Annotated in this window: 52 protein-coding genes and 1 pseudogene (1 of these 53 only partly in view); 12 read left to right on the top strand and 41 right to left on the bottom strand. The window is 61.7% G+C overall.

All coding sequences use genetic code 11. The features are described from left to right. The 3 genes in view from Q8O69_RS14325 to Q8O69_RS14315 are tightly spaced (each overlapping or abutting the next) and all read right to left on the bottom strand, a layout consistent with a single transcriptional unit that may run on beyond the window. Nucleotides 1-292: the start of a DUF3488 and transglutaminase-like domain-containing protein gene (locus tag Q8O69_RS14325; RefSeq protein ID WP_305592974.1), read on the bottom strand. 1,703 nt of this gene lie to the left of the window's left edge; 292 of the gene's 1,995 nt are visible here — the first part of the coding sequence; it begins with the start codon at nt 290-292; its stop codon lies beyond the left edge, outside the window. After that, nucleotides 289-1,245, bottom strand: coding sequence for a DUF58 domain-containing protein (locus tag Q8O69_RS14320; RefSeq protein ID WP_305592973.1), 957 nt, complete (start codon nt 1,243-1,245; stop codon nt 289-291). Before Q8O69_RS14320 ends, Q8O69_RS14325 begins: the two co-directional genes overlap by 4 nt. Then, nucleotides 1,242-2,159, bottom strand: coding sequence for a MoxR family ATPase (locus Q8O69_RS14315; RefSeq protein ID WP_305592972.1), 918 nt, complete (start codon nt 2,157-2,159; stop codon nt 1,242-1,244). Before Q8O69_RS14315 ends, Q8O69_RS14320 begins: the two co-directional genes overlap by 4 nt. 169 nt (nt 2,160-2,328) lie before the next feature. Here Q8O69_RS14315 and Q8O69_RS14310 point away from each other — a divergent pair, with 169 nt between their 5' ends. Then, nucleotides 2,329-5,025 carry a cation-transporting P-type ATPase gene (locus Q8O69_RS14310; protein ID WP_305592971.1) on the top strand — a complete coding sequence of 899 codons (2,697 nt, stop codon included), beginning with the start codon at nt 2,329-2,331 and terminating at the stop codon, nt 5,023-5,025. Between the two features lie 53 nt (nt 5,026-5,078). Here the strand turns inward: Q8O69_RS14310 and Q8O69_RS22240 are convergent, their stop codons facing one another. The 4 genes and pseudogenes from Q8O69_RS22240 to Q8O69_RS14295 all read right to left on the bottom strand — a co-directional run bounded on the left by Q8O69_RS22240 (nt 5,079) and on the right by Q8O69_RS14295 (nt 8,112). Beyond that, a complete protein-coding gene (locus Q8O69_RS22240; RefSeq protein WP_371136143.1) occupies nt 5,079-5,792 on the bottom strand; it encodes a methyl-accepting chemotaxis protein in 714 nt (237 codons plus the stop codon). Nucleotides 5,793-5,933: 141 nt separating this feature from the next. Next, nucleotides 5,934-6,350: pseudogene (locus tag Q8O69_RS22235) on the bottom strand (HAMP domain-containing protein); the annotation flags it as partial. Between the two features lie 875 nt (nt 6,351-7,225). After that, nucleotides 7,226-7,834, bottom strand: coding sequence for a flavin reductase family protein (locus Q8O69_RS14300; RefSeq protein WP_305592969.1), 609 nt, complete (start codon nt 7,832-7,834; stop codon nt 7,226-7,228). After that, nucleotides 7,834-8,112, bottom strand: a complete 279-nt coding sequence (locus Q8O69_RS14295; RefSeq protein WP_090386246.1) for a hypothetical protein — start codon at nt 8,110-8,112, stop codon at nt 7,834-7,836. Before Q8O69_RS14295 ends, Q8O69_RS14300 begins: the two co-directional genes overlap by 1 nt. Nucleotides 8,113-8,357: 245 nt before the next feature. Here Q8O69_RS14295 and Q8O69_RS14290 point away from each other — a divergent pair, with 245 nt between their 5' ends. Next, nucleotides 8,358-9,383 (top strand): patatin-like phospholipase family protein, encoded by a 1,026-nt coding sequence (locus Q8O69_RS14290; RefSeq protein ID WP_305592968.1) that lies wholly within the window; start codon nt 8,358-8,360, stop codon nt 9,381-9,383. Nucleotides 9,384-9,386: 3 nt separating this feature from the next. On the opposite strand, the gene Q8O69_RS14285 is transcribed toward Q8O69_RS14290, so the two are convergent. From Q8O69_RS14285 to Q8O69_RS14205, 17 genes are all read right to left on the bottom strand, one after another. Next, nucleotides 9,387-10,082, bottom strand: coding sequence for a response regulator (locus Q8O69_RS14285; protein WP_305592967.1), 696 nt, complete (start codon nt 10,080-10,082; stop codon nt 9,387-9,389). A gap of 10 nt (nt 10,083-10,092) precedes the next feature. Further along, nucleotides 10,093-12,747: a sensor histidine kinase KdpD gene (locus Q8O69_RS14280; protein WP_305592966.1), complete on the bottom strand. Its 2,655-nt coding sequence runs from the start codon at nt 12,745-12,747 to the stop codon at nt 10,093-10,095. Between the two features lie 5 nt (nt 12,748-12,752). Continuing rightward, entirely contained in the window at nt 12,753-13,319 is a 567-nt protein-coding gene (gene kdpC / locus Q8O69_RS14275; protein WP_305592965.1) for a potassium-transporting ATPase subunit KdpC, read from the bottom strand. A gap of 73 nt (nt 13,320-13,392) precedes the next feature. Further along, complete coding sequence (kdpB, locus tag Q8O69_RS14270; protein WP_305592964.1) at nt 13,393-15,444, bottom strand: potassium-transporting ATPase subunit KdpB; 2,052 nt, start codon at nt 15,442-15,444, stop codon at nt 13,393-13,395. 12 nt (nt 15,445-15,456) lie between these two features. After that, complete coding sequence (gene kdpA, locus Q8O69_RS14265) at nt 15,457-17,157, bottom strand: potassium-transporting ATPase subunit KdpA (RefSeq protein ID WP_282876086.1); 1,701 nt, start codon at nt 17,155-17,157, stop codon at nt 15,457-15,459. Nucleotides 17,158-17,165: 8 nt separating this feature from the next. After that, complete coding sequence (gene kdpF / locus Q8O69_RS14260) at nt 17,166-17,255, bottom strand: K(+)-transporting ATPase subunit F (RefSeq protein WP_090253391.1); 90 nt, start codon at nt 17,253-17,255, stop codon at nt 17,166-17,168. 210 nt (nt 17,256-17,465) lie between these two features. Further along, nucleotides 17,466-19,010 (bottom strand): YdgA family protein, encoded by a 1,545-nt coding sequence (locus Q8O69_RS14255; protein WP_305592963.1) that lies wholly within the window; start codon nt 19,008-19,010, stop codon nt 17,466-17,468. Between the two features lie 241 nt (nt 19,011-19,251). Next, entirely contained in the window at nt 19,252-20,331 is a 1,080-nt protein-coding gene (locus tag Q8O69_RS14250) for an AI-2E family transporter (protein ID WP_305592962.1), read from the bottom strand. Nucleotides 20,332-20,422: 91 nt separating this feature from the next. After that, entirely contained in the window at nt 20,423-21,235 is an 813-nt protein-coding gene (locus Q8O69_RS14245) for a DUF4892 domain-containing protein (protein ID WP_305592961.1), read from the bottom strand. Beyond that, nucleotides 21,232-21,894: a glutathione S-transferase family protein gene (locus Q8O69_RS14240; protein WP_305592960.1), complete on the bottom strand. Its 663-nt coding sequence runs from the start codon at nt 21,892-21,894 to the stop codon at nt 21,232-21,234. The genes Q8O69_RS14245 and Q8O69_RS14240 overlap by 4 nt, the downstream gene beginning before the upstream one ends. A gap of 51 nt (nt 21,895-21,945) precedes the next feature. Then, the gene (locus tag Q8O69_RS14235; RefSeq protein ID WP_305592959.1) at nt 21,946-22,809 is read right to left on the bottom strand and encodes an alpha/beta fold hydrolase; all 864 of its coding nucleotides are present in this window, start codon (nt 22,807-22,809) and stop codon (nt 21,946-21,948) included. Beyond that, the gene (locus tag Q8O69_RS14230; protein WP_305592958.1) at nt 22,806-23,615 is read right to left on the bottom strand and encodes an alpha/beta fold hydrolase; all 810 of its coding nucleotides are present in this window, start codon (nt 23,613-23,615) and stop codon (nt 22,806-22,808) included. Before Q8O69_RS14230 ends, Q8O69_RS14235 begins: the two co-directional genes overlap by 4 nt. Before the next feature lie 148 nt (nt 23,616-23,763). Then, nucleotides 23,764-24,210 carry a hotdog fold thioesterase gene (locus Q8O69_RS14225; protein WP_305592957.1) on the bottom strand — a complete coding sequence of 149 codons (447 nt, stop codon included), beginning with the start codon at nt 24,208-24,210 and terminating at the stop codon, nt 23,764-23,766. Nucleotides 24,211-24,277: 67 nt separating this feature from the next. Beyond that, a complete protein-coding gene (locus Q8O69_RS14220; RefSeq protein ID WP_305592956.1) occupies nt 24,278-25,945 on the bottom strand; it encodes an AMP-binding protein in 1,668 nt (555 codons plus the stop codon). A 114-nt stretch (nt 25,946-26,059) separates the two neighbouring features. Then, nucleotides 26,060-26,524, bottom strand: a complete 465-nt coding sequence (gene sixA, locus Q8O69_RS14215; RefSeq protein WP_305592955.1) for a phosphohistidine phosphatase SixA — start codon at nt 26,522-26,524, stop codon at nt 26,060-26,062. A gap of 25 nt (nt 26,525-26,549) precedes the next feature. Further along, nucleotides 26,550-26,897 carry a DUF4389 domain-containing protein gene (locus Q8O69_RS14210; RefSeq protein WP_275962814.1) on the bottom strand — a complete coding sequence of 116 codons (348 nt, stop codon included), beginning with the start codon at nt 26,895-26,897 and terminating at the stop codon, nt 26,550-26,552. Nucleotides 26,898-26,931: 34 nt separating this feature from the next. Continuing rightward, a complete protein-coding gene (locus Q8O69_RS14205) occupies nt 26,932-27,954 on the bottom strand; it encodes an NAD(P)H-dependent glycerol-3-phosphate dehydrogenase (protein WP_305592954.1) in 1,023 nt (340 codons plus the stop codon). 249 nt (nt 27,955-28,203) lie between these two features. Between Q8O69_RS14205 and Q8O69_RS14200 the strand changes: the two genes are divergently transcribed. The 3 genes from Q8O69_RS14200 (at nt 28,204) to fabB (ending at nt 32,051) form a co-directional block, all read left to right on the top strand. Then, entirely contained in the window at nt 28,204-30,126 is a 1,923-nt protein-coding gene (locus Q8O69_RS14200; protein WP_305592953.1) for an ATP-binding protein, read from the top strand. Between the two features lie 176 nt (nt 30,127-30,302). Further along, nucleotides 30,303-30,818: a 3-hydroxyacyl-[acyl-carrier-protein] dehydratase FabA gene (fabA, locus tag Q8O69_RS14195; protein ID WP_304867185.1), complete on the top strand. Its 516-nt coding sequence runs from the start codon at nt 30,303-30,305 to the stop codon at nt 30,816-30,818. A 12-nt stretch (nt 30,819-30,830) separates the two neighbouring features. Next, the gene (gene fabB, locus Q8O69_RS14190) at nt 30,831-32,051 is read left to right on the top strand and encodes a beta-ketoacyl-ACP synthase I (RefSeq protein WP_305592952.1); all 1,221 of its coding nucleotides are present in this window, start codon (nt 30,831-30,833) and stop codon (nt 32,049-32,051) included. A 73-nt stretch (nt 32,052-32,124) separates the two neighbouring features. Here fabB and Q8O69_RS14185 read toward each other — a convergent pair whose 3' ends face one another. From Q8O69_RS14185 to Q8O69_RS14175, 3 genes are all read right to left on the bottom strand, one after another. Then, complete coding sequence (locus tag Q8O69_RS14185; RefSeq protein ID WP_305592951.1) at nt 32,125-33,750, bottom strand: methyl-accepting chemotaxis protein; 1,626 nt, start codon at nt 33,748-33,750, stop codon at nt 32,125-32,127. 188 nt (nt 33,751-33,938) lie between these two features. Further along, nucleotides 33,939-34,403 (bottom strand): DUF3859 domain-containing protein, encoded by a 465-nt coding sequence (locus Q8O69_RS14180; RefSeq protein WP_305592950.1) that lies wholly within the window; start codon nt 34,401-34,403, stop codon nt 33,939-33,941. Nucleotides 34,404-34,465: 62 nt separating this feature from the next. Continuing rightward, complete coding sequence (locus Q8O69_RS14175; RefSeq protein WP_305592949.1) at nt 34,466-35,488, bottom strand: amidohydrolase family protein; 1,023 nt, start codon at nt 35,486-35,488, stop codon at nt 34,466-34,468. A 77-nt stretch (nt 35,489-35,565) separates the two neighbouring features. Between Q8O69_RS14175 and Q8O69_RS14170 the strand changes: the two genes are divergently transcribed. The 6 genes from Q8O69_RS14170 (at nt 35,566) to Q8O69_RS14145 (ending at nt 40,012) form a co-directional block, all read left to right on the top strand. Further along, the gene (locus tag Q8O69_RS14170; protein WP_275962807.1) at nt 35,566-36,465 is read left to right on the top strand and encodes an ABC transporter substrate-binding protein; all 900 of its coding nucleotides are present in this window, start codon (nt 35,566-35,568) and stop codon (nt 36,463-36,465) included. After that, entirely contained in the window at nt 36,462-36,860 is a 399-nt protein-coding gene (locus Q8O69_RS14165) for an OsmC family protein (protein ID WP_305592948.1), read from the top strand. Before Q8O69_RS14170 ends, Q8O69_RS14165 begins: the two co-directional genes overlap by 4 nt. Then, nucleotides 36,860-37,720, top strand: coding sequence for a pirin family protein (locus Q8O69_RS14160; RefSeq protein WP_305592947.1), 861 nt, complete (start codon nt 36,860-36,862; stop codon nt 37,718-37,720). Before Q8O69_RS14165 ends, Q8O69_RS14160 begins: the two co-directional genes overlap by 1 nt. Nucleotides 37,721-37,810: 90 nt before the next feature. After that, complete coding sequence (locus tag Q8O69_RS14155; protein ID WP_275962804.1) at nt 37,811-38,359, top strand: sigma-70 family RNA polymerase sigma factor; 549 nt, start codon at nt 37,811-37,813, stop codon at nt 38,357-38,359. After that, nucleotides 38,356-39,069 (top strand): anti-sigma factor domain-containing protein, encoded by a 714-nt coding sequence (locus Q8O69_RS14150; RefSeq protein ID WP_305592946.1) that lies wholly within the window; start codon nt 38,356-38,358, stop codon nt 39,067-39,069. Before Q8O69_RS14155 ends, Q8O69_RS14150 begins: the two co-directional genes overlap by 4 nt. 154 nt (nt 39,070-39,223) lie before the next feature. After that, the gene (locus Q8O69_RS14145; RefSeq protein ID WP_305592945.1) at nt 39,224-40,012 is read left to right on the top strand and encodes a DUF4394 domain-containing protein; all 789 of its coding nucleotides are present in this window, start codon (nt 39,224-39,226) and stop codon (nt 40,010-40,012) included. A gap of 40 nt (nt 40,013-40,052) precedes the next feature. On the opposite strand, the gene Q8O69_RS14140 is transcribed toward Q8O69_RS14145, so the two are convergent. From Q8O69_RS14140 to Q8O69_RS14110, 7 genes are all read right to left on the bottom strand, one after another. Continuing rightward, a complete protein-coding gene (locus Q8O69_RS14140; protein ID WP_305592944.1) occupies nt 40,053-40,838 on the bottom strand; it encodes a dienelactone hydrolase family protein in 786 nt (261 codons plus the stop codon). A 113-nt stretch (nt 40,839-40,951) separates the two neighbouring features. Beyond that, nucleotides 40,952-41,950 (bottom strand): two-component system response regulator, encoded by a 999-nt coding sequence (locus tag Q8O69_RS14135; protein ID WP_305592943.1) that lies wholly within the window; start codon nt 41,948-41,950, stop codon nt 40,952-40,954. Beyond that, nucleotides 41,947-45,630, bottom strand: coding sequence for a PAS domain S-box protein (locus Q8O69_RS14130; protein ID WP_305592942.1), 3,684 nt, complete (start codon nt 45,628-45,630; stop codon nt 41,947-41,949). Before Q8O69_RS14130 ends, Q8O69_RS14135 begins: the two co-directional genes overlap by 4 nt. Nucleotides 45,631-45,765: 135 nt before the next feature. Next, complete coding sequence (gene htpG / locus Q8O69_RS14125; protein ID WP_305592941.1) at nt 45,766-47,670, bottom strand: molecular chaperone HtpG; 1,905 nt, start codon at nt 47,668-47,670, stop codon at nt 45,766-45,768. An 87-nt stretch (nt 47,671-47,757) separates the two neighbouring features. Further along, a complete protein-coding gene (locus tag Q8O69_RS14120) occupies nt 47,758-49,011 on the bottom strand; it encodes an MFS transporter (RefSeq protein WP_305592940.1) in 1,254 nt (417 codons plus the stop codon). Between the two features lie 53 nt (nt 49,012-49,064). Next, entirely contained in the window at nt 49,065-49,511 is a 447-nt protein-coding gene (locus Q8O69_RS14115) for a PaaI family thioesterase (protein ID WP_090253305.1), read from the bottom strand. Then, entirely contained in the window at nt 49,508-49,972 is a 465-nt protein-coding gene (locus Q8O69_RS14110) for a PaaI family thioesterase (protein ID WP_305592939.1), read from the bottom strand. The genes Q8O69_RS14115 and Q8O69_RS14110 overlap by 4 nt, the downstream gene beginning before the upstream one ends. A 189-nt stretch (nt 49,973-50,161) precedes the next feature. On the opposite strand from Q8O69_RS14110, the gene Q8O69_RS14105 reads away from it, so the two are divergent. Continuing rightward, entirely contained in the window at nt 50,162-50,452 is a 291-nt protein-coding gene (locus tag Q8O69_RS14105) for a hypothetical protein (RefSeq protein WP_275962795.1), read from the top strand. Nucleotides 50,453-50,510: 58 nt separating this feature from the next. Here the strand turns inward: Q8O69_RS14105 and Q8O69_RS14100 are convergent, their stop codons facing one another. The 7 genes from Q8O69_RS14100 to Q8O69_RS14070 all read right to left on the bottom strand — a co-directional run. Continuing rightward, entirely contained in the window at nt 50,511-50,903 is a 393-nt protein-coding gene (locus tag Q8O69_RS14100; RefSeq protein WP_305592938.1) for an MAPEG family protein, read from the bottom strand. Continuing rightward, complete coding sequence (locus Q8O69_RS14095) at nt 50,900-51,634, bottom strand: DUF599 domain-containing protein (protein ID WP_090253295.1); 735 nt, start codon at nt 51,632-51,634, stop codon at nt 50,900-50,902. The genes Q8O69_RS14100 and Q8O69_RS14095 overlap by 4 nt, the downstream gene beginning before the upstream one ends. Nucleotides 51,635-51,747: 113 nt before the next feature. After that, nucleotides 51,748-53,061, bottom strand: a complete 1,314-nt coding sequence (brnQ, locus tag Q8O69_RS14090; protein WP_305592937.1) for a branched-chain amino acid transport system II carrier protein — start codon at nt 53,059-53,061, stop codon at nt 51,748-51,750. Nucleotides 53,062-53,357: 296 nt separating this feature from the next. Continuing rightward, nucleotides 53,358-54,245: a succinate--CoA ligase subunit alpha gene (gene sucD, locus Q8O69_RS14085; protein WP_090242057.1), complete on the bottom strand. Its 888-nt coding sequence runs from the start codon at nt 54,243-54,245 to the stop codon at nt 53,358-53,360. Next, nucleotides 54,245-55,411: an ADP-forming succinate--CoA ligase subunit beta gene (gene sucC, locus Q8O69_RS14080; RefSeq protein ID WP_305592936.1), complete on the bottom strand. Its 1,167-nt coding sequence runs from the start codon at nt 55,409-55,411 to the stop codon at nt 54,245-54,247. The genes sucD and sucC overlap by 1 nt, the downstream gene beginning before the upstream one ends. 221 nt (nt 55,412-55,632) lie before the next feature. Continuing rightward, entirely contained in the window at nt 55,633-57,069 is a 1,437-nt protein-coding gene (lpdA, locus tag Q8O69_RS14075) for a dihydrolipoyl dehydrogenase (protein WP_305592935.1), read from the bottom strand. A gap of 66 nt (nt 57,070-57,135) precedes the next feature. Beyond that, nucleotides 57,136-57,258 (bottom strand): 2-oxo acid dehydrogenase subunit E2 (locus Q8O69_RS14070; protein WP_305592995.1); only part of this gene is annotated, 123 nt, incomplete at its 5' end.

Raw genomic sequence — 57,258 nt, 5'->3', positions numbered from 1 at the left:
GCAGCTTGAGCACAAAGGCTGCGACCAGCAGCACCACCCCGGCATCCAGACCGATCAGGCTGCCACGGGAAAGAAATACCCCAAGCGCCGCCGCCAGCATCAAACCGCCCTTGGCCCAGGCATTCGGGTAGCGCGCACGCATGCGGAAAATCTGAATGCGCCAGGCCGCACTGCCCAGCCACAGGCCGATGATCCACAGCGGTAAATGCGTCAGATGGGGAATAATCACCAGCACCTGGGCTACCAGTAGCCAGGTCAGGCTGATCCGCGGGATCACGGCAATACGGCTCATGGCGCACGCCCGAACAGCGCCAATGCACGCAAGCAGGCATCACGGTGCAGCTCGCCGCTATCGGCGCCCAGTACCTGGCCCGGCAGGCACAGGGCAAAGGGTTGCTGACGCTCGGACAGCTGCAGCACCCAGTGGCAGAGCAGCGACAGACGGGTTTCGACATCACCGGCCAATGCATCGAAATCCAGGTACAGATCACGCCCAGTAATCGAGGCGAAATCCTTGACCAGCAATCCCTGACCACGGGAATAGGCTTTCCAGTGCAGACGTCGCTTGGAATCACCCGGCTGATAAGTCTTCAGCCCTTGGTAATCGTCCACACCCTGACCATGGGGCCGACTGCCCTCCTCTTCCTGATCCTGGCTCGCGCCGGCGGACAGCGGCAGATCGCCGGGCAATGGCCGCGGATAAACCAGCACACGCTGATCCAGATCGACCCAACTCCAGGCCACCAGAATACCCAGCGGGAAACGACTTTCGACTCGCAGACGACCGGGCCGTAGCCAGCCGCGCTGCATCGCTGGCAGGTTTAACTGGCACTCGGTCACACCCTCGGCCGGCACATCCAGCGTCTGCAATTCGGCCGGTGGCCAACCCAGGCTGACGGCCTGATGGGGGCGCTGGCTGCTTTCCAGGCGCACGCGAAAACCGGCGGGTTCGCCAACAAATACTGCCGGCGCACTGCCGGCCTTGAGGATCATCCCGGCCAGATTGCGGTAGGTGTGCAGAATGGCGACGACAAATACCGAGGCCAACAAAAAGGTCAGGCCATAAGCCAGGCTGTTCTGGTAATTGATCGCGGCCAGCAGCATCAACAACAACGCCAGCATAAAGGCCACGCCGACGCGGCTAGGGATGATAAAGATCCGCCGCTGATTCAGGCGCACACTGCTGGCTGCCGGAATACGCCGGGCCAGCCAGCGGTTCCAGCGCGGTCTGAGCTGGGCGATCAAAGCGCCGGCACCTCACGCAGCAACCACTGCACCAGGCTGCCCGCGCCATGCCCGGCCGGGTCGGCGCGCTCGCGCAGGCGATGGCCAACCACCGACGGCAGCACGGCCTGTACGTCTTCCGGAATCACATAATCGCGTCCAGCGAGGAAGGCCCAGGCCCGCGCCGCCGCCAAAAGCGCCAGGCTGGCCCGAGGCGACAGACCCCAAGCAAACTGCGGCTGGGTGCGGGTGGCATCGACCAGGCGCAACACATAGTCGATCAGCGCGTCGCTGGCACGCACCTTAGGCACTTCGGCCTGCAGCAGAGCCAGTTCAGCGTGATCCAACAGCGCCGGCAGGGTGGGCAGCAAAGAACGCCGCGAGTCGCCCAGCAGCAGGGCCTTTTCCGCGGCCTTGCCGGGGTAGCCGAGCGATAGACGCATCAAGAATCGGTCCAGTTGCGACTCGGGCAAGGCGAAGGTGCCGCCCTGGCTCACCGGGTTCTGCGTGGCAATCACAAAGAACGGCTCGGGCAGCGGCCGGGTCGCGCCTTCGATGGTCACCTGGCCCTCCTCCATGGCTTCGAGCAGCGCACTCTGGCTTTTCGGCGTGGCGCGATTGATTTCGTCAGCCAGCACCAGCTCGGCAAAAATCGGCCCCGGGTGGAAGATAAATTGCCCGGTGTCCTTGTCGAACACCGAGGTGCCGAGGATGTCACCGGGCAGCAGGTCAGAGGTGAACTGGATGCGCTGAAAACTCAACCCCAGCACCCTGGCCAGAGCGTGACTGAGGGTGGTTTTGCCCATGCCGGGCAAGTCCTCAATCAACAGATGACCCTGGGCCAACAAACACGTCAGCGCCAACCGCACCTGCGGCTCTTTGCCCAGAAGCACTTGATTGACCGTCTGCAGCACAGTTTCCAGTTTGGCGCGCATGTATCACTCCTTTAAGACAGATTGGCGATGCTACTGCGCCACGTTGCCACGGCATAGCGGCTGGAAACCTTTACTGACGAACTTGTGAGCCATTCAATTGATCCAAGCCAACACCCACCTCGTTTGTGGTGTTTAGGCTAAAGGCCCGAACAGCGCTGGAGCACATCGAATGCAAGCGCCATCTGGTCATGACTGGCACGCCCTGCCAGGGCAACAAAGCCTGCAACACCTCAACAGCAGTGTCCAAGGCCTGGACAGTGCCGACGCCGCCCAGCGCCTCAGCGAGCACGGCCTCAACCTGCTGCCGCAACAGCAGGCCAGCGGGCCGTTAATGCGCTTTGCCCTGCAATTTCACAACCTGCTGATCTACGTCCTGCTCGGCGCCTGCCTGCTTACCCTGCTGCTGGGCGAATGGCTCGACAGTGCGGTGATCTTTGCCGTGGTGCTGATCAACGCCCTGGTCGGCTTTGTTCAGGAAGGCAAAGCCCAGCACGCCATGCTGGCGATTCAGCAGATGCTTAGCCTGGAAAGCCGGGTGCGCCGCAACGGCCAGGTGCACAGCATTGCCGCCGAACAGCTGGTGCCCGGCGACTGGGTGCTGCTGGAGGCTGGCGACCGCGTGCCCGCCGACCTGCGCCTGCTGGAAACCCGCGACCTGCGCATTGATGAAGCTGCGCTGACCGGTGAATCCCTGCCCGTGGATAAACACCAGGATGCAGTTGAGCCAGCAGCCAGCCTGGCCGACCGCCGTTGCATGGCCTACTCCGGCACCCTGGTGAATGCCGGTAGCGCCGCAGGCGTGGTGGTGGCCACGGCCAAACAGACCGAGCTGGGCAAGATCAGCCATATGCTGGAAAACGTGGTCAGCCTGCAAACTCCGTTGCTGGTCGACATGGCCAAATTTGCCCGCCACCTGACCCTGGGCATTCTCGTTCTGGCGCTGCTGACCTTTGCCTTTGGCGTACTGCTGCGCGGCTACAGCGCCGAGGACATGCTGCTGGCCGCAGTCAGCCTGGCCGTGGCGGCCATTCCCGAAGGCCTGCCGGCGGTGCTGACGATCATTCTCGCCCTAGGCGTGCAGCGCATGGCCAAGCGCCGGGCGATCATCCGCCATTTGCCAGCAGTTGAAAGCCTCGGCGCGGTCACGGTGATCTGCTCGGACAAGACCGGCACCCTGACGCGCAACGAGATGACCGTGCAGCAGGTGTTTACCGCCGCCCATCATTACAGCGTCGATGGCGTCGGCTATGCACCGCAGGGCAGTATTCACTGCGATGACGGCCAGCTGTGCCAGCTGGACGCCGCCGATGACCTGCGCGAGCTGGCCCGTGCCGGCCTGCTGGCCAATAACGCCAGCCTGCGCAGCGGCGAGAACGGCTGGAGCATCACTGGCGATCCCACCGAAGCCGCCCTGCTGACCCTGGCCGGCAAAGTCGGCCTGGAGCTGCAGCATGAGGCGCGCAACCTGCCGCAGGTCGACGCCATCCCTTTCAGTTCCGAGCAGCGCTGCACCGCCAGCCTGCACCATGACCATGCCCGCCATGGCCTGATCTATATGATCGGCGCGCCGGAGCGCCTGCTCGAAGCCTGCAACCGCCAATGGCGCGATGGCCATCCCGAACCGCTCGACCCACGCCACTGGCACCAGGCCCTGGACAGCGGCGCCAGTCAGGGGCTGCGCATGCTCGGCCTGGCCATTCGGCCGCTCGGCGAACCGCAGCAGACCCTCGACTATCAGGACCTGGACGGCGATTACGTGCTGCTTGGTCTGGTCGGTATGCTCGACCCACCCCGCGAGGAAGCCATTGCCGCCATCGCCGACTGCCACAGCGCCGGCATCGCGGTGAAGATGATCACCGGCGACCATGCTGGCACCGCCAGCGCCATTGCCCAGCGCCTCGGCCTGGGGGATGGCAAACCGCTGACCGGGGTCGATCTCGATAACCTCAGCGACAGCCAGCTGGATCAGTTGCTACCTGCCACCAACGTATTCGCCCGCACCAGCCCGGCGCACAAACTGCGCCTGGTTGAACGCCTGCAAGCCTGCGGCGCGCGGGTGGCGATGACCGGTGACGGCGTCAACGACGCGCCGGCCCTGAAACGTGCGGACATCGGCATTGCCATGGGCATCAAGGGCACCGAAGCGGCCAAGGAAGCGGCGCAGATGGTCCTGGCCGACGACAACTTCGCCACCATCGCCCATGCGGTCGAGGAAGGTCGCACGGTCTATGACAACCTGAAGAAAACCATCCTGTTTATCCTGCCCACCAATGGCGGTGAAGCGATGATCCTGCTGGCGGCCATCGCCCTGGGGCTGACCTTGCCGATCACCCCTTTGCAGATTCTCTGGATCAATATGATCACCGCCGTAACCCTGGCGCTGGCCCTGGCGTTTGAGCCGGCAGAAGCCGACCTGATGCGCCGCCCGCCACGCGACCCCAAGGTCAATTTGCTCAGCCGGCATCTACTCTGGCGCGTGCTGTTTATCGGCACGCTGATGACCCTGGCCAGCCTGGGCCTGTTCCTCTATACCCAGACGCTGGGCTGGAGCCTTGAAAGCAGCCGCACCCTGGCGGTCAACGCGGTGGTTGCCTGCGAAATCGGTTACCTGTTCAGCAGCCGTCGCCTCGAAGGACCGGCGAACTTCGGCCTACGCGACAACCCGATGATCTGGAGCATGGTCGGCCTGTTGCTCAGCCTGCAACTGCTGCTCACCTACTGGCCGGCCATGCAGCAGATCTTCGCCACCGCCGCCCTGCCGGCATTCGCATGGGGTTGGTGCCTGCTGGTAGCGCTGGGGGTATGCGCCTGCGTTGAAGCGGAGAAGTGGCTGTTGCAGCGACTAAAATGCAGCCAGGAGCCATGACAAACGCCCCGGAGCCCTGCCGAAATGTCCTCGGCAGCCGCTCGCGGGGGCTTTTACAAGCGAAAGCGCCCCGCCATGCCCTGCAGCTCGCGGCCCAGTTCTGCCAGTTGAATGCTCGAGCTGGCGGACTCGTCCATGGCCAGCGCGGACTGATCGGCAATATCGCGAATCGAGGTAACGCTGCGGCTGATTTCCTCCGCCACCGCCGTCTGCTGTTCGGCGGCGGCAGCAATCTGCTGGTTCATCTCGAAGATCTGGCTGACTGCTGCGGCGATTTCCGCCAACGCGCCTTCGGTCTGGTTGGCATCCGCCACAGTCTGCGTCACCAACACGCCACTCTGGTGCATGTCCGCCACGGAGCGCCGCGTGCCCTCACGCAGGGTGGCGATCAGCCCTTCGATTTCCGCCGTGGACTGCTGGGTGCGCCTGGCCAGCGCGCGCACCTCATCGGCCACCACGGCAAAGCCCCGGCCCTGCTCGCCCGCCCGCGCCGCCTCGATGGCCGCATTGAGCGCCAGCAGGTTGGTCTGTTCGGCCACGCTCTTGATCACATCCAGCACCGAATCGATGCGCTGGGTGTCCTGGCTGAGCCGCTCAATGCTCTGGGTGGTGGTCTGCATGGCACTGGCCAGTTGGTTGATCCGTTCCAGGGTCTGCTGCACTACAGTCACGCCACTGCTGACCCGGCGATCCGCCTGTTCGGTGGAAGACGCTGCGGCCTCGGCATTGCGCGCCACCTCATGCACGGTGGCGGTCATCTCGCTCATGGCGGTAGCGACCTGATCGGTCTCGACCTTCTGCCCATTCACCCCCAGCCGCGTTTGCTCGGTACTGGCTGACAGCGACTGCGCCGACGCAGATATTTGCAGCACCCCGCCCTGCAGGCGCCCGACCATCTCGCGCAGGTTGCTGGACATGCCCTGCATGGCCGCCTGCAACTGGCCGATCTCGTCGCCACGTTGCACCTCGACCTGCACGCTGAGGTCGCCGTCGGCAATGCGCCGCGCCTGCTCGATCACCTGCTTGAGCGGGCGCACGATCAGCAGGGTGATGGTCAGCGTCGCCAGCAAACCAATCAGCAGCGCCAGTGCCGTGGCTAGCACGATCAACCAGGTACTGGCCTGCAATTGCCCATTCAGGCTGGCCTTCTGCCGCCCATAGGCCTGATCGACCAGGGCCAGAATGCGCTCGGCCTGCTGCACCAGATTCTGGTATTCGCGTTTTTGCTGCTGCAGCAGCCCGGTGTATTCATTGAGTCGGTCATTGAAGGAGTTGACGTTGCCGATCACCTCGGCCAGCACCGCCGCATAACCGGGGTCCTCCATGGCATCACGCAGCTCACCGGCTAGTTTCTGGGCGTCGATGGCTTCCTGAATGCTGGCCGGGGTCGCCTCGCCACTGCTGCGGCTCTGTTCCAGCAGCACGCGGGCCTGATCCAACGCGCGCAGCAACAACTGATGCACCTGACTGATCTGCCCGGCCTGCAGCACGGACTCGGCGCCCTGCAGGCCCTGACTGCTCTTGAGCAGATCGACACCATCTTCGGCCAAGCCATCCTTGAGCAAATCCAGGCTGTTGGACGCGCTCACCACCAGCCAGGTGGCGGCTTCCAACGACAGGTGCATATTGTCGCTCTGCTCGACATAGCGATCGAAGGCCGCGCGATAGGCCGTCATGGCCTCGGCCACCTGCTCCAGCCCGGCGCGCTCGGCTTGCGGTAATTGGGCCTGCAACGCAGCACTGGCGTCGAGAATCTGCTGCGCCTGTTCGTGCAGCCGGGTGGCGTGTTGCTTATCGCTGCTGAGGACGAAATCCTGCTCGCTACGGCGGATCTGCATGACCTGGCTATTGATCGCGCTCATGCGTTCGAGCAGCGTCGAACGCGCACTGACATCGCGCAACGCCAGAAACCCAGTGGCCGCCACCAGCGCGGTGAGCGCCAGAACAATGCCAAAGCCCGAGGCCAGTTTGCTCGCCGTGCTCAAACTGGCGACCCGCCGCTGCACCACAGTCCACATAGCTCCCCCTGCCCGAATGACCACAAGACAGCCCTGCGCTGTCTGCATTCAAGATTGGCAACATAGGAGCACAGCCGTGCTGGCGACAAGCCAGCAGGCTGGTGCATGGTGCTAATAGCTAAACGGAGGTCGCTTTTGCGTCGATTCGTGCGCCTAGGCGTGGCCGCAGGCAGCCACGCGCATCAGCCAGGGCGGCGCATTTCGAAGGTATCGCGGGTACGGCTATAGGCCATGCCGCCCAGACGCCCAACCAGATCGAGCGTGTGCGCATCGATACGGCCCTGCTCATTGAGCACCGCATCGTCGATATGCGCCAACAGCACTTCGGCGAAGATCAGATGGCAATTGGGCTTGTCTGCCGGGTAGGCCTGAATCTGCGCCACCCGGCACTCAAAGGCGACCGCCGCACCGGCCACCCGAGGCGGTGCGACTCGCTGCGAAGGCTGGCTGGCGATGCCGCACTGCTCGAACTCGCTGATGCCGTAGGGCAGCACCGCCGCGCTGGCATTCATCGCCTCGGCCTGGGCAAAGGACACCAGCTGAATCACCAGCTCGCCGCTGGCTTGCACATTCAGTAGGGTGTCCTTGAGGCCACCATCGGCGCGGTGATTGACGTTGACCATCAGGGTCGGCGGGTCATCGCTGATCACCTGAAAGAAGCTGAACGGCGCCAGGTTGTTAACACCCTCGGCCGATTGGCTGGAGACCCAGGCAATCGGTCGTGGGGTGATGGTCGACGCCAGCCAGCGGTAGCGTTCGAGCGGTTCGAGTGCGCTGAAATCCAGTTGCATCAGCGGCCTGCTCGCGACTCACGGATATAGAAACGGGCACGCTCGGACTTCGCCGTACAGCCCTTGTAACCCTCGAACTGCTGCTGGGTTTTCGCCGCCGTCAGCAGCGACAACGCCTTGGAGTAACTCACCGTACCGGCAAAGCCCTCAGCCTTGGCCAGGTCCAGCTCGCGCCAGGCGGCGTCCAGCTGATTGGCGCAGCTGTTGCGATAAGCCGTTTTCCCCGCACAACCGCTTAGCACCAACAGCAGCATGGGCAACACGATCCACAGTTTCATCAGGTAACTCCTGCAAATAGACAGACGATTGACTCGGCAGCACAACGCATCGCCGTCAATGTTCGCGATGCATCAATACAGCCAGTAAGACGCGTAGAACAGAGAAAAGTGCCGACACTGCTGAAACCGCTCTAGCCAGCCACAGCGGGTAAACTCGAATGCGCTGGATACTAGCAAATCGCGCCTTGGCGGCGCGCGGCACGGCGCGTATGTTCGCGAGATAAATAGTGATGGGGGACGTCAGGATGAGTAAGCGCATTGCCCTGGTACTGGGCTCCGGTGGTGCGCGCGGTTATGCGCACATCGGCGTGATTGAAGAGTTGGAAGCCCGCGGTTATGAAATCGCCTGCATTGCCGGCTGCTCCATGGGGGCAGTGGTCGGCGGCATCTACGCCGCCGGCAAACTCAATGAATACCGTGAATGGACGCAGAGCCTGGATTATCTGGACGTGCTGCGCCTGCTTGATGTGAGCTTTCGCTTAGGGGCGATTCGCGGTGAAAAGGTCTTCGGCAAGATTCGCGAAATAGTCGGCGAGATCAATATCGAAGAGCTGCCCATCCCCTTTACCGCAGTAGCCACCGACCTGACCAACCAGCAGGAAATCTGGTTCCAGGAAGGCTGCCTGCACCAGGCCATGCGCGCCTCAGCTGCGATACCCAGCCTGTTTACCCCAGTGGTGCAAGGCAAGCGCATGCTGGTCGATGGCGGCCTGCTTAACCCATTGCCCATCGTCCCGGTGGTGTCCGCGCACTGCGATTTAATCGTCGCGGTCAACCTCAACTCGGCCCATCAGCAACACTACGAGCTACCGATTATCGAACGCGCGCCAGCGCTCAAGGGCCGTTTCGACCTGCTGATGAGTTCACTCGGCTCGCGCCTGCCCTCGTTCAAACGCAAACCTGGGGAAGACGACGAACTGCTTCTGCTGGAAGACCAGAGCCATGCAGTCCAGCCTGAAGCCATCAATCCCTGGCAGCAGAACGCTCGCGGCAGCCTGGACAAACCCGCCGCGCCGAAATCCGCCAGCGGCTCGCGAGTCGCCGACCTCAGCGGCCCCGCCTCACTGCTGGAGCTGATCAACCAGAGCTTTGAGGTGATGCAAACATCCTTGGCCCAGTACAAGATCGCCGGCTACCCGCCGGACATCCTGATCAACGTGCCCAAGCGGGTATGTCGTTTCTTCGAGTTCTACAAGGCGCCGGAGCTGATCATGCTGGGCCGGCAGATTGCCAGCGATACCCTCGATAAGTACGAGCGCGGCGACCGCTAGAGCCTAGGCGGAATCGCGCAAGCGATAGCCAACCCCGGCCTCGGTGACGATAAAACGCGGCGCGGTGGGCTCGTCGCCGAGTTTCTGCCGTAAGTGGCCGACCACCACGCGCAGATAGTGGCTGTCCTCGCCGTGGGTTGGGCCCCAGATGTCTTTGAGCAGTTGTTGCTGGGTCACCACCCGACCGATATGCCGCGCCAGTTGCGCCAGCACCGCGTACTCCTTGCGCGTCAGGCTGACCTCGACGCCATCGAGGCTGACCCGGCGGTAGGCGAAATCCACCTGCAGCGGGCCGCTGCTGACCGCCGCGCTGGCTTGCTCCACACCGCCGGCCAGGCGCAGCAAAACGCGCACTCGGGCGAGGAATTCCTGAATGCCAAAGGGTTTGGTCACGTAGTCATTGGCGCCGCCATCCAGCGCCAGGACCTTTTCGCCCTCGCTGGCGCGCACTGACAGCACCAATACCGGCACCTGCGACCAGGCGCGCAGCTCGCGCAGCACCTGTTGGCCGTCCATATCCGGCAGGCCGAGGTCGAGCACCACCAGGTCCGGCTTGCCCAGCGCGGCTTGGGCCAGGCCTTCCTGCCCCGTAGCGCCTTCCAGCACCTTGTAGCCCTGAGCCGTAAGGCTAATGCGCAGAAACTTGCGAATCTGCGCTTCGTCGTCGATGACCAGAATGGTCGCGGGGTTTTGGCTCATCGGCTATCCATCACTGTTCTTCTTCCATCTGCGGCTGGGTGTGCAACGGCAGGTGCAGGGTCAGGCTCGCGCCCAGGCCACCCAGCCCTTCGCCCACGGTCACCCGGCCGCCATGGGCGCCGAGCATGCCCTGGCAGATCGCCAGGCCCAGACCAGTGCCCTGGCCACCGCGATCACCCCGGGCGGCGGTATAAAACATATCGAAAATCTTCGTGCGCTCATGCTCGGGAATACCCGGCCCCTGGTCACTGACACTAAAGCGCAGTTCTTCGGCATCCGCTTCGATGGCCACGCGCAAACACCCCTTGGGCGGGGAAAAACGCGCCGCATTCTCCAGCACATTGACCAGCGCCTGTTCGATCAACGCGGCATGCACATAGAGCAGCGGCAGCTGTTGCGGCACCTGTATCTCCAGCTGCAAGGCGGACAGTACCGGGCGCAGACGCTGGGTCGCACTGGCGACAATATCCGCCGGGGCCACCCAGTCACGCGCCAGTTTCAACCCGCCGTGACCCAAGCGGGTCATGTCCAACAGGTTCTGGATATAGCGGTCGAGGCGCTCGGCCTCATCGCGGGTGCCTTCCAACAACTCACGGCGATCCGCCAGGGGAATCTGCTCACCCAGGGCCAGCAGGCTGTCGATTGAGCCGCGCATGGCGGTCAGCGGCGTGCGCAGGTCATGGGAGACCGAGGCCAGCAGCGCGCTGCGCAGTTCCTCGGTCTGCCCGTGCAAACGCGCGGCTTCCAGATCCTCCGCCAGCTGCGCGCGTTCCAGCGCCTGGGCCAAGGGCTGGCCCAGCGCCGTGAGCAGGCGCCGTCGCTCGGCAGGTAAGGCCCTGCCGTCCTTGGGGCTGATCCCGAGCAGCAGCAACGGCCCCTCTTCACCCGACAACGGCAACCACCACCAGCGCCCGTCCGGCAAGGTACCGGTGCCCAGTCCGGCGGGCTGATCGTGCTGCCAGGACCAGTCCGCCGCCGCCCGCTCCAGATCGGTGAGCAGGCGCTGCGCCCCCGCCTCCACCTTCCACAGCGCATCCGGGCTACGCGACAGCAAGCTGACCTCGACGTCCTGCCACAGACCCAGCTGCTGCATGGCCGCTGCCAGAACCGCCTGGCGGTCGGTGGCCGCCGTCAGCTTGCGCGACAGTTCCAGCAAAGCGCTGGTTTCTCGTTGGGTCTCACGCAGCGCCTGCAATTGCTGGCGCTGGCGGCTGGCCAGATTGCCGGTCAGCCCAGCCATCAGCAGAAAGAACAACAGGGTCAGCACATCTTCCTGGCGGTCGATGGTCAGGGTCAGGGTCGGTGGGATAAACAGAAAGTTGTACGCCAGAAACGACAGCCCGGCGCATGCCATGGCCGGACCCAAACTGCTACGCACGGCAACGACCAGGACCGCCGCCAGCAGGATCAGCGAGATATTCGGCAGTTCCAGCACGCGGGATAAACCCAGCGCCACGGCAGAGGCCAGCAGCGTCGCCAGCAAGGCCAGCAGGTAGTCACGCCAGACTACAGGCTGGCGCCGCCGCGACAGGGCCGGGGTATGGCTTGCCTCGGTATCCAGCACGCTGATTTCCAGGCCCTGCCCGCGCTGCAACAAGCGCTCCGCCAGGCCCCGGCCAAGGTGCCAGATACGCCGCAGACGTTGTCGGCTGCGGCCGACCAGTATCAGGCTGGCGCGTCGCTCGCGGGCATGCTCGATCAGGGTTTTCGCCACCTCGCTGCCGCGCAGGCTGACCACCTCACCGCCCAGACGTTCGGCCAGCTGCTGCGCGCCTTGCAGGTAGCTCAAACGGGTTTCATCGCGCTCACCGCCGGTGTCCACATAGACCACCGACCAGGGCAGATGACGGCGCTCGGCCACCCGGCAGGCATGTCGCACCAGCCGTTCGGCCTGAGCATCGCCGTCGATGCCGACCAGCAGGCGGCCGCGCAGTGCAGGCGCTTGCTGACCTTGCTGGCGGTAGCGTCGGCTGAGATCCGCATCGACCCGCGCCGCAGCAGTCTGCATCGCCAGTTCGCGTAGTGCGGTGAGGTTGGTCTGGCTGAAAAATGCATCGATAGCGGCGCGCGCCTGTTCCGGCACATACACCTTGCCCTCACGCAGGCGCTCCAGCAGCTCGCGTGGCGGCAGGTCGATCAGCAGAATCTCGTCGGCTTCCTGCAACACCCAGTCCGGCAGGGTTTCACGCACTTGCACGCCCGTAATGTCGCGCACCTGATCATTCAGCGCTTCGAGATGCTGCACGTTGACCGTGGTGTAGACGTCGATGCCGGCATCCAGCAGCTCCTGCACATCCTGCCAGCGTTTGCTGTGGCGACTGCCAGGGGCATTGCTGTGCGCCAGCTCATCGACCAACAGCAGCTTTGGCGGCTTGGCCAGAATGCCGTCGAGGTCCATCTCGCTCAGCGCCACGCCACGGTATTCCAGACGCTGCTGCGGTTGTTGCGGCAAGCCGCTAAGCATGGCCTCGGTTTCCGCGCGGCCATGGGTTTCCACCACGCCCACGCGCAGGTCGACGCCCTGGCGCAATTGCGCCTGCGCCGCCTGCAACATGGCGTAGGTCTTGCCCACGCCAGGGGCGGCACCGAGAAAGACCTTTAGCCGGCCACGCCCTTCTCGCGGCATTTCATCGAGCAGGGCATCGGCGCGTACAGCATCACTCATGCAGGTTACTCAGCTTTGGCGGGAGGCGAATTGTCGGCCAGCGCCAGGTTAAGCGCCAGCACATTGACCACTGCCGGGCCAACCAGTGGCTTTTCCACATGCTGTTCGATCAGTCGTTCCAGGCTGGCCGCAGGAATGCCCCGCGCCGTGGCAATACGCGTTACCTGATAACGGGCAGCCTCGGGCGACAGATGCGGGTCGAGACCGCTGCCGGAGGTGGTCACCAGTTGCATGGGGACTGCGCCCTGGCCTTCAGCCTGCAAGCGCTGCGCATCTGCAGCGATCCGCTCGGCCAACGCCGGGTTGCTCGGTGCCAGGTTGCTCGCGCCACTGGCTACGGTGGCGTAACCACCGGCTGAAAGGCGTGGCTGAAACCACTGCGCGCCCTCGAAGGGTTGCGCCAACAACGCACTGCCTAGCACTTCGCCTTGTTGATTGTGCAACAGGCTGCCATTGGCCTGCGCCGGGAACGCCAGTTGCGCCACGCCGGTAACAGTCAGCGGATAGACCACGCCGGTGACCAGGGTCATAAACGCCAGCACGCTAATGGCTGGGCGGATTTGCTTAAACATAATGATTCTCCAGTTTGTAGGGTGGAAAGCGCTGCGCGGTTTTCCACGGAGTGTCCATCCACCCTACGATTGCTTAAACGAGGCCGACGGCCACCAACAGCAGATCAATCAGCTTGATCCCGACAAAGGGCGCCATCAGGCCGCCCAGGCCGTAGATCAGCAGGTTGCGGCGCAGCAGGCTGGCGGCATCGGCGGCTTGTACACGCACCCCGCGCAGGGCCAGTGGAATCAGCGCGACGATGATCAGCGCGTTGAACACAATGGCCGAGAGAATGGCGCTCTGCGGGCTGTGCAGCTGCATCAGGTTGAGCGCGCCGAGCTGCGGGTAGATGCCGGCGAACAGCGCCGGGAGGATGGCGAAGTACTTGGCCACATCGTTGGCCACCGAGAAGGTGGTCAGCGCGCCGCGGGTCACCAGCAGCTCCTTGCCTACCTGCACCACGTCGAGCAGCTTGGTCGGATCACTGTCCAAGTCGACCAGATTCGCCGCCTCACGCGCCGCCTGAGTGCCATCGTTCATCGCCAGGCCCACATCGGCCTGGGCCAGGGCCGGGGCGTCGTTGGCACCGTCGCCGCACATGGCGACCATCTTGCCTTCGGCCTGCTCACTGCGGATGCGCTGCAGCTTCTTCTCCGGGGTGGCTTCAGCAATCACATCATCGACGCCCGCTTCGGCGGCGATGGCGGCGGCGGTCAGCGGGTTGTCGCCGGTCACCATCACGGTGCGGATGCCCATGGCACGCAGTTCGGCAAAACGTTCGCGAATACCCGGTTTCACCACATCCTTGAGGTGAATGGCGCCGAGCAACTGACCGTCACCGGCTACCAGCAAGGGTGTGCCGCCGCTCTGGGCGATCTTTTCGATTTCGCGGGCCAATACCGACGGTACGTCGCTGCGCTGGATGCCCAGATAAAGTAGCACCGCATCCACTGCACCCTTGCGGTAGCTGTGGCCGTTGTAGTCGGCGCCGGACAGGCGCGTCTCGGCACTGAAGGCAATCGATTTGATCGCACTGCGCTCAGGCTCAACCATGGTGTTCAGCGCACGCAGGTATTCGACAATCGACTTGCCTTCTGCGGTGTCATCCGCCAGCGAAGCCAGCAATGCTGCGTCGCTGAGTTGCTTGCCGGATACCCCTGGCGCCTTGTACAGCGCGCTGCAACGGCGGTTACCGAAGGTGATGGTGCCCGTCTTGTCGAGCAACAGTACGTGCACGTCCCCCGCCGCTTCCACAGCGCGGCCGGACTTGGCGATCACATTCAGACGCACCAGGCGGTCCATGCCGGCGATACCGATGGCCGAAAGCAAGCCGCCGATGGTGGTCGGAATCAGCGTCACCAGCAGCGCCACCAGGTACACCAGCGGCAGGTCGCCGTCGGCAAAACGAGCGAACGGCTGCAGCGTCGCCACCACCAGCAGGAAGATCAGGGTCAGGCCGATCAGCAGAATATCCAGCGCCACTTCGTTAGGCGTCTTCTGCCGCTTGGCACCTTCAACCAGGGCGATCATCCGGTCCAGGGTCGACTCGCCTGGATTGGCGGTGATCTTCACCAGCAACCAGTCGGAGACCACCCGGGTGTTGCCGGTAACGGCCGAACGGTCGCCACCGGACTCACGGATCACCGGCGCAGACTCACCGGTAATCGCCGCTTCGTTGACTGCGGCGATGCCTTCGACGACTTCGCCGTCACCAGGGATCAGTTCGCCGGCCTCGACGCGCACGATATCGCCCCGGCGCAGGCTGCTGGCCGCCACGGTCTCGAACTGCTGACCATTCTTGCGCCGCGCATTCAGACCCTGGCTACCGGCCTTGAGACTGTCTGCACGGGCCTTGCCACGACCTTCGGCAAGCGCTTCGGCGAAGTTGGCAAACAGCACGGTAAACCACAGCCACAGAGCGATCTGCACGGCCAGGCCGGTGGAGACCTGAGGGTTGGGGATAAAGCACAGCACGGTGGTCACCACGGCCGTCAGCTCGACCACCAGCATCACCGGTGAGCGCAGCAGCTGACGTGGATCAAGCTTGACGAAAGCCTGGCGCAGCGCCGGTTTCCACAATGCAGCGAGGGAGGTTTTCGGGTGTTGCTGGGCGCTGTTCAGCGCCGGTTCGGTACGGGCGTTCATCATGGTTCTCCCTTAGAAGCCCTGAAACAGAGTCATGTGCTCGGCAATCGGGCCGAGGGCCAGTGCCGGCAGGAAGGTCAGGCCGCCGACCAGCAGAATGGTCAAGGTCAGCAAGGTGACAAACAGCGGGCCGTGGGTCGGGAAGCTGTTGCTGCCAACCGGCGCGCGTTTCTTCGCCGCCAGGCTGCCGGCAATCGCCAGAATCGGCAGGATGTAGCCGAAACGACCGAGCAACATGGCCAGACCAATCATCAGGTTGTGGTACGGCGTGTTGGCGCCAAAGCCGCCAAAGGCCGAGCCGTTGTTGGCGGTACCCGAGGTGTAGGCATAAAGAATCTGGCTAAAGCCGTGGGCGCCTGGGTTGGTGACCGAGGCCGCCGGGCCCGGCAGGCTGGCCGCCAGGGCGCCAAATACCAGCACGCCAATCGGCATTACCAGCAAGGTGGCCACCAGCAGGCGTACTTCGCGGGCTTCAAGCTTCTTGCCGAGGTATTCCGGGGTGCGGCCGATCATCAGGCCGGCGAGAAATACCGCGATCAGCACAAACAGCAGCATGCCGTAGAGGCCAGCACCGACACCGCCGAAGATCACTTCGCCAAGCATCATGTTGAACATCGGGATCATCCCACCCAGCGCGCTGAAGCTGTCGTGCATGGCGTTCACCGAACCGTTGGAAGCGGCCGTGGTGGTCACCGCCCACAGTGCCGAGGCCGTGGTGCCGAAGCGGCTTTCCTTGCCTTCCAGCGAACCGCTCTGCTCAATCGGCAATGCGGCCAACGCAGGGTTCGGCTGATGCTCGGCATACAGAGTGCCGCCCAAACCGACACTGAACAAAATCAGCATGCAGGCCAACAGCGCGCGGCTCTGGCGCAGGTCTTTGACGTAATGGCCAAAGGTGAACAGCAGCGCAGCGGGAATCAGGATTATCGAGGCCACTTCGAACAGGTTGCTCCAGGCCGTGGGGTTCTCGAACGGATGCGCCGAGTTGACGCCGAAGAAACCGCCGCCGTTGGTGCCCAGTTGCTTGATGGCAATCTGGCTGGCTGCCGGCCCAAGTGGCACAACCTGATCGGTGCCGCCGATGGTGTGCGCAGTGACGTATTCAAGGAAGGTTTGTGGCACGCCCTGCCACACCAGAAACAGCGCCAGAACCAGGCAGAACGGCAGCAGACCGTAGAGTGTGGCGCGGGTCAGATCGACCCAGAAGTTGCCGACGCTATTGCTCGAACGCCGCGCGATACCCCGGCAGAACACCACCAGCACGGCCAGACCGACTGCCGGGCTGACGAAGTTCTGCACGCCCAGGCCAACCATCTGGCTGAAATAGCTCATCTGCGCTTCGCCGCTATACGCTTGCCAGTTGGTATTGGTGACGAAACTCACGGCGGTGTTGAACGCCAGCGTCCACTCCAACCCCGGCAATTGCTGCGGGTTGAGCGGCAAACTGCCTTGCAGCATCAGGATGGCGAACAGCGTCAGCAGGCTGATCAGGGTGAAGGCCAGCAACGCCAGGCTGTAGGTTTTCCAGTCCTGCTCGCGGTTGCTATCGACACCGGCGATCCGGTAGCACAGCCGCTCGACCGGCTGCAGCACGGGGCTGAGCCAGGTTTTTTCGCCTTCCATCACGCGGTACAGGTAACGCCCGATAAAGGGCGCCGGCAGCAGAACCAGGACGAAGAACGCCAGGATCAAAGTGAAATCGTAACTGTGCATATGCGCCCCTACGCCTGATCAGCGCGCAGCAGCGCAACCAACAAATAGATGAAAAGTCCCAAGGCCAGGCCTAGGGACACCCCGTCGAGAATGCTCATGTGTTTGCTCCTTGTTACGGTGGCTACCGCTTGGGGCAAATTGTCGGCAACCAGGGCGTAAAGGAACGAGTGCGGGCGATGCCGCCCGGCATAAAGAAAGCGTAAAGATCGCGGGCCACGGGCAAAAAAATACGGCCAGGCGCCCTGCTTTACAGGTCGTCGGGCCGTATTTACCGCGCAGGCTACGCCGGTGGCGTAGCGCTGAAGGCTTTACTGAATGGTGCTTTCAACCTCGCTTTCGTCCAGCAGCGCTTCATCGGCCGGGGCTTCATGGCCCATGCCAGCCAGACCGCCGCCGCTGCTCATGGCCAGCGCCACGAACTGGTCCACAGTCATCTGCTTGCCGTTGAAGGTCACTTGATCGTTGGCGTAATGCAGGCTGGAGCTGATGTCCTCGCCCTGCAGCACGGCCAGCTCGCTGGCCACCGCCATACCGCTGGCCATTTCACCCACCATCGCAGCCTGCTGAGCAATCGCTTCCTTGTCGGTTTCCCCGGCCAGGGTGGCCTGCACGCCAATCACATCAGTAATCATCGCCTTGGACACCAGCAGTTTGGCATCCAACTGAGCGATCAACTGCTTGGCCAGTTCAGGCGCCGGCAGGTCGAAGGACGCCGGCTTGTTCAGGTCCAAGCCAAAGCTGAAGCTGCTCTCGCCGTTGGCGGTCTTGAACGCCAGTTTTTCCAGGGCCATGCCCGGTTTGCCGGCCAGCAGTTTTTCCAGATCGGTCTTGAACAGCGCAGTCTGCTCGTCAGTCAGTTCCGGCATACCGCTTTCACTGTCGACCTTGCCGCTCTGCAGCAGCGTGCCGTACAGCTCGATCATCGACTGCAGAGCCGCCGCGTCGAGGTTCTTCACGGTCCAGAGCATCTGCGAGGAACCTATGTCGTTGCCCTGGTAGCTGATCATGCCGACGTCATAGCTGTAACGCGCCGACAGCTGCTGGTTGGCTTCGCTGGTTTCATCGCGCTGGACGAAATCCTTGAACAGGATTGGCGCGCTCTCGCCAATCTGCAGCTCGATCTGCTGCAGACGCACCTCGTTCTGCCCCAAGTAGAAATCGCTGATGCCCTTGCGGGTGTTGCTGGTGAGGTCCATGCCCTTGAACTCAAGGCGCATGCTTTCATCGGTAGACAGGGTTGAGGTGAGTTTGAAGCTGTCCATCACGCCGCTGGCGCTGATTTTCTCGACATTGGCGCTGCTGTCGAAGTCGATCTCCAGGCCGCTGAAATCGATGTTGGTCTGCTCATCCAGCGCCACTTGCAGCGGTTGCACACGCAGGTTGCCGCTCAGCGAACGGTCATAACCGAGGCTGACCTGGCCCTGCAGCGGCGCACCGCCCTGGCTGCCGGCGAACCACTTCTCCAGCTCCGGGCTGCGCTCCAGCGCATAGTTGCTGGTGGCCATAACGGGCAGCAGCTTGAGGGTTTGCAGCCGCGAAAGCGGGAAAGGCCCGTGTTCGATGCGGTCAGTGACAAACCACTCGAAGTTGCTCGGCGATTCGCCATCCAGGCTGCCAGCAAACTGAATGCGGTAGCGCGCGTTACTGCTGAACAGCTGGCGTTCCAGGGAAACCAGTTCGATGGTGGCGCTGAGGCCCAGGGCCGGCAGGGTTTTGCCCATATCCTGGTTGGCTTGCTGAATCGAGGTTTCCAGCACCGCTGGAAGCTGCTGACCGGTATACCAGGCGCCTGCGGTGCTCAATGCGCCGAGAACGACAACTGCGCCAAGGGCGCTGCCTGCAATTTTCTTCATGGTTAATCCTGCGTGTCCGTTACGTGTGTGGGGTCTTCCCTGCTGCCGCCTGCAAATGCTGGGCATGCTTGCGGCCTAAGGCGCGGCGTTGGGCTTGCGACCAACGCCTGGCTGCGGCAGCCGATAGGTGCCGCGAAGCGCAGCAAGGCTACCACTGCGGCCACAGGCGACCAAGACGCCGCCGGGGAAATTTGCCGAGAATGCCAATCGGCTCGAACAGCAGCACGGTGGCATCAAGAACTCAGCGCTGCGGCTTATCTACCGGCTCAGTGCTGCTCACCACAATGCTTGGGGCCGCACTGCCGACCCAGTCACTGAGCAGGCTGTAGGCCACGGCCAGCAAGGTTGGGCCGAGGAACAAGCCCATAAAGCCGAACGCCAGGATGCCGCCGAACACCCCGAGCAGCACCACGATTAATGGCAGATTACCGCCACGGCTGATCAGGTACGGCTTGAGGATGTTGTCGACGCCGCTGATCACCAGGAAGCCCCAAATCAGCAGAAACACGCCCATGCCGACTTCGCCCTGCCAGAACAGCCAGGCCACAGCTGGGCCCCAGATCAGCGGCGGAACCATGATCAGGCTAAAGCCGAAGGTCAGCATCCCCAGTACCAGCGCACCCGGCACACCGGCGATGGTGAAACCGATCCAGGCCAGGATCGCCTGCGCTGCGGCAGTACCGATCACCCCGTTGACCACCCGCTGCACAGTGCCGGCAACCAGTTCCAGATAATGCTCGGCGCGATCACCGATCAAACGCTGCAACAGGCTTTCGGCAAACGCTGCCAGACGCGGCCCATCGCGGTAGAAAAAGAACACCAGAATCAGGCTCAATGCCAGTTCCAGCATGCCGCCACCGATCTGCGCACTGCGCGCCAACAGCCAGTTGCCGACCTGCCCCAGGTACGGCCGCACGGTGGCGAAAAACGCTGCACCCTGCTGGTCGATGGTCATCCAGAAGCCCACCAGGCGCTCGCCCACCAGCGGTACGCCGGCCAGCCAGGTGGGTGCCGGCGGCAGCCCGTCGACCTGGAAATCCTTGAGCAGCGCGGTGACATCCTTGATGTGATCCGCCAGGTTGAAGCCGAGCATCACCAACGGCACCGCCACTACAACGGTCCAAGTCAGGGTCAGCAGACCTGCGGCCAACGCCTGACGGCCGCCGAGCAGGCGCGTCAGCACGCGCATCACCGGCCAGCTGGCAAACGACAACACCGCAGCCCAGAACAGCGCCGACCAGAACGGTGCCAGCACCCACAGGCTGGCACCCAGCAAGACCAGCAGCAGTATCTGCACCAGCAAACGATCGTTATTGGCCATTCAACCAGCTCCCTGCACAACGCAAAAAGGCTCTGCCACGAGGGACAGAGCCGGATCAATTAATAACGACAAGAGTACCGACAGTGGCGTCTTAGCGCAGCACGTTGAGTTGTACGCCGCTCACATCTGCGTCACCCAGCTCCAGACGGCTTGCGCGTACGCGTTGCTCTACCAGCGCATCGCGCCAGGCTTCGGCTTGTGCGCCACTGATGGTGACACGCAAGGTGCTGTCGAGCTTGAGGCTACGCGCCAGCAGCTCAACCCAAGCAGCGCTGGGTTCGACCTGCTTGGCCAGGCGCAGTTCACCGGTGCTTTTCAACTGGCGCTGCAGGGTGGCGGGGGTCGGCAACAGTTCACCCAAGGCTGCATTGGCCGTCAGCAACTCGGCATGCAGGTAAGCGCGCCTGTTACCACGGGTGATGCTGTACAGCGCCAGCAGGCTGTCCTGGCGCGGCTCGGCCAGGCGCAGCAGCGCGTAAGTCTGCTGGTCATCCGAGCCGGTCAGGGTGGCGTTGTCGAACACCGCGTTGGCCCACAGGCTGCTTGAGCCGCACTCGCGGCCCACACACCAGTAGAGCAATTCGGCATCCTCGGCTTGCAGGGTTTCACGGGCGCTGGCGAATACCTCATTGGCCGAATGAGTACGCGGCAACTCGTAGGTCACCGCAGTGACACGGCCCTGAGCTGCTACTTCGCGCTCATAACGCAGGGTGCCGCTGATGCGCCGAATCGTCCCTTGCGGGTAGATGCGCTCCTGCTCGGCAACATCCTTGAAGCTGACAATCTTGCTCCCGGCAAAGCGCGGCAGCACGTCGAGGTCCTGGCTGCCGACCACGTCGGCCCAGACAACGGAGCTGGCCAGCAGCAGGCTCAGAGCGAGGCAGTAACGATTAAGGCGGCTCATTTGATCAACATTCCTTGGGCAGCTTTAACAATTTTCTCGCTGTCTTCCTCGCGCAGCGGCACCAGCAAACCGCGCTGCACCGCAGGGCGTTCAGCCAGCTCAGCCATCCAGCGCTGCAGATGCTCAAGGCCATCAACCGAGACGCCGGCCCAGTCATGGATGCGCACCCACGGGTAGGTGGCGATATCGGCGATGCTGTAGTCATCAGCCAGGTACTGCGACTCGCCGAGGCGCGTGTCGAGCACTTCATAAAGACGACGGGTTTCGTGCTGGTAACGGTCGATGGGGCCCTGCAGTTTTTCCGGAAAGTAGCGGAAGAACACATTGGCCTGGCCCTGCATAGGGCCGACCCCGCCCATCTGGAACATCAGCCACTGGATTACCCGCGAGCGACCCTTGGCGTCGCTGGGCAGCAGCTGACCGGTTTTCTCGGCGAGATACAGCAGAATGGCGCCGGACTCGAACACCGCGAAATCATCATTGTCGCGGTCGACAATCGCCGGAATGCGGCCATTGGGATTGATCTTGAGAAAGGCCGCAGCCTTCTGCTCCTGCTTGTCGAAACTCAAAGCCTGCACGCAGTACGGCAGTTGCAACTCTTCCAGTGCGATGGACGCTTTATGGCCGTTAGGGGTAGCGGCGGTATACAGGTCGATCATGCGAATCTCCGTGGGTATCGCCCACACCTTTCCCCAGTTGCCTTTAGCAAGTCAAGGCGCGCCCAGGAAAGCTTTGAAACAGTCTGCTACCAAGCCCGCACCCGCATCGTCATCCAGGTGCAGATGGTGGCCGCCAGGCAGTTGCGCCACCTCGATGGCCAGGCCTTCGACCAGCTGAGTGATACTCGGCTGCGCGAGCAGCATGCCCTGCTGCGCCATTACCAGTTTGGCCGGGCATTGCAGGTTGCGCACAAACGCCAGCGCATGGGCGTGAGTCAAGCGCAGCGGCGACGGCAGGGTCAGGCGGCTGTCGGTACGCCAGGTGTAGCCACCGGGTACTGGCATTAGGCCGCGTTGGGCGAGCAATTCTGCGGCCTCACGACTGACTGCGCCGACACCACGCATACGCGCCTCCACGGCGCGAGCAAACTCGGCATACACCGGCTTGCTCTTGCCGGCCAGCGCCAGCTGCGCCTTGAGCGCTTCGCCGAGTTTCTGCGGCGCCGTGTCCGGCTCACCGGTATAGGGAATCAGTCCGTCGATCAGTGCTAGGCGCTCGATACGCTCCGGCATGGCCGCCGCCAACAGCACCGAAACAATCGCGCCCATGGAATGCCCGAGCAGGGAAAAACGCTGCCAGCCGAACTGCTCGGCGACCTGCAGCACATCGTGGGCATAGTCCCAGATGGCGTAACTGGCGCCTGGCGGGCGGTGATCGGAATGGCCGTGGCCGGCAAAATCCAGAGCGACGATGCGCAGCCCCGGCAGCAGTGGCGCCAGGCGGGAAAAGCTGGCGGCATTGTCCAGCCAGCCATGCAGGGCAATCACCGGCACGCCATCTTCCGGGCCATACAGGTGAGCGGCCAGCTCGATATGCGGCAGACGCAGACGGACTTCTTCGAAATTCAGGCTCATGCGCTTTGCTCGCTTGCAGGTTGTCCGGCCCAGCGCTGAAACAGCTTTTTCAGCAGCTCAGCGGTGTCCTGCGGGCGTTCCAGGGGAAACATATGGCCGCCGGGTAACGTCAGGTATTCGCCTTTTGGCACGCGCCGCACCAGATGGGCGTGGTGCGGCAGTACCACCCGGCTATGGCGGCCGCGAACCATGGCCAGCGGCACTTTCAGCTGTTGCGGCCGCCCCGGGCTGGTGTGCGGCACGCTGCGGTAGATGCTGATTTCCGTGGCTGGATCAAAACGCAGGCGCAGGTTATTGCCCGCCGCTTGCAGACCGTGTTGCACGTAGGCATCCAGGCATTCGGGATCGAAGCGGCGGAACAGGCCTTTACCGGCGAAATAGCCGCGCGCCTCGGCCAGGTCGACAAACTCCTCACGCCGACCCAGGGTGCGCCCGGCCGGGGTGATGCGGTCGATAAAGCCAAAGCGTTTGGCGGCGCGAATCACCATCTTGTCGGCCAGGGTCAGCACTGGCGAATCGAGCATCACCACGCCCATATACAGCTCAGGGCGCAATAAGGCGGCGTGGTAATGCAGCACACCACCCAGGGAATGACCGACACCCCATACCGGTTGCTGGTTGGCTTCGAGGTGATGGATCAGCTCATCGACGAGGTTGCTCCAGTTGTCATTCACCGGAAAACGCGGGTCATGGCCGTGCTGCTCCAGGTGCTGCACCGAATAGTCAGGCGCCAGCGCGGCAAACAGCTTGCCGTAGGTGGCCGAGGGAAAGCCGTTGGCATGGGCGAAGAACACGGACTGGGTCATGGCGGCGGGCTTATCTGGAAAGTTGCCGATGATTGTCCGGCAGCACCAGCGATGCAGCAATGACAAAACGGCCAGTGAATGACGGCACTATAGCCAAAGCTGATGGGAGGCCCGCCAGCCAGAGTGGTGGCGGGCCATTAGAGCGAAGTTAACGCTGAGCCGGGCCATTTTCACCCAACGGCACAATGGCCATGGTCAGCCGGGAAATACAGCTGGCCCTGCCATCCTCGCCACTCAGGCGGATATCCCAGACGTGGGTGGTGCGCCCCAGATGCACGGCGCGCGCGACAGCCGTCACCCGGCCGCTGCGCAAACCGCGCAGGTGGTTGGCGTTCACTTCCAGGCCGACGCAGTAGAACTTGCTGCTGTCGATGCACAGATGGCTGGCAGTGGAGCCGAGGGTTTCCGCCAGTACCACCGAGGCGCCGCCATGCAGCAGGCCGTAGGGTTGATGAGTGCGCGCATCGACCACCATGCTGGCGGTCAGCGACTCGTCGTCGAAGGCGTCAAAGCGGATATCCAGTTGCTCGCCGATGGTGTTTTTCAGAAACGCGTTGAGCTGTTCGAGATTCGGGGTTTGCTGCCAGAGGGCCATAGTCAGTCCTTTAGGGTCGATTCAGCCAGAACGTGGCCGGCACACTGCATGCCGGCCACACGCCTGATCACTCGTGCCAAAGCACCGCTTCGCTGCGAGCGGTCCACTCGTCGAAGCGTTCGCCATAGGCGCCCTCAACCACCGCGCGCTTGATCTTCAGCGTAGGTGTGAGGAAGCCGTTATCCACCGCCCACACGTCTTTGACCAGCACCAGGCGTTGCAGACGCTCATGCTTGTCGAGACGTTGATTGACCTCCTCCAGCAGCTTTTTCAGGCTGCTTTCCAGCTCGCTCCGCGCGCCGTTGAGGGCTTCGCTGCGACCAACATCAGACAGCACACACAGGGCCATGGGCTGGGCCATACCATCGCCGACCACACACACCTGCTCAATGCGCGAGTGCTCACCCAGGCGGTTTTCAATCGGTGCCGGGGCGACGTATTTGCCTTTGCTGGTTTTGAAAATCTCCTTGATCCGCCCGGTCAGACGCAGATTGCCCTCGGCATCCTGTTCACCCTTGTCGCCAGTGCGCAGGAAGCCATCGGGGGTGATGGTTTCTGCAGTCTTTTCCGGGTCTTTGTAATAGCCCTGCATGGTCGCGCCGCTGCGCACTTGCACCTCGCCATCCTCAGCGATGCGCACCTCAACGCCCGGGCTGTTCTGCCCAATCCAGCCCTGCTTGAACTTGCCCGGCCGGCACACATGCGAATAGCCGCAGTTCTCGGTCATGCCGTAGACCTCCAGCACATCCAGGCCCAGGCGCTTGTACCAGTTGAGCAGCGCTTCAGGCACCGGCGCCGCACCGGACAGCGCGTAACGCACGGCATCCAGGCCCAGGCCAACCAGCACCTTTTTGCCAACGATGCGACCGATGATTGGCAGCTTGAGCAGGAAGTCCAGCTTCTCGGCCGGCATCTTGCTGTAAACGCCCATCTGGAACTTGGTCCAGATCCGCGGCACGCCAAACATCACCGTTGGCCGCGCGCGCTTGAGGTCTTCAAGGAAGGTGTCCAGGCTTTCGGCAAAGAAGATCGTCTGCCCGGCGTAGATCGACGCCAGCTCGACAAACATACGCTCGGCCACGTGGCACAACGGCAGGTAGGACAGCACCCGATCCTGCTCACAGACGCCAAACAGTTCGATGGCGTGGCTGGCGGCAAAGCCGAAGTTATTGAAGTGATGCATCACGCCTTTCGGCGTGCCGGTGGTGCCGGAGGTGTAGATGATGGTGGCGAGCTGATCGGCCGCCGCCTTGGGGTTGTCCTGAATCGGCGTGCAGGCCTGCAAATCATCCCAGGTAAAGCTGAACTCGCCCTGCGGACGCAGTGGCAGGCCGATAGTCGGCACATCCTGCGGCACACCGGGAGCCATGGCCGGCCAATCGTCCAGTTTGCCGACAAACACCAGCGCCGCCTCGGAGTGGCGCAGCACCTGACCGACAGACTCGGCGGTGAGATTGGGATAGAGCGGCACCGAAACGTGCCCGGCCATCCAGATCGCCAGGTCGGTGACGATCCAGTGCGCGCAGTTCTTGGAAATGATCGCAATGCGGCTGCCCTGCGGCAGTTCGCGGCTACGCAGCCAGTTGGCCGCACGGCGCGCCTGCTCGCCGACGTCAGCCCAGCTCAGTTCCTGCAGCTGACCGCCCGGCAGCGGCTGCACCATGTAGCGTTTATTCGGGTGCCGAGCCTCGCGCTCATAAAACACCTCAAGCGGCAAACGGATTGCATCAGCCACAGGGCTTCCTCCTTTGTTGTTTTTGTGGAGCCAACCAAGCAATTGCTTGGTTTGACTATTCCACGCACAAAGGCGGCCCGCAAGAGGAGAAATGTTTCGGTGTGTAGTGAGGCGTCAGGAACGGGCTGGGTGCTTATGGATAGCCAACGCCATCAACCCAGCGGCCAGCTCGTCGCCTTCCAGCAACGCTAGGCTGGCGGTGTTCATGGGCAACGGCTGCTGACGATGACCATGGATCAGCAAGCCCGCCAAAGCACCAACCAACGGCTGATGGGTGACCAGCAACAGCTCGTCGAAGGCATAGCCATCCAGTTCCCGCAGCGTTTGGCGTAGATCACTTTCCGGCGTCAGCCAGGGCACGGTCTGCCGGACACCGGCAAATGCCAGCACCTCGCAGACCAGGTCCGCCGTCTGCTGCGCCCTTACATAGGGGCTGACCAACACCGCGCGCAACGCCCGGCCCTGCAGCTGCACAGCCGCCTCACGCACCTGCTGCTGGCCATAGACCGTCAAGTTGCGCGAGGCATCAGTGCGTGCAACCGGTTCGGCTTCACCGTGGCGCAGGAGCCACAGCTTCACCGCCCGGCCCCCATCAGCAGACCAGTCAAAGCTTCGGCTCTTCGTCACGCACCGGGTGGGCCGCCGGCGGAATGCTGTGCGGGGTTTCACCCTGCGGCGCTTGCGGGGTTGGCCAGTCGGCGAACGGCCAGGGCTTTTCATCGCTATTAAAGGTGCCAAAGCGGCCGATCTGCGCCAGGTACTGGCTCAGACTGTCACCAAAGCCCAGCAGGCCGGCATTCGGTGCGCCGTAAAACAAGCGGTAACCCAGTTGCAGCAACACCACGGCGCCCAGGAGGATTTCCGCCAGTTGCCAGACGATGGTAAAGATCACCATCCAGAGGATGCGCAGCAGAATCGATTCGCGCTGCAGTTGCTGATTGTCATCACTCATGTTCATCTCCTTATAGGGTCTAGAAAGGTAAAACTCAGAAACCGCTGGTGGGGATAAAGTCGACATCGGTTTTCGGCTCGCCACGCATCAGCGCGCCGATCACCTGATCCAGGGTGCGCCCTTCAAACAGAATGGCATGCAGGCCAGCCACCAGGGGCATATAGACCTGCAGTTCCTCGGCTTTGGCCTTCAGCACCTTGATCGTGTTCACCCCTTCCGCCACTTCGCCCAGACGCGCCACGGCATCCTCCAGACTCAGCCCCTCGCCGAGGGCAAAACCAACCTGGTAATTGCGGCTTTTCGCCGAGGAGCAGGTGACGATCAGATCGCCCACCCCGGCCAGACCGAGGAAGGTCATGGGGTTGGCGCCCAGCTTGACCGCAAAACGGGTCATTTCCGCCAGGGCGCGGGTAATCAGCATGCTTCTGGTGTTTTCACCCATGCCCATGGCCGCCGCCATACCAGCGATGATCGCGTAGACGTTCTTCAGCGCCCCGCCCAGTTCGACACCAAAACGGTCTCCACTGGCGTACACACGGAAGGTACGCCCGTGCAACGCGGCCTGCACTTGCTGGCAGAGGTCTTCATCCTCGCTGGCGATTACCGAAGCGGTCAGCGCATGCTCGGCCACCTCACGCGCCAGGTTCGGCCCGGAGAGCACGCCGATGCGCGCCTGTGGGGCGATGTCTTCGAGAATCTGGCTCATCAGCAGAAAACTCTGCGCCTCGATGCCCTTGGTGGTACTCACCAGCAACTTGCCGCTCAGCAACTCAGCCACCGGCTGCAGCGCCTGGCGCAATGCACTGGAGGGCAAGGCAACAAAGATCAACTGGCAGGCATTCAGGGTCGCGCTCAGGTCGGTTACCGGGTCAACGCCTGGGTGAATTTTGATGCCTTTGAGGTAACGCGGATTTTCACGGGTCAGCCGAATCGCCTGGGCCTGTTGTGGGTCGCGCATCCAGTGCAGGACGTGCTGGCCATTCTCGGCCAGCAAATTTGCAATCGCAGTGCCGAAGCTACCGCCGCCAAGCACTGCGATGGGGGGCTGATCAGTCATAACGCATCCGTGGTAAACCATTGAAAGTGGCGAATCGCTCGCATTATACGGCGGCGTCTGTATGCAGCCAGCTTTAGCTGCGCGGCTAGCACTGGCAAAGCCAAGCAGCTCAGTTAACATGCAGACTTTCAAACGCAAACAAGGTTGTGGCGTGATCGATAGCACCCAAGCCCGGCTTCACCCTGAGACCGCGAAAAACCGGCCAGTTCCCCAGCGCCCGTACATTCTGCGTAGCAGCGGAGTGGCCCGATGATCCTGCGCCGTGGCTGGAATATCCATACCCGTACGCAATTGATCAGTGTCGGCCCCGCCCTGCTGCTGACCCTGCTGCTCACCGGCTTCTTCACCTTTGCCCGCCTGCAAGACCTGCGTCAGGAGCTCAACCATTATGGCCAGCTGATCGCCAGCCAGTTGGCGCCGGCCAGCACCTACGGGGTGATTTCCGGCAACCTCGATGTGCTCGATGCCTTGCTGCAAGCCACCTTGAAGACCCCGCATGTGCGTTTTCTGGAAGTGCGCGACCACACCGGCAAGATTCTCGTTTACGTCGAACAGACGCCGGGCAGCGGCCACGCCAGCAGCCAGGTCGAGGTATTCCAGGCGCCGATCCATCTGCAACGCGCGGCGCTGCACACCCCCACCCAACAGACGCTGACCGATGACTACCTGGGTTATGTCGTCGTGGGCATGTCCAACGATGCCTTCAACACCCGCCAGCAGGAAATCCTGTTCAAAGCCACCCTGCTCGCCCTGTTTGCCCTGGCCCTGACCTTTATTCTCGCCCGCCGCCTGGCCCGTCACTTGTCACAGCCGCTGAGTGCCATGGGCGAAGCCGTCAGCGCGATCCAGGCCGGCAACTACCAGACCACCCTGCCCGAGGTCGGTGAAGGCGAATTGCAGGCGCTCGCGCGGCATATCAATAACCTCGCCCACGGCCTGGCCAGCGCCAGTGAAGAACAGCAGCGGGCCATGACCCTGCTGATTCAGGCCCGCGAGCAGTCAGAGTTGGCCAACCGCGCCAAATCCGACTTTCTGGCGATGATGAGCCACGAGCTGCGCACCCCGATGAATGGCGTGTTGGGCATGCTGCAGCTGCTGGAAACTACCGAAATGACCCAGGAGCAGGCGGAGTACGCGGCGCTGGCCACCGAATCCACCGAGCACCTGCTGAAAGTCATCAACGATATTCTCGACTTCTCACGCATCGAACGCGGCGCACTGGAGCTGGAACGCATCCCCTTCAGCCTGCTCGACCTGCTGCAAAGCTCGATTCAGGTGTTCCAGCACAGCGCTCAGCAGCGCGGCCTGCAACTGCTGTTAGACACCCAGAGCGGCCTGGAACAGCTGCAGGTACAGGGCGACCCGACGCGGATTCGACAGATTCTGGTCAACCTGATCGGCAATGCCCTGAAGTTCACCGAAACCGGCAGCATCCGCGTGCACAGCACCTGGCAGGCGCTGGACAATCAGGTGCTGTGGTTCAGCTGCGCGGTACACGACAGCGGCATCGGTATCTCACCCGAGCGGCTGGAACATATGTTCGATGCCTTCCAGCAGGCCGACACTTCTATTTCAAGACGTTACGGCGGCACCGGGCTGGGTTTGCCGATTGCCCGCACCCTTGCCGAACGCATGGGCGGCACCCTGCGCGCGGTTAGCCAGGAGGGCCAGGGCTCGGTGTTTACCCTAGAGGTGCCACTGCCGTTTTCCCAGCAGGTTGCACCCGCTGTCAGCGACACCCCGCTGCCTGCAGACCAGGGCAACGGCCAGCCAGTCCTGCTGGTGGAAGACAACCCAGTCAACCAGACCGTTATCGAAGCCATGCTGCGCAGCCTGGGCTATCAGGTCAGTCTGGTCGGCGATGGCGCCCAGGCCGTACATCAGGTCAGCCAGCAGAAATATGCAGCGATTCTGATGGATTGCCGCCTGCCGATCATGGATGGCTACGAGGCCACACGGCAGATCCGCCGCCTAGCCGGTTGTACCGAATTGCCGATCATCGCCCTAACCGCCAACGCCCTGCAGGGCGACCGCGAGGCCTGCCTGCAATCGGGTATGAATGACTACCTGGCAAAACCCTTTAAACGGGCAGATTTGCAGCGAATCCTACAGCGCTGGCTGCCCCCTCGACCTTCGACGGGTAGTCAAGAAGGCTCAACTGCTGCAGGCTAACGAGCATGGGCGCTATGACAGGCCAGCAAGAGCGGAGTACAACTGTACTCACAAGGCTGTGACTTTCACCACAACGCAACAGTCTATGACTAGGCTGTTGGCAGGCGCAGCAGACTGCGCCGCCAGCCAGGACGATTCGCCCAGCCTTGGCGCATGGGACATATTGAGGAGCTCGCATGACCAAACAAAACGCCTTCACCCGGGAAGAACTGCTCGCTTGCGGTCGCGGCGAACTATTCGGCCCAGGTAATGCGCAACTGCCCGCGCCGAACATGCTGATGATCGATCGCATCACCCACATCAGCGACACCGGCGGCAAGTACGGCAAGGGCGAAATTGTCGCCGAGCTCGATATCACTCCTGATCTGTGGTTCTTCGCCTGCCATTTCGAAGGCGACCCGGTTATGCCAGGCTGCCTGGGCCTTGATGCCATGTGGCAGCTGGTGGGTTTCCACCTCGGCTGGCAGGGCAACCCCGGCCGTGGCCGCGCCCTCGGTTCGGGCGAAGTGAAGTTCTTCGGTCAGGTCCTGCCGACCGCCAAGAAAGTCACCTACAACATTCATATCAAACGCACCATCGCCCGCTCCCTGGTCCTGGCTATTGCCGATGGCACCGTCAGCGTTGATGGCCGCGAAATCTACAGCGCCGAAGGCCTGCGGGTTGGCCTGTTCACCTCTACCGACAATTTCTAAGGGACTCATCGCATGCGTCGCGTCGTGATTACCGGCCTGGGCATCGTTTCCTGCCTGGGCAATGACAAAGCCACCGTCTCTGCCAACCTGCGTGCTGGCAAGTCAGGCATCCGTTTCAACCCTGCCTATGCCGAAATGGGCCTGCGCAGCCATGTATCCGGCTCGGTTGATCTGAACCTGGAAGAGCTGATCGACCGCAAGGTCTATCGCTTTATGGGTGATGCCGCAGCCTTCGCTTACCTCTCCATGGAGCAGGCGATCAAGGATTCGGGCCTCAGCGCGGAAGAAATCTCCAACCCACGCGTGGGATTGATTGCAGGCTCCGGCGGCGCATCGACCTTCAACCAGATGGAGGCCATGGACATCCTGCGCGAGAAAGGCGTCAAGCGCGTCGGTCCGTACCGCGTACCGCGCACCATGGGCAGCACCGTGTCTGCCTGCTTGGCCACACCGTTCAAGATCAAGGGCGTCAACTACTCGATCTCTTCGGCCTGCGCCACCAGCGCCCATTGCATCGGTAATGCCATGGAACAGATCCAGCTGGGTAAGCAGGACGTGGTATTTGCCGGCGGCGGTGAAGAAGAGCATTGGAGCCAGAGCTTCCTGTTCGACGCCATGGGCGCCCTCTCCACCCAGTACAACGAAACCCCGGAAAAAGCCTCGCGCGCCTACGACGCCAAGCGTGACGGCTTCGTCATCGCCGGCGGTGGCGGCATGGTGGTGGTCGAAGAGCTGGAGCATGCCCTTGCTCGTGGCGCGAAGATCTACGCGGAAATCGTCGGCTACGGCGCAACCTCCGACGGCTACGACATGGTTGCCCCGAGCGGTGAAGGCGCTGTGCGCTGCATGCAGCAGGCCCTGGCCACCGTCGACACCCCAATCGACTACCTGAACACCCACGGCACCTCGACTCCGGTCGGCGACGTGGCGGAAAGCCGCGCAGTACGCGAAGTGTTCGGCGCCAAGGCGCCGGCCATCAGCTCGACCAAGAGCCTGTCCGGTCACTCCCTGGGCGCCGCCGGCGTACAGGAAGCGATCTACTGCATGCTGATGATGGAAGGCAACTTTATCGCCGGTTCGGTCAACATCGACGAAGTCGACCCGGAAATCGCCGACCTGCCGATCCAGCGCAGCACCGTCGAAAACGCCAAGCTCGACACCGTGATGAGCAACAGCTTCGGCTTCGGCGGCACCAACGCCACCCTGGTACTCAAGCGCTGGGCTGGCAAGTAAGCCTCACCCTGCGTTTGCAGCATAAAAAAGGCCACCCCTCGGGATGGCCTTTTTATTGTGGCTGTCTCCTTGATTAGATAGAGAAGCGCGCCACCAGTGCATTCAGGTCCACGGCTAGCCGTGATAGTTCCTGGCTGGCCGCACTGGTCTGATTGGCCCCAGCCGAAGACTGCATCGACAGATCTCGGATATTCACCAGGTTGCGGTCGACTTCGCGGGCCACTTGGGCTTGTTCTTCCGAGGCGCTGGCGATCACCAGATTACGTTCGTTGATCTGCGAAATGGCGGCCGCAATCTCATCCAGTGCCTGGCCGGCCGCCTTGGCCACATCCAGGGTCGAACGCGCGCGGCTGTTGCTGTTCTGCATGGCGTTAACCGCCTTGTCGGTGCCCTGCTGAATACCGCTGACCATTTGCTCGATTTCACGGGTCGACTGCTGGGTGCGATGCGCCAAGGCCCGCACCTCATCGGCTACCACGGCAAAACCGCGCCCGGCTTCACCGGCTCGCGCCGCTTCAATCGCTGCGTTCAGCGCCAGCAGGTTGGTCTGCTCGGCAATCGAGCGGATCACATCCAGCACCTTGCTGATATCGCGCACCTGACCGGCCAGTTGTTCAACTTCGGAAGCGGTATGAGTCACGTCATCCGCCAGGTGGCTGATCGACTCGACAGTCTGGCGCACCTGCTCGCGGCCATGCTGGGCGGTACGGTTGGATTCACTGGAGGCCTCGGAGGTGCTGACGGCGTTACGCGCCACCTCTTCTACGGCGCTGGTCATTTCATTAACCGCTGTAGCCGCCTGCTCGATTTCATTGTTCTGCTGGTGCAAGCCGCGGGTCGAGTCTTCGGTCACCGCGCTGAGCTCTTCCGAGGCCGAGGCCAGCTGCGTGGAGGAGTCGGAAATATTCTGAATGGTGCTGCGCAGGCTCTGCTGCATGCTTTTCAGGGCGCTCAGCAAACGCGCCGGTTCATCACTGCCCTGCACCTCGATTGACTGGGTCAGGTTGCCGCTCGCCACCACTTCAGCCACCCGCACCGCTTCGGTCAGCGGCGCGACGATGCTGCGGGTCAGCAGCAGTGCCAGAATCACCGTCAGGCCGAGCGCCAGGGCGATCATCACCATCACCCACAACCGTGCGCTGGCGAATACCGCATCAGCCGCTTCAGCGGCAGCATTGGCGCCAACCCGGTTAATTTCAGAAAGCTCGACCAGCGCCTTGGCCATACTATCGGCGTGACCGTTAAGCGGACCGTTGGCGACCGCCAGGGCCGCATCCAGATCGCTTTGCCGTATTGCATCGACGATCTTGCTCTGCTCTTGCAAATAGCTGCCTTCAGCCTGCTTGAAACGCCCATAAGCGCTCTTTTCTTCTGCACTGGAAATCAGCTTTTCATAAGTGCCTTGCGCCTTGCCCAACATGCCTTTGAGTTCTTCGACGCGGGCCAGATTCTGTCGAGTCATGGTCTCATCGGTATTGAGCATCAAGCGCAGGGTCAGCGCACGCAGTCGCAGAACATCCTGGTTCATCTCACCCAGACTCAGAATGCTAGGTAACCAGTTTTGGTTTACCTGCTCCGACTGCTTGTTCATTTCTGCCATTTGCAGCAGCGAAAAGCTGCCGAGTATCAGCACCAATAGCGCCACCAGGCCAAAGCCCAGCGATGCTCTGGGCGCAATATTGAGATTTCTTAGGGTCATCACGGCCGTCCTTTAGGGTTCTGAAGCAGCTTGTTCGATAGCATATGGCCACTATCCTTATGAATGCCTTAAGACCTTCAGCCAATATCTACAGACTCCGTATCGACTCTAGCACTAGATTCTTGACCGCTTGCACATAAAAAAACCCGAGCCTGGGCTCGGGTTTAGGGTTACGACTTCAGGTAATTTCAGCGCACGGTAAACCGCTGCTCCAGCAATTTGCGGTCATCCTGAAACACCATAAAGTGCCACTCACCTGGCACCACTTCATGTTTTTCAGTGAATTCAAAGGCCATGACATCCTGCGGTGCGCCGGGGACCAGCTTTTGCGTCACCACGAACTTGTCGTGGCGCGTGCCTTGCGGAGTGACCACACCGGGGGTGAGATAAAGCAACGTCAGCGGCGAATCATCGGCCACTTTTCCGGCCAGGCTGTAGCGCAGGCCGAATTTGGTGCCGAGCTTGGCCGGAATCACCTCGCCCTGCTCAATTTGCTGGTTGCTACGGGTTAACACCCGCTCGCCTTCCTGGAAGTCCTGATAGTTGCTGGCAAAAACGCCGTACTCGACCGGGCCTTCTACCCGGACTTCGGCCTGCGCCAGGCTGCTGGTCAATACAAGTGCGGCCAGGGCACTAAAACGGGTGTATTGCATGTCGCGCTCCTTTTTTAGATGGCGCGAGCCTATGACACCCGTGTGACAAGGCTATGACAGCTCTACTCCAGCAGCTCAGCCTGCACTTGGCGCGGCAGCACCGCGAGGAAGTTATCGCGCGCCACCTGATGGGCAACCTTCTCCGGCAAGGCATCGAGAAACGGCTTAAAACCGTTCATATAACCCGCCAATCCATTAAAACGGCCAACCACATCGGAGCCGAGCATAAAGCGCGCCGGGTAGCTGCTGACCAGCTTTACCCAGGCCGCATCAGGCTGGCCGTCGGCATCCAGTAAATACGGCTGGAGCATGGTCCAGGACAGATCGATATACAGATTGGGGTACTGCTTGAGCATCCGCTCAAGGGTGGGCAGGAGGAAATCCAGCTTTTCCTGATGCCGATGAATTTCCATGCTGGTGCCGGCATGCGCCCAGATAAATCGCACATGCGGGTGATTACGCAGTGGGTCCTCGATTTCCTGCAGGTAGAGCGGATTGCGCTCACGCTTGGAGGTGATATTGGAATGCAGCATCACCGGCAGATCGTACTCGGCGGCCAGATGAAAGACTCGCGCCAGAGCTTCGTTGTTAGCCCGTGGCGCATCACCGTGAATCAGCGCGGTGAGGTCGTCATGCCGGGTGAAAATCTCACCGATGCCCTGCCACAACCCTGGGTCGAGTTCGAGCATACGGCGAATATGCGCATCGGCATTCTTGTCATTCGGGTTGAAGCCGGAGAGAAACGGATGCAGGCGCTTGCGCTGCTCGGCGGGCACCTGTTTGTAGGCATGCGCCACCAGCACATCGGTGGCGCTGTACCAATAGGCATTGGCATCGTCGCCGGCGTAGTAACGCGGGCGCTTGGGTTCGTCTTCATCCCACTTCTTCGCCACCGGAATGCCCGAGAGCATCACATGCTCGATATTGCCGGCAGCCATCTGCTCGAACAGCTCGGTCATGCCCGCGCTTTCCTGAAAGAAATCCACGTAATGCAGATGGGCATCACTAAAACGGTAATCGCGGGCCAGCGCCAACGGGCTGCAAACAGTGACTAAAACCGCAAGACTCAATGCAAGTCGCCTCAAACCTCAATCCTCCTTGAAGACGTGAGCACAATTGACTCACTACACTGAGGTCTAGTTCAGAAACCAGGATTGCTGCAATGGCTTCAGCCTCGACCCACCGGCAACGCACCTGGCCCAACTACCTGCAGGCACTGCTGATTGTTGCGCTATGCAACCTGGCAACAGCCCATGCCGCAGAACGCTTGAACTACCCGCTGCACTCGGATGGCATTGACCCCGAAGCCTATGCCCTGGCGCTGCTGACCGCGGCGCTGGAGCGCACACCCGGACGCTACCAGCTACAAGCCACACCCGTGCCCATGGCGCAAAGCCGCGCCTTGCTGGCCATCGAGCACGACAGCAAAAGCGTGCAGGTGATGTGGACCATGACCACCCGTGAGCGTGAAGCACGTTTGCTACCGATCCGCATCCCGATCTACCGCGGCCTGATCGGCTGGCGTGTGCTGCTGCAACGCAGCGCGGATGCCGAGCAACTGGCCACGGTGGAGAACCTCGATGAACTTAAACGCTTCAGCTTCGGCCAACGCCACGACTGGCCGGACACGGCGATCCTGCGGGCCAATGGTCTGAAGGTGGTGACCAGCCAGCACTATCGCGGTTTGTTCCAGATGCTCGCCGCCGGGCGTTTCGATCTGTTTCCCCGTGAAGTCGTGGTGGCCTGGCAGGAGCAGGCGCGCGCGGCGGAAAGCGGGCTGGCGCTGAGCATCGACAACCACCTGCTGCTGCATTACCCAACCGCGTTCTATTTTTTCACCTCACGCAACCGCCCGGACCTGGCTGCCGACATTGAGCGCGGCCTGGAGGCGATGATTGCCGATGGCAGTTTTCAGCGCCTGTTCGAGCAGTACCATGGCGACACGTTGCGTCAGGCCAATCTGCATAAGCGGCGCATCATCGAATTGCACAACCCCGACTTACCCCCTGCAACGCCATTTTCCCGCAAGGAATTATGGTTTCAGCCCAAGGAGCTCAAATGATCAGCATCAGCAACGACAAAGGCCTGCTGCAGCGCATCAGCATTGGCCCGCACACCCTGCACAGCGATGTGTCGGTGGAGCTGGGCGGTGCAGGTTCAGCGCCTGAACCCCATGACCTGTTCGATGCTGCGCTGGGCGCGTGCAAGGCACTGACCCTGGCGCTGTATGCCAAGCAACGCGGTTTGCCGCTGGAAGGCCTCGACGTGAAGCTCAACCGCGATGACAGCCAGGAGCGCCAGGGCATCTACCGCCTGGATGTCGAACTAACCCTGCACGGCGCGCTGGATGACGCACAACGCCAACAGCTGCTGCGCGTCGCTGATAAATGTCCGATTCACAAGCTGATGACCAGCAGCGAAGTTCAGGTCAGTACCCTGCTGAGCGAGGGCGCGTAATGAGCGAACTTCTGCTGATCCAGCCGCGCGCGGAAAACCTCGGCGGTCAACCTATCCTGCGCCCCCTGCCCTCGGCCAAGTGCTGCAGCGTTGGGCCGTTCGTGTTCTTCGACCATATTCTGGAAAACACCTACCCAGCCGGCAGCGGCATGAATATCAACCAGCACCCGCATATCGGCCTGTCCACCCTCACCTACCTGTTCAAGGGGCAACTGCAACACAGGGACAGCCTCGGCTCAAATCAGCTGGTCAGCCCCGGCGAAGTCAGCTGGATGACCGCAGATCGTGCCGTCGCGCATGTCGAGCGCACCCCGCAGGATTTGTGGGAAAACGGCTCGCACATGCACGGCCTGCAGGTCTGGCTGGCCATGCCCGCCGCGGAGGAACAAGGCGAACCCAGCTACAGCCACCACCCCGCCGACAGCCTGCCGCGCAGCACCAGCATGGGCGTGGACATCTGCCTGATCGCCGGCACCGGCTTCTGCCTGCAATCACCGGTGCCCGTGCTGTCGCCCACTGTCTATGCCGAAATCAAGTTGGCCGCAGGCAGCGCACTGCAGATACCCGCCGAGCATGCCGAACGCGCGCTGTACCTGATTGACGGCGAGGTGACACTGGACGATCAGCAACTGCCGCTGCGGGGCCTGCTGGTGCTACCCGAAGGCGAGACCTACACCCTCAGCGCCTGCGGCGAGAGCCGCCTGGTATTGATTGGCGGTGCGCCGATTGGTCCACGGCGGATCAACTGGAATTTCGTCGCCAGCGACCCGGCCCTGATTGATCAGGCGCGTGAGCGCTGGGCCGCGCAGGACTGGCCAACAGTGCCCGGCGAGACCGAGCGCATCGAGCTGCCGCGCTGACGGAGAAGATTTGTTGCACTCCCGAGACATCCAAAGCGCAGGTGCTCGGGTATAACCCTTGGCACGCTCACACACTCAGGAACCCAGTGCATGGCGCAGCCGCTGTTTGATTACGAAAGCCATCTGGAAGCCTGCGCCCGGCAGGACGACCGCGCATTCCAGGCGCTCTACCAACAGGAGGCCGCGCAAATGCTCGGGTTGGCCATCACCCTGCTCGGCCGCCGTGATCAAGCCGAAGACTGCGTGCACGATGCCTTTGTGCAGATCTGGCGCAACGCCCAGCGTTTTCAGCGCGCGCTTGGCAGTGGCCGTGCGTGGATCTACAGCATCCTGCGCTACCGCGCGCTGAATCAGCTGCGCAGTCGCGGTCGCACGGTGGAGATGGATGACGACTTTATCGAACGTGCCGCTGACGACAGCCCACAGGCCGCCGAGCTACTGGAGCAGCAAGGCGAACAGCAGCAACTGCGCCGCTGCCTGCAGGGCATCGAACGCAACCGCCGTCACCCGATTCTGCTGGCCTTCTACCGCGGCCTGACCCATGAACAGATCGCCAACCGCCTGACCACCCCGCTGGGCACCATCAAGGGCCGTATTCGCGCCGGTCTGCGCGCACTGCAGGAGTGTTTGCAAGCATGATTACGCAGCAACCTGCCGAACGCCGCGCCTTGATTGGCGAATACGTCCTGGGCCTGCTTGATGAGGCCGAAGCCGCTGAGGTGCGCGAGCTGATCGAGCACGACAGTGAAGCCGCGCAAATGGCCCTGCAGTGGCAACAGCACTTTCTTGAACTGAGCGATCAGCTGCCACCGCAGACACCCTCGGCGCAATTGTGGCAGCGCCTGCAGGACAGCCTTGGCCTGACCCCGGCCGTCAGTCGGGTGAATGCTTGGCTGGCTTGGTGGCAGAGCCTGACCACCTGGCGACTTACCAGTGCTGCGCTGGCATTCGCCCTGATCGTCGCGCTCATGCCTAACCTGTGGCGCACTGACATGGCTGGAGATAGCTACACCGTGGTGCTGCAAGCCCCAGGTGAAGCCGCCAAGCCAGGCTGGGTGGTGCATGTGGATGGCACTGGCAGCCTGCGCCTGCAACCACTGCTGGAGGATCAAATCCCGGCCGACCGCTCGGTGCAATTCTGGACGTCGATCGACCCAGCCATCGGCCCGCGCTCTTTGGGCCTGGTCGAGCCGGGTAAACCGCTGCAACTGTCTGCCGAACAGATTGGCGCGGTACAAGCCGGCCAGCTGTTCGAACTGACCCTGGAACCGGCCGGCGGCTCACCGAAGGATCGGCCAACCGGCAAGGTGCTGTATATCGGCCGCGCGGTTATGGCATCGGTTAACTGAGGTCGTTTGCAAAAAAACTGAATTTATTTTCAGTCGGCGACATCCAGACGTTCTCTCGTGGGTATAGCTAGCAGGTGTTTCATCGAGGCACCTGCAAGGCGGGCTTTACCCGGCCTTGCATCGATGCTGGATAACCACAGATGAGAGAACGCATATGAACAGCCTCAATACCCTGCTGACCGCTGCCGTTACCACTGCCACCCTCAGCCTCGCCGCCGGCACTGCCAGCGCAGCGACCCTACTGGCCCTGGGTGCCGACGGTCAGCTGTTCAAGATCGACAGCGCCAGCCAGAAAATCACCGCCAGCATGCCCGCCAGCAGCCCAAGCCCGTTGCGCGGCATCGATGTGCGCCCGGCCAACGGCATGCTCTATGCGCTGGGCAACGATCATCAGCTCTACACCCTGGACCTGGCTACAGGCGCAGCCAGCAAGGTCGTCAGCCTGAGCAAGCAGCTGCCGGGCAGCGGCCAGGCGGTCATCGACTTCAACCCGGTCGCCGACAAACTGCGCATGCTCGCCGCCGACGGCACCAGCTTCCGGGTCAATGTCGAAACAGGTGAAGTGGTTGTAGACGGTTCGGTGGCCTACGCCGCAGAAGGCCCCTACGCCGGCAAGAGCGCCCAGGTGGTAGCCGGTGCCTATAGCAATGCCTACGCTGGCGCTCAGGCCACCGCGCTGTACAACGTCGACCTGGCCAGCAGCAGCCTGATGCTGCAGAACCCGCCGAACGATGGCGTTCAGCAAGCCGTGGGCAAGATCGTTGATGGTTTGCAGAATGCGGCCCTGGATATCGCCAGCGACGGCAAGGGCGGCAACACCGCCTACCTGCTCACCGGCACCACGCTGCATACCTTGGACCTGGCCACGGGCAAACCGACCACCCTGGGTGAGATCACCGATCTGCCGGGCAATATCATCGATATCGCCGTACTGCCGGAATAAGTGCGGACGCGGGAAGGCCACCCGGCCTTCCCGCTACGCCTTAATCGGCGAAGGTTTCCGCAAACAGATCATCCATGGCCTTGAAGGCACGCGCGGCGACCACCGGGTGGTATTCATTGCGCCCCGGCACATTGGCCACCGGGCTGGTGAAGGAATGCACCGCGCCGCCGTAGATGACCAATTGCCAATCGGCTTTGGCCGCTTTCATTTCCGCAATAAAGCCATCGACCTGCTCCTGCGGCACCGCCGGATCATCCGCGCCATGCAGCACCAGAACCGGTGCTTTGATGTTCTGCGCGTCATTCGGGTTGGGCGTATCCAGGTTGCCGTGGAACGAGACAAAACCTTTCAAATCAGCGCCGGAACGCGCCAGCTCCAACACCGCACCGCCACCGAAGCAGAAACCAATCGCCCCCAGTTTGCTGACATCCAGCGCTACCTGCGCGGTTTGCGCCTTGAGCACCTCCACCGCAGCTTGCGCACGTTTGCGCATCAGCGGCCGGTCACTGCGCACCAGGGTTGCAGCGGCCTTGGCTTCATCGGCATTAGTCGGACGCACGGCTTTGCCGTACATATCGGCCATAAACACCACGTATTTATCGCCAGCGGCGCGGGAGGCCTTCTTCGCCGAATCCTCGGTAACGCCCAGCCAATTGGGCACCATCAGCAGGCCTGGGCGCGGCGTGGTCACCGCATCGTCGTAGATCAGCAGGCCTTCGAAAGCTTCACCGTCGATCTCATAGGGCACCGGTTTAACCACCACGGCGGCTTCAGCAAAACCGATCATGCCGGCACACAGCAGTGGCAACAGGGATTTCGTGGACATGGCGAGGCTCCTCTGGATGGATTAAGCGCAGCCACAACCATAGTCCGCAGCGCCGTGATGACCAAGCGCGGGCGCCGCCTGGAGTAGCCGCAAAGGTTTCAGCCTGTTACCGCCTAACCCTGCTCTGCCCAGCGCTCCTTGATTTCCAGGATTGCCGGCAGCTGCTGAATAAACAGCTCGACCAGCTGCGGATCGAAATGCCGACCACTTTCCTCCTGCAGCAGGCCGACCGCATCCTCAACCGACCAGGCCGCCTTGTAGGGGCGCACGCTGGTCAGTGCATCAAACACATCGGCAATCGCCACAATGCGCCCTTCCAGCGGGATGTCCTCGCCACTCAGGCCATTGGGGTAGCCCGTACCGTCCCACTTCTCGTGGTGCGACAGAGCAATGCGCTGCGCCGTGCGCAGCAGGCCGGAAGCATGCTCACCAATAATCCGCGCACCGATCTCGACGTGCTGGCGCATCACCGCCCACTCCTCCTCATCGAGCTTGCCCGGCTTGCGCAGCACCGCATCGGGAATGCCGATCTTGCCGACATCGTGCATCGGCGCGGCGTTAAGCAGCTCTTCGGCGGCCGCTTCACTGAAGCCTGCGGCCAGGGCCAGCACCTTGGAAAAATGGCTCATGCGAATCACGTGCAGGCCAGTCTCGTTGTCCTTGTACTCGGCGGCCATGCCGAGGCGCTGAACGATCTGCAGGCGGGTCTGACGCAGCTCATCCATGCGCACCAGCGACAGGTGCGTGCGCACCCGAGCGCGCACGATCGGCGGGCTGACCGGCTTGGTGATGTAATCGACTGCCCCCACCGAGAAGCCACGCGCCTCATCTTCGACATCGGCCAGCGCGGTGACAAAGATCACCGGAATGGCCTCCAACTGGGGCTGCGCTTTGAGTGCCTGGCACACTTCATAGCCGGTCATGCCCGGCATCATCACATCCAGCAGGATCAGGTCCGGTCGCTCACGTTCGGCCATTTCCAGGGCTTTGCCGCCGTCCTTGGCAAACAGCAGGCGGTAGTCCTCCTGCAGGATATGCCGCAGCACCTGCAGGTTGGTGGCCTCATCGTCGACCAGCAAAAGCAGCGGCCGAACATCGACTGGGGTGATCATGGTGTCTGGCTTTCCTCATCATGCAACTGCTGCAGCAGCTCGCTAAGCGACTGCTGCGCCAGGTCAAAGTCAAAATCATCCAGCGCCTGACGCATACGCGCCAGAGCCTTTTTCTGCTGCGCGCCCTGCAGCCCCAGGCTCAGGTAAGCCAGCGCCTGATCATCCAGCCCGCCACGGCTGACGGCTTGCTGCAAACGCAGCAGCGCTGCCCGCAGCTGCTGGCTATCCTGGGTCTGCGTCTGGGTGGTCGCCTCCGGCACCAGCGGCAGGGCCTCGGCAACAGCCGCCAGGGCGCGTGACAACTCCAGCAGCAGGCTGCGCAAATGCAGGCCCTCGCGCTGGTTGAACGCCTGCTCGATTGCCAGCCCTAGACCGGACAAATGGGTCAACGCCAGATTGGCCGCCGCGCCGCGAAAACGATGCGCCAGGCTGCGCCCGGTATCCCAGTCATTCTTCTCCAGCATGCTGTTCAGCTGCTCGACCAGGGCGCCCTGCTCACTCAGGAAGCGTTGAATCGCCTGACTCATCTGCACCGGCCCGCCCCACAGGCTGGTGCCGCGCTGCCAGTCGAACAAGCCGGTCGTTGCCGCTGCAGTGTTCTCGACGCCCCCGTGGCCCTGAGCCACGCCTAACAGACGCGCCATTTCAGCCAGCAAGGCCGGCAGATCGAGGGGTTTGGAGGCAAAGCCGTTCATCCCGGCATCCAGCGCGGCCTGGCGATCCTGATCCAGCACGCTGGCCGTCAGGGCGATAATCGGGATGGGCGCACGCTGCTGAGTCGCCTCCAGCGCACGGATACGCCGGGACGCTTCCAGGCCGTCGACCAGGGGCATCTGCACATCCATCAGCACCAGATCAAAGCGGCCGCTGATATAGGCTTCAACTGCCGCCTGCCCATCAGCCACGCACGTGACCTGGTGACCCAGACGCTGCAGGTTGAGCTGCAACAGCTCCAGGTTCTGCGGCACATCGTCGGCGGCCAGAATGTGCAATGCCGCCAGTTGCGGCAGCGCCTGGCGTACCTGTGGGGCCAGGCGTTGACCGGCACGCAAGGGCAATTCGACGATAAAGCGGCTGCCCTCGCCCAGGGTACTTTCCACGCGCAAGCGCCCGCCCATCAGCTCGACCAGCTGCCGCGAAATGGTAGTACCCAAGCCTGTACCACCGAACCGCCGGCTCATCGAAGCATCGGCCTGGGCAAAGGGTTCGAAGATTTTCTCCAGGCGGTCGGCAGCAATGCCGATGCCGCTGTCTTCGACGATCAAACGAATCGCGCCGACCTCGCCCTGCACCCGCAGGCAAACCCGGCCCTGGGCGGTGAATTTCACCGCATTGCCCAGCAGATTGGTCAACACCTGCTGCAGGCGCAGGGCATCGCCACGGAAGAACTCCAGCAGCTGCGCCGGGTATTCCAGCTGCAACACCAGGCCCTTGTTTTCCGCCGCCAGACGCTGGGTGGCGCAGACCTGTTCGCACAGCTCGCGCAGGGAGAAATCCAGGTCTTCCAGCTCAATCGCGCCACGGTCGAGCTTGGCGGTATCGAGGATGTCATTGAGCAAGCCGAGCAACGAGCGTGAAGCCTGCTGCACGGTCTGCAGATGACGGCGCTGGTCATCGGCCAACTGCGTCCCGATCAGCAGCTCGGTGAAGCCGATAATGGCGTTCATCGGCGTGCGAATCTCATGGCTCATATTGGCCAGGAAACTGCTGCGCGCCGCCGCTGCCGCCTCGGCACGGTCGCGGGCGGCACGGGTTTCCTGCTCCATCAGGCGACGCGGCGTCAGGTCAGTGGCCAGCTTGACCACCTTGAAGGGTTTGCCATCGGTATCGAGAATCGGGTTGTAGGTCGCCTGAATCCACACCTCACGCCCACCGCGGGCGATGCGCCGGTATTCCCCGGCGGAGAACTGACCATTGCCTAACGCCGCCCAGAACAGCCGATAGTCGTCACTGTCGGCATACAGCGGGTCACAGAACAGGCGGTGGTGCTGGCCGATCACTTCGGCACGCTGATAACCGAACAGATCCAGGGCGTTGTCATTGATCTCCAGCACATGGCCGTGCAGGTCAAACTCGATCAGTGCCATGGCCTTGCTGATGGCGTTGACCTTGCCTTCGTACTCGGCGTTACGCAGTTTGCTTTCGGTCTGGTCGAGTAGTACGCCGTCGATCCAGCGTGGTATGCCCTGCTCATCGCACACGGCACTGCCGCTTTCCCAGATCCAGTGTTCCTTGCCATCGCGGTCGAACAAACGGTACTCGACGGTGTAATTGCGACGCTGCTCGATAGCGGCCAGCACCTGCTCCGCCACTGGCTGGTAATCGTCCGGGTGATAGAGCGCAGCAATCGACTGGCGCTTGCTGATGAAGTCGTCAGCACTCCAGCCGGTCAGCACCTGCACTGCATCGCTGACAAACAGCATGGTCCAGTCGTCATCCAGCAGGCAGCGGAAGGAAACCCCGGGGATATTGCTGATCAGCGAGCGGTATTGCTGTTCGCTCTCACGCAGCGCCTGCTCCATCTGGATGCGCCCGCTGATGTCATTGACGAACACCACAAACAGCGGCTGATTGCCCGAGCGGGTTACCCCGACGCTGATGCGCACCGGCTTGGCCTGGCCGTTGCTGGCAATGCAGTGCAACTCCTGCTCGGCGCCCGACAATGCCAGAGTGCCGCTGTCCAGGTAGTTGCGCAGGTGCGCCGCATAGAGGTTGCCATCGTGCTCGTTGAGCAGACGGTGGATCGGCAAACCGACCAGTTCATCCGGCTGCCAGCCCAACAGACGGGTAGCGGCGCGGTTAGCCGAGCGAATGATGCCGGCATGGTCGACCGTCAAAATCGAGTCGAGCGCGGTATCGAAGATCGAGCGTAAATGCTGCTCACTGGCCTGCAGCTGCAGGCTCAGGCGGCGATAGCGCAGCAGCGCATTGGCCGCTACCACAAAGACCGTCAGGGCAATGGTGATCAGCGAAATTGCACTGCCCAGGTACAGGCTGTCGACCATGGCAATCGGCTGCTCAGACTCGGCCACGCCAACAAAGCGGGCCGCCTCCATACCGGTGTAGTGCATGCCACTGATCGCCAGGCCCATCACCAGTGCGCTAATCAGCAAGGCCAAGAGCGCCGGCAAGCGCCCCTCCAGACCAAAGCGCACCCACAGGGCAAGAATGGCCAGACCGACCGCCACCAGAATCGACAGAGCAAACATCCAGGGGTCGTAGCGCAGCAGCGGCGCCATCTGCATCGCGGCCATGCCGCTGTAGTGCATCGCGCCAATCCCCGCGCCCACCAGCACCCCGCCGATACACAGCTGCAACAGGTTCAGGTTGCGTCGTGCCAACACAGTCAGGGCCACCCAGGACGCCGCCAGACTCGGCAGCATCGACAGCAGGGTTACGTCGAGATCAAAACGTACTTCGGCGCACAGCTGAAACGCCAGCATGCCGATAAAGTGCATCGCCCAAATACCAGCCCCCAGAGCCAGCGAACCTGTGGCGATGGTGACGTGCCGCCACCAGGCTGTATCACTGTCACGGGCCACACCGGCCAGTTGCAGAGCCATGCCCGAGGTGAACACCGCAATGCACAGCGACATCAGCACCAGTAGCGGATCATGGTTGCTGAGAATCAGAACACTGGGATCGGCACTGGCGATAAACAACTGATCAAGAAACTGCATACCACCCCAAGACTGCATCGGTTGTGCATGCGCACCAGTGGCGCAATGACAGCATGACAAACGAGCCTGCCCGGCCTGTCAATCAAACGCCGACAAAAAAGCCCGCTTTCGCGGGCTTTTTTGGGTTTACGCAGATCAGGCGGAGAGTTCGACCAGCAGCTTGTTCAAACGCTGCACGTAAGCGGCCGGGTCCTTCAGGTTGTCGCCGGCAGCCAGGGCAGCCTGGTCGAAGAGGATATGGCTGAGGTCGGCGAAACGATCTTCGTCAGCCTCGCCATCGAGCTTCTCGATCAACGGGTGAGCCGGGTTGAATTCGAAGATCGGCTTGGAGTCCGGCACCTTCTGCCCGCTGGCTTCGAGGATCTGGCGCATCTGCAAACCCAGGTCCTGCTCGCCAATGGCCAGGATCGCTGGCGAGTCGGTCAGGCGGTGCGAGACGCGCACCTCGGCAACCTGCTCACCGAGTGCGGTTTTCAGGCGCTCGACCAGACCTTCTTTGGCCTTGGCGACTTCTTCCTGGGCCTTCTTGTCTTCTTCCGAATCCAGCTTGCCGAGGTCCAGATCGCCACGGGCCACGTCGACGAAATGCTTGCCGTCGAACTCGGTCAGGTAGCTCATCAGCCACTCATCGATACGGTCGGTGAGCAGCAGCACTTCGATGCCTTTCTTGCGGAACACTTCCAGGTGCGGGCTGTTCTTCACCTGGGCATAGGATTCGCCAGTCAGGTAGTAAACCTTGTCCTGACCTTCGGCCATGCGCGCGATGTACTCGCCCAGACCGACGCTCTGCTCACCATCTTCGGTGCGGGTAGAGGCAAAACGCAGCAGACCGGCGATCTTCTCCTTGTTGGCGAAGTCTTCTGCCGGGCCCTCCTTGAGGACCTGGCCGAAGTTCTTCCAAAAGCTCTTGTATTGCTCGGGCTCGTTCTTCGCCAGTTTTTCCAGCATATCCAGCACGCGCTTGGTCAGCGCCGACTTCATCGAATCGATGATCGGATCTTTCTGCAGGATCTCGCGAGAGACGTTCAGCGACAGGTCGTTGGAGTCGACCACACCCTTGATAAAGCGCAGGTACAGCGGCAAGAAGGACTCAGCCTGATCCATGACGAATACGCGCTGCACGTAGAGTTTCAGGCCACGCGGTGCTTCACGCTGATACAGATCGAACGGCGCACGGGCCGGGGTGTAGAGCAAGGAGGTGTATTCCAGCTTGCCTTCGACCTTGTTGTGGCTCCAGCTCAGCGGGTTCTCGAAATCGTGACCGATGTGCTTGTAGAACTCCTGGTATTCCTCGTCCTTGATCTCGGTACGCGGGCGGGTCCACAGGGCGCTGGCACGGTTGACGGTTTCCCATTCAACTTCTGCTGGCTTGTCCTTCTCTTCGCCATGGAACTCTTTAGGTAGCTCGATCGGCAAGGCGATATGGTCGGAGTACTTCTTGATGATATTGCGCAGACGCCAGCCATCGGCGAACTCGTCTTCAGCCGCTTTCAGGTGCAGGACGATACGCGTGCCGCGCTCGGCTTTTTCAACGGTGGCAACTTCAAACTCGCCCTCGCCTTTGCTCGACCAGTGCACGCCTTCGCTGGCCGGGCTGCCAGCGCGACGGCTGAACACATCAACCTTGTCGGCGACGATAAAGGCCGAGTAGAAGCCCACACCGAACTGACCGATCAGGTGCGAATCCTTCTTCTGGTCACCGGTCAGGTGCTGCATAAAGTCAGCGGTACCGGACTTGGCGATGGTGCCCAAGTGGGTAATGGCGTCTTCACGGCTCATACCGATGCCGTTGTCTTCGAGGGTGACGGTCTTGGCGTCCTTGTCGAAGCTGACGCGGATTTTCAGCTCAGCGCCGCCTTCCAGCAGCTCAGGCTTGGCCAGCGCTTCAAAGCGCAGCTTGTCGGTGGCATCCGATGCGTTGGAAATCAGTTCGCGAAGGAAGATTTCCTTGTTCGAATACAGCGAATGGATCATCAGGTGAAGCAGCTGCTTCACCTCGGTCTGGAAGCCCAGGGTTTCTTTTTGAGTTTCCACACTCATGCTCTCTTACTCCACGTTGTTGACGAAGCCGCAGTACGGCGGATGTCATACAGGTGGGGGCATGTTGTGGGATTTCAAGTGCTTGGCTTAAGGCTCAAGCAACTCGATGCGAGTAATCTCTTCCGGCAGCAGGCTGTAGCTGACTTCACCCTGGCCGCTCATACGCTGGCGCAGGATGATCCGTCCATCCTGATCGATACCATGGAAACGCCCTTCGGCACTGTTACCGCGCTCGGTGGTCGCACGCATGCTGAGGTTTGCATAGCGGTTGGGGCTGCGCAGCAAGCCGTCGAGGCTGAAGCGCACGCGTCGATCCAGAGGCCGGCTGACGCGCTCCGGAGCGACCGTTGCCACTGCTGCCGGCTTGTCCTCGGCAACGGCCGGCGCCAATGCGCTAGGCAATGGCGGAAAACTATCGGCAGCAACGTGCCAACCACGCTGGTCCTGTTTCTGCAGCAGGATCGGCAACTGTTGCAGCTCGCCATTGATCCGCGCCTGGACGTTCAGATCAAGGCTCTGCAGTGGGAAGTTCAGGTTACCAATGGGCTGCAACTGCACCTGGCGAGTGGCAAAGCGGCGCTCCAAGTAATCCTGAATCACATGGCTGACGGTATCGACCGAGTCGAACTGGCGATCCACTTTATCGCCCTGGTAACGCAGGCCATTGCGGAACAGCTCAAGCTTGCCGCTCAGGGTGGTTTTGAACTGCGGCGGCAATACCAGGTGGAAATCCCCGACCAGCTTGTTCGGCGCCAGTGGCTGCAAATCCAGATGCAGGGTGTAGCCACGGCTCAAGCGCCGCGCTTCAGGCAACTCCTGCTCGGGCAGTAACCAGCTGATTTCCACTTCCGGCAGTATGCCTTCATCGGCCGGCAGCACATCGACCCGCACCGGGCCTTTGTCGACTTTCGGCAGACGAATCACCAGTTCGCTCTGGGCGAAGAAATCCTGGCCCTCACGCAAACTCAGCACGCCATCGAGCAACTCGGCCTGTTGCGGCGCGAATGGCCGACCATTCAACTGGCCGCGCAGGTCGATGGCCAGCTCGGCTGGCGCCTGCACTTCGGGCTTGAGCCATTTGAGGCTGAGGATGGCCTCCAGACGCTGCGCATCGTGACTGGCCAGCAAGGTCAGGCCGACCACCAACGGAATAATCCCCAAACTGGCCAAGGCCAGGGCTGGCCGCGCCGAACGCCAATGGCGCAACACATACAGCAAGGTGAACGGCGGCAGGAAACTGGCCCAGCCCCACAGCAGGCTGGTAGCAAAGGCGCGCATCACCAGCCAGACCAACCCGGCGAGTATCAGCAGCAAGCCACCCAGAATCAGCAGCGCATCCATTCAGTATTCCTTAGCGATGGTTAAACGAGGGGTTATCCGCAGACCCGGCTGCCTTAAGGCTCATCGACCTTAAAGTGCGCCCGCGCCGTAGCAATCGGCTCGGTCTGGTTGGTTTGCCAGGCGGTGATGGCCACGTTGGCGACCCGACGACCCTGGCGCCACACCTGACACTGCACGAAGGTGTCACGATAATGGCCGGCGCGAAGGTAATCTATCGAGAAGTCGATGATTTTCGGCAAATGTGGAATGCCCATAAACATCAACAGGTGCAGCATCGCCGAATGCTCCATAAAGCCGGCGATCACTCCGCCATGCAGTGCGGGCAAGGTCGGATTACCGATATTGTCCTGGTTGGCCGGCAGGCGAAACACCATGTCATCGCCCAGGCGCAGGCACTCGATACCGAGCAACTTGGCGTAGGGAATTAGGCTGATCAGTGAGTCGTAGTTGTTCTGCTCGTGGGCTTCGCGCACCAGCTGGTTGAGATTCAGCGTGCTCATTGGCCGGTCCCCTTGGCGGTGCGTTGCAGATCGGCGGGCTTACCCATGCGCATAAACGCCCCAACCACATGGGCAATCGGCTCATCGGGGTTGTCTTGATAGGCATAGCCGCGGGTGAAGATGATGTTCTCGGTCACCCGATAGCACTCGGCGAAACCAAATACATCTTTGTTCGGCTCGGCCGGGCGCATGTAATCGATGCGCAGGTCGAGGGTCGGGCAGATTTCGAACTCAGGCAGCACGCACACGGTGGAAATGCCGCAGGTGGTATCCATCAGCGTGGTGATGGCGCCACCGTGGATCACTCCGGTTTCCGGGTTGCCGACAATCTGCGGGCTGTAGGGCAAGCGCAGGATCAGCCCCTGCGCATCGGCGCTGTGCACACTTATGCCGAGCACCTGGCAATGACGCAGAACCGATAGAAAACGCTGCGCCCGCGCAACAATAGGGGAATCGCTCATGACTTCAGACTCAGGACAACTGTACAAAGGGTGAGCATGATACCCCCTGACACAGAGCCCGACACCACGAAGGCAGCCCGTTGATGAGAACACCAGCAAATTAATGGGGAACTTCGGCGAAACCGCGCTGTTTAATGGCCATGGCTGGGAAACCAGGCATTGATTTCCACATTACAAGGAGTACTAACCGTGCAAAAGCCATTCACCTATGCCCTGCTTCTCGCCGCCATGCTCGGCCTGGCAGCTTGCGAAAAAACCCCGGAAGACAAAGCAGAGTCGGCCAAGGAATCCGCTGCTGAAGCCATCGAATCCATGGGTGATGCCATTGAAGAAACCGGCGAAGCCATTGAGCAGAAAGCCGATGAAGTGATGGGCACCGAGCCAACCACTGGCGAGAAAATCGAAGATGCTGCCAATGATGCAGCTGATGCCATCGAAGATGCTGGCGATGAAGTCAAAGATGCTGTCGACGGCCAGTAAGCCCTCCAGCTAAAACAAACAAGCCCGCTTAATGCGGGCTTGTTTGTTTATGGCGCAATCAAAGCACCGGAACCAGCATCAGCAGCAGGCTGCACAGCAGCCCAACCACCCAAACCACACTGCGCTGCCAGTGCAGGTCAGCCCAGTAGAAAAACAGATAGAGCATCCGCGCCACGACGAAGGTCACCGCCAATATATCCACCAGTACGCCGTGGTTGTTGGTCACATGGGCCATCAGCACGCCTACGGCAAACAGCGGAAACGCCTCGAAACTGTTCAAGTGCGCGGCCAGGGCACGCGCGCCAAAGCCGGTCAGGCGCGCTTGCTGAGCGCGTGGATGGTGGTTATCGTAGTGACCGTCACCCTCCTTCGCCATGGCCTTGGCCACAGGGGCCTTGGCGATAAAGATCAGTAATGCGCTGATAAAGATGCACCAGAATGGGATGCTCATTCGCTTTTCTCCTTGGGCGATTCGAACGCCGGGGTCTGGGTATAGACCATCACTTCCAGTACATCGGAATGAAACTCGCGGCGGTACAACACCAATACCACACCTGCGCTGACCAGCATGAAAAACCATGGGTTGATAAACCAGGCCAGCGTCGCCATGCCAAAGTAATAGGCGCGCAAACCCTGGTTGAACTGGTTGGCGGCCATCGAGATCACTCGCGCGGTGCGCTCGGCAAAGGCTTTTCGCTCCTGCTCCGTCACATGCCGTTCGCCGACCATCGGCGCAGAGCCCACCAGCACGGCGGCGAAGTTGTACTGACGCATGCACCAGCTAAAGGTAAAGAAGGCGTAGACGAACACCACACCCAGACACAGCAACTTGACCTCGGACAGCTCGCGACTGGCAGCCTGGACAAAGGGCAGATCGGCGAGCAGCGACACCGCGCGGTCAGAGGCGCCAAGCACGGTGAGGATACCGGCGAGGATGATCAGGGTGCTGGAAGCAAAGAACGACGCGTTGCGCTCCAGGTTGCCGATCACGTTGGCATCGGCGATACGGTTGTCGCGCAGCAACATGCGGCGCATCCAGTCTTCGCGGTACAGGTGCAGCACGCTGGCCAGACACGGCGTGGTGCGGCCCTTGGCCTGGGCGTAGCGGGTGTAGCCGGCCCAGCAGACGACGAACCAGAGAACGGCCAGCAGGTGCGGCAGGTAGTAGTCACTGATTGGCATGCAAACTCCTTGTTAACCTGCGCCGATTATAGACAGGCCTGGCTTTCAGCTGGCCAACAAAAAGGCCGCTCAGTGTGCGGCCTTTTGTAAACAACGGGGCTAAACAGCAGAACTCAGGCGGCGGCGGTTTTCGGCACGCCCAACACACGATCCACTGCAACAGCCAGCACCAGGGTCAGCAGCACCGGCAACAGCCAGCCGAGGCTCTGGTCGGCCAATGGCAATTGGCTGAAGAAGCTCGGGATCAGCGCCTTGCCGCCGGCTGCGGCAATCCCGTCAACCAGGCCAAACACCAAGGTCACGGCCATCACCGGGCGAAATACCCGCGCAGGCGAACACCACAGATTATCCAGCAGACTCAACGCCACCAGCACAATGGCCAGCGGGTACAGACCGACCAGTACCGGAATCGAGAAGCTGATCAACTGCGTCAAGCCCTGGTTGGCTACCAGCAGGCTGAACAAACCGAAGGTGATCACCACCGTGCGGTAGGAAACCGGCAACAGGCCGCTGAAGAACTCGCCACAGGCGGTCAACAGACCAACAGCCGTGGTCAAGCAGGCCAGGGTGATAACCACGGCCAGCAGCAGGCTGCCAGCCGTGCCAAAGGTGTGCTGCACATAGGCGGTAAGCACCTGCACGCCATTCTGCGCTTCACCGGCAATGCCCTGGCTGGTCGCACCGAGGTAGAACAGCGCCAGATACACCAGCGATAAGCCGACTGCGGCGATCAGGCCGGCGATCACCGAGTAACGGGTAATCAGCTTGCCATCGGTCACGCCATGGTCACGAATCGCAGTAGCAATCACGATGCCGAACACCAGTGCACCGAGGGTATCCATGGTCAGGTAGCCCTGCAGAAAACCCTGCACAAAGGGCGTGCTCTGGTAATCCGGCGAAACCTGACCGATCTCCCCTGCTGGAACCAGCAGCGCCGCGCCGCCCAAAACCAGCAGCGCCGCCAGCAGCACCGGGGTGATGTATTTGCCGATGCGATCAACCAATTGCCCAGGATTCAGCGACAGGAACAGCACTGCTGCAAAGTAGGCCAGGGTATAGAGCAGCAACGCGGTGCTGCTGTTGCCGCTGAACGGCGCAACGCCCATCTCAAACGACACCACAGCGGTGCGCGGCGTGGCAAACAGCGGGCCAATGGCCAGGTACACCGCGACCGCAAACAGCACACCGGCGCGCTTACCCAGCGGTGCGGTGAGCAGCGCCATACCGCCACCGACGCGCGCCAGGGCAACGATGGTCAGCAGCGGCAAACCGACGCCCGTGAGCAGAAAGCCCAGTGCCGCCAGGCCGATGTTCTCACCCGCCGCCATACCGGCGCTGGGCGGAAAGATGATGTTGCCGGCGCCCAGGAACAGCGCAAAAGTCATAAAGCCGAGGGCCAGGAGATCCGAGCCTTTCAAACGAGTCATAGAAGGGAATACCACAGGCAGAAAGTTGCAAGTTAAAAACCGAAAGTTCCGAGGGTTTCCCGATGGATCGGGGGAAACGTCACCCAACCGGTTAAGCGGGGCCACTGCAGCACCCTGAGCCGCTTATGGCGGAGCAGGCGCTAATAGTTGCAAGCCTAACGAAATTGACGCGCAAGCGGCACTGGCACAGGTCAGGCTGTCGGACTGGTGAAAAAAGCTGTCGCATCAACAACAGTTCCCCCTGGCCGCAATAAAAAAGGCCACCCGAAGGTGGCCTTTTTTCAGCTCAAAAAGCCTTAGGCTTTTTTCACTTCCCAACCGGTCAGCTCGGCCAGGGCCTTGCCGATGTCAGCCAGGGAACGCACGGTTTTCACACCGGCATCTTGCAGGGCTGCGAACTTCTCGTCTGCAGTACCCTTGCCGCCGGAGATGATTGCGCCGGCGTGGCCCATACGCTTGCCCGCCGGAGCGGTTACACCAGCGATGTAGGACACTACTGGCTTGGTCACGTTGGCCTTGATGTAAGCAGCAGCTTCTTCTTCAGCCGAACCGCCGATCTCACCGATCATCACGATCGCTTCGGTCTTCGGGTCTTCCTGGAACAGCTTCAGGATGTCGATGAAGTTGGAGCCTGGGATCGGGTCACCACCGATGCCGACGCAGGTGGACTGACCGAAACCGGCGTCAGTGGTCTGCTTAACAGCTTCATAGGTCAGGGTGCCGGAACGCGACACGATGCCTACTTTGCCTGGCAAGTGGATGTGGCCCGGCATGATGCCGATTTTGCACTCGCCCGGAGTGATCACGCCTGGGCAGTTCGGGCCGATCAGGACCACGCCCAGCTCGTCACACTTGACCTTGGCTTCGAGCATGTCGATGGTCGCGATGCCTTCGGTGATGCAGACGATCAGCTTGATGCCGCCCATGGCCGCTTCAAGGATCGAGTCCTTGCAGAACGGAGCCGGAACGTAGATCACGCTGGCGGTGGCGCCAGTCTGCTCAACTGCTTCACGCACGGTGTTGAACACCGGCAGGTTCAGGTGAGTGGTGCCGCCTTTGCCCGGAGTCACGCCGCCAACCATCTTGGTGCCGTAAGCAATGGCTTGTTCGGAGTGGAAAGTACCCTGCGAGCCGGTGAAGCCCTGGCAGATAACTTTGGTGTCTTTATTGATCAGGACGCTCATTACTTGCCCTCCGCAGCTTTGACGACTTGCTGAGCAGCGTCGGTCAGGCTGGTTGCCGCGATGATGTTCAGGCCGCTTTCTGCCAGGACTTTAGCGCCCAGTTCAGCGTTGTTGCCTTCCAGACGGACGACAACCGGGATTTTCACGCCGACTTCTTTCACTGCGCCGATGATGCCTTCGGCAATCATGTCGCAACGAACGATACCGCCGAAGATGTTCACCAGTACGGCAGCCACGTTGCTGTCGGACAGGATGATCTTGAAGGCTTCGGTCACGCGCTCTTTGGTTGCGCCGCCACCTACGTCGAGGAAGTTGGCTGGCTTGCCGCCGTGCAGGTTGACGATGTCCATGGTGCCCATGGCCAGGCCAGCACCGTTGACCATGCAACCGATGTTGCCTTCCAGCGCTACGTAGTTCAGTTCGAACTTGGCAGCGTGGGCTTCACGCGGATCGTCCTGGGACGGATCGTGCATGGCGCGCAGCTTCGGCTGACGGTACATGGCGTTGCTGTCGATGTTGATCTTGGCGTCGAGGCAATGCAGGTTGCCGTCAGCCTTGATCACCAGCGGGTTCACTTCCAGCAGAGCCAGGTCATAGTCCTGGAACAGCTTGGCCAGGCCAACGAAGATCTGGGTGAACTGCTTGATCTGATCACCTTCCAGGCCCAGCTGGAATGCCAGCTCGCGGCCCTGGAACGGCTGAGCGCCGACCAGCGGGTCGATGGTCGCCTTGAGGATCTTCTCAGGGGTATCGTGCGCAACTTTCTCGATGTCCACGCCACCTTCGGTGGAAGCCATGAACACGATGCGACGGCTGGAACGGTCAACGACCGCGCCCAGGTAGAGTTCCTTGGCGATGTCGGTGCAGGACTCGACCAGGATCTTGGTCACTGGCTGACCATTGGCATCTGTCTGGTAAGTCACCAGACGCTTGCCCAGCCAGTTGGCGGCGAAGGCTTTGGCGTCTTCTTTGCTCTTCACCAGCTTCACGCCGCCCGCTTTACCACGGCCACCAGCGTGGACTTGAGCCTTGACGACCCACTCGGTGCCACCGATTTTTTCGCAGGCTGCTGCGGCTTCTTCCGGGGTGTCTACCGCGAAGCCCTTGGATACGGGCAGGCCGTATTCAGCGAACAGCTGCTTACCCTGATACTCGTGGAGATTCATGCTTGTCTACCGTCTTCGTTTAGGTATTGCGCATACGGTGCTGCACTTGTGATGCCGCACCACCTGTGACTGCTTCTGGAGCAATCCGGCTGACGTTCCGCGCAAAACCTGAGCTGTACGCGGGCAGTCGGCCGTGGTTCTTCCTGTTGAGCTGCACCTTCACCGGTACACAACGCCGGTGAAGGCATCCGCTCAAACAAACAACGACTTAACGCTTGCTGTTAACGCTTTTTACGGTTGGCGATGTGGATGGCATGGCCATTCACTGCCAGAGCAGCTTCGTGCAGCGCTTCGGACAGCGTCGGGTGGGAGAACACCATCATCCCCAGATCCTCGGCGCTGGTGCCGAATTCCATACCGATTGCACCCTGCTGAACCAGTTCGGCAGCGCTTGGGCCAATCACGTGAACACCCAGTACGCGGTCGGTCGCGGCATCCGCAATCACCTTGACGAAGCCGCCAGTGTCGTTGGCCGCCATGGCGCGACCGCTGGCTGCGAACGGGAAGGTGCCGACGTTAACGGCAACGCCTTCGGTCTTCAGCTGCTGCTCGGTTTTACCAACCCATGCGATTTCCGGATGGGTGTAGATAACCGATGGGATCAGGTCGTAGTTCATCTGGGCTTTGTGGCCAGCAATGCGCTCGGCAACCATGATGCCCTCTTCCGAGGCTTTGTGAGCCAGCATCGCGCCGCGCACTACGTCACCAATGGCGTAAACACCCGGTACGCTGGTGGCGCACTGGTCGTCAACGAAGATGAAACCACGCTCGTCCATGTCGACGCCGCTATCGGCAGCCAACAGGTCGGTGGTCACCGGACGACGGCCGACGGCAACGATCAGCTTGTCGAACACAATCTTCTGCTCGCCTTCGGCGTCGGTGAAGTTGACAGTTACCTGCTTCTTCTTCACTTCCGAACCGGTCACACGAGCGCCCAGACGAATGTTCAGGCCCTGCTTGGTGAAGGTCTTCAGCGCTTCTTTGGCGATCTGCTCATCGGCAGCCGGGAGGAACTTGTCCAGGGCTTCCAGCACAGTCACTTCAGCACCCAGACGCGCCCAGACCGAACCCAGTTCCAGACCGATGACGCCAGCGCCGATCACGCCGAGCTTCTTCGGCACGCTCTGGAATTCCAGGGCGCCGGTGGAGTCAACGATCACGTCCTGATCGACCGGAGCCGGCGGAATGTCGATTGGCTTGGAGCCAGAGGCCAGAATCACGTTCTCGGCTTCGACGATCTGCGTCTTGCCGTCGGAACCGGTGACTTCAACCTGCTTGTTCGCCAGCAGCTTGCCGTGACCTTCGAGCAGGGTCACGCCATTCGACTTGAACAGGCCGGCGACGCCGCCGGTGAGATTTTTCACGATGTTGGCTTTACGACCGATCATCGCAGGCACGTCGATGGTTACGCTTTTGGCTTCGATACCGTGAATGGCAAAACCTTCGTGCGCTTCGTGGTATTTCCAGGAGCTGTCCAGCAGCGCCTTGGACGGAATGCAACCGACGTTCAGGCAAGTACCACCGAGCGCAACCTTGCCCTCTTTATCCTGGTACTTCTCGATGCATGCAGTCTTCAAACCAAGCTGAGCTGCTTTGATGGCGGCTACATAGCCACCAGGGCCGGCACCGATGACTACCACGTCGAATTTCTGGGTCATAACGTATTCCTTCTCGAATAAACCGGACGGCCCTGGTTAAAGGGCCGCCGTGGGAGAAACTGGCTTTTAGATGTCCAGCAGCAGACGCGCCGGGTCTTCCAGCAAGTTCTTGATGGTCACCAGGAAGGTCACGGCTTCCTTACCATCAATCAGGCGGTGATCGTAGGACAACGCCAGGTACATCATTGG

Origin of the sequence: Pseudomonas sp. (assembly GCF_030690725.1) — a bacterium.
In the GTDB taxonomy this organism is placed as follows: Bacteria; Pseudomonadota; Gammaproteobacteria; order Pseudomonadales; family Pseudomonadaceae; genus Aquipseudomonas.
This window is presented reverse-complemented; position numbering and strand designations above follow the sequence as displayed.

What these genes read in the sequence shown, in the direction of transcription:
- Q8O69_RS14315 (WP_305592972.1), bottom strand. Translation starts at nt 2,159, where the DNA reads ATGCGCGCCAAACTGGAAACTGTGCTGCAGACGGTCAATCAAGTGCTT.
- Q8O69_RS14310 (WP_305592971.1), top strand. Translation starts at nt 2,329, where the DNA reads ATGCAAGCGCCATCTGGTCATGACTGGCACGCCCTGCCAGGGCAACAA.
- Q8O69_RS22240 (WP_371136143.1), bottom strand. Translation starts at nt 5,792, where the DNA reads ATGAGCGAGATGACCGCCACCGTGCATGAGGTGGCGCGCAATGCCGAG.
- Q8O69_RS14300 (WP_305592969.1), bottom strand. Translation starts at nt 7,834, where the DNA reads ATGCAACTGGATTTCAGCGCACTCGAACCGCTCGAACGCTACCGCTGG.
- Q8O69_RS14295 (WP_090386246.1), bottom strand. Translation starts at nt 8,112, where the DNA reads ATGAAACTGTGGATCGTGTTGCCCATGCTGCTGTTGGTGCTAAGCGGT.
- Q8O69_RS14290 (WP_305592968.1), top strand. Translation starts at nt 8,358, where the DNA reads ATGAGTAAGCGCATTGCCCTGGTACTGGGCTCCGGTGGTGCGCGCGGT.
- Q8O69_RS14285 (WP_305592967.1), bottom strand. Translation starts at nt 10,082, where the DNA reads ATGAGCCAAAACCCCGCGACCATTCTGGTCATCGACGACGAAGCGCAG.
- Q8O69_RS14280 (WP_305592966.1), bottom strand. Translation starts at nt 12,747, where the DNA reads ATGAGTGATGCTGTACGCGCCGATGCCCTGCTCGATGAAATGCCGCGA.
- kdpC (WP_305592965.1), bottom strand. Translation starts at nt 13,319, where the DNA reads ATGTTTAAGCAAATCCGCCCAGCCATTAGCGTGCTGGCGTTTATGACC.
- kdpB (WP_305592964.1), bottom strand. Translation starts at nt 15,444, where the DNA reads ATGAACGCCCGTACCGAACCGGCGCTGAACAGCGCCCAGCAACACCCG.
- kdpA (WP_282876086.1), bottom strand. Translation starts at nt 17,157, where the DNA reads ATGCACAGTTACGATTTCACTTTGATCCTGGCGTTCTTCGTCCTGGTT.
- kdpF (WP_090253391.1), bottom strand. Translation starts at nt 17,255, where the DNA reads ATGAGCATTCTCGACGGGGTGTCCCTAGGCCTGGCCTTGGGACTTTTC.
- Q8O69_RS14255 (WP_305592963.1), bottom strand. Translation starts at nt 19,010, where the DNA reads ATGAAGAAAATTGCAGGCAGCGCCCTTGGCGCAGTTGTCGTTCTCGGC.
- Q8O69_RS14250 (WP_305592962.1), bottom strand. Translation starts at nt 20,331, where the DNA reads ATGGCCAATAACGATCGTTTGCTGGTGCAGATACTGCTGCTGGTCTTG.
- Q8O69_RS14245 (WP_305592961.1), bottom strand. Translation starts at nt 21,235, where the DNA reads ATGAGCCGCCTTAATCGTTACTGCCTCGCTCTGAGCCTGCTGCTGGCC.
- Q8O69_RS14240 (WP_305592960.1), bottom strand. Translation starts at nt 21,894, where the DNA reads ATGATCGACCTGTATACCGCCGCTACCCCTAACGGCCATAAAGCGTCC.
- Q8O69_RS14235 (WP_305592959.1), bottom strand. Translation starts at nt 22,809, where the DNA reads ATGAGCCTGAATTTCGAAGAAGTCCGTCTGCGTCTGCCGCATATCGAG.
- Q8O69_RS14230 (WP_305592958.1), bottom strand. Translation starts at nt 23,615, where the DNA reads ATGACCCAGTCCGTGTTCTTCGCCCATGCCAACGGCTTTCCCTCGGCC.
- Q8O69_RS14225 (WP_305592957.1), bottom strand. Translation starts at nt 24,210, where the DNA reads ATGGCCCTCTGGCAGCAAACCCCGAATCTCGAACAGCTCAACGCGTTT.
- Q8O69_RS14210 (WP_275962814.1), bottom strand. Translation starts at nt 26,897, where the DNA reads ATGAGTGATGACAATCAGCAACTGCAGCGCGAATCGATTCTGCTGCGC.
- Q8O69_RS14205 (WP_305592954.1), bottom strand. Translation starts at nt 27,954, where the DNA reads ATGACTGATCAGCCCCCCATCGCAGTGCTTGGCGGCGGTAGCTTCGGC.
- Q8O69_RS14200 (WP_305592953.1), top strand. Translation starts at nt 28,204, where the DNA reads ATGATCCTGCGCCGTGGCTGGAATATCCATACCCGTACGCAATTGATC.
- fabA (WP_304867185.1), top strand. Translation starts at nt 30,303, where the DNA reads ATGACCAAACAAAACGCCTTCACCCGGGAAGAACTGCTCGCTTGCGGT.
- fabB (WP_305592952.1), top strand. Translation starts at nt 30,831, where the DNA reads ATGCGTCGCGTCGTGATTACCGGCCTGGGCATCGTTTCCTGCCTGGGC.
- Q8O69_RS14185 (WP_305592951.1), bottom strand. Translation starts at nt 33,750, where the DNA reads ATGACCCTAAGAAATCTCAATATTGCGCCCAGAGCATCGCTGGGCTTT.
- Q8O69_RS14180 (WP_305592950.1), bottom strand. Translation starts at nt 34,403, where the DNA reads ATGCAATACACCCGTTTTAGTGCCCTGGCCGCACTTGTATTGACCAGC.
- Q8O69_RS14170 (WP_275962807.1), top strand. Translation starts at nt 35,566, where the DNA reads ATGGCTTCAGCCTCGACCCACCGGCAACGCACCTGGCCCAACTACCTG.
- Q8O69_RS14165 (WP_305592948.1), top strand. Translation starts at nt 36,462, where the DNA reads ATGATCAGCATCAGCAACGACAAAGGCCTGCTGCAGCGCATCAGCATT.
- Q8O69_RS14160 (WP_305592947.1), top strand. Translation starts at nt 36,860, where the DNA reads ATGAGCGAACTTCTGCTGATCCAGCCGCGCGCGGAAAACCTCGGCGGT.
- Q8O69_RS14155 (WP_275962804.1), top strand. Translation starts at nt 37,811, where the DNA reads ATGGCGCAGCCGCTGTTTGATTACGAAAGCCATCTGGAAGCCTGCGCC.
- Q8O69_RS14150 (WP_305592946.1), top strand. Translation starts at nt 38,356, where the DNA reads ATGATTACGCAGCAACCTGCCGAACGCCGCGCCTTGATTGGCGAATAC.
- Q8O69_RS14145 (WP_305592945.1), top strand. Translation starts at nt 39,224, where the DNA reads ATGAACAGCCTCAATACCCTGCTGACCGCTGCCGTTACCACTGCCACC.
- Q8O69_RS14140 (WP_305592944.1), bottom strand. Translation starts at nt 40,838, where the DNA reads ATGTCCACGAAATCCCTGTTGCCACTGCTGTGTGCCGGCATGATCGGT.
- Q8O69_RS14135 (WP_305592943.1), bottom strand. Translation starts at nt 41,950, where the DNA reads ATGATCACCCCAGTCGATGTTCGGCCGCTGCTTTTGCTGGTCGACGAT.
- Q8O69_RS14130 (WP_305592942.1), bottom strand. Translation starts at nt 45,630, where the DNA reads ATGCAGTTTCTTGATCAGTTGTTTATCGCCAGTGCCGATCCCAGTGTT.
- htpG (WP_305592941.1), bottom strand. Translation starts at nt 47,670, where the DNA reads ATGAGTGTGGAAACTCAAAAAGAAACCCTGGGCTTCCAGACCGAGGTG.
- Q8O69_RS14120 (WP_305592940.1), bottom strand. Translation starts at nt 49,011, where the DNA reads ATGGATGCGCTGCTGATTCTGGGTGGCTTGCTGCTGATACTCGCCGGG.
- Q8O69_RS14115 (WP_090253305.1), bottom strand. Translation starts at nt 49,511, where the DNA reads ATGAGCACGCTGAATCTCAACCAGCTGGTGCGCGAAGCCCACGAGCAG.
- Q8O69_RS14110 (WP_305592939.1), bottom strand. Translation starts at nt 49,972, where the DNA reads ATGAGCGATTCCCCTATTGTTGCGCGGGCGCAGCGTTTTCTATCGGTT.
- Q8O69_RS14100 (WP_305592938.1), bottom strand. Translation starts at nt 50,903, where the DNA reads ATGAGCATCCCATTCTGGTGCATCTTTATCAGCGCATTACTGATCTTT.
- Q8O69_RS14095 (WP_090253295.1), bottom strand. Translation starts at nt 51,634, where the DNA reads ATGCCAATCAGTGACTACTACCTGCCGCACCTGCTGGCCGTTCTCTGG.
- brnQ (WP_305592937.1), bottom strand. Translation starts at nt 53,061, where the DNA reads ATGACTCGTTTGAAAGGCTCGGATCTCCTGGCCCTCGGCTTTATGACT.
- sucD (WP_090242057.1), bottom strand. Translation starts at nt 54,245, where the DNA reads ATGAGCGTCCTGATCAATAAAGACACCAAAGTTATCTGCCAGGGCTTC.
- sucC (WP_305592936.1), bottom strand. Translation starts at nt 55,411, where the DNA reads ATGAATCTCCACGAGTATCAGGGTAAGCAGCTGTTCGCTGAATACGGC.
- lpdA (WP_305592935.1), bottom strand. Translation starts at nt 57,069, where the DNA reads ATGACCCAGAAATTCGACGTGGTAGTCATCGGTGCCGGCCCTGGTGGC.